At 38.4% G+C, this 57,671-nt stretch carries 48 protein-coding genes and 1 pseudogene (1 of these 49 running past the window's edge); 21 read left to right on the top strand and 28 right to left on the bottom strand.

Going from position 1 to position 57,671, the window contains the following annotated elements; translation table 11 throughout:
• The 3 genes in view from bioD to bioA are tightly spaced (at most 4 nt apart) and all read left to right on the top strand, a layout consistent with a single transcriptional unit that may run on beyond the window.
• Positions 1-167, top strand: the final stretch of a protein-coding gene (gene bioD, locus CKW03_RS12410) for a dethiobiotin synthase (protein WP_093097384.1). The gene continues 451 nt to the left of window position 1, outside the view; 167 of the gene's 618 nt are visible here — the last part of the coding sequence; its start codon lies off the left edge, out of view; the stop codon is at positions 165-167.
• Positions 168-171: 4 nt separating this feature from the next.
• Positions 172-1,170 carry a biotin synthase BioB gene (gene bioB / locus CKW03_RS12405; RefSeq protein ID WP_093097382.1) on the top strand — a complete coding sequence of 333 codons (999 nt, stop codon included), beginning with the start codon at positions 172-174 and terminating at the stop codon, positions 1,168-1,170.
• Complete coding sequence (bioA, locus tag CKW03_RS12400) at positions 1,152-2,426, top strand: adenosylmethionine--8-amino-7-oxononanoate transaminase (protein WP_093097380.1); 1,275 nt, start codon at positions 1,152-1,154, stop codon at positions 2,424-2,426. The genes bioB and bioA overlap by 19 nt, the downstream gene beginning before the upstream one ends.
• 67 nt (positions 2,427-2,493) lie before the next feature.
• On the opposite strand, the gene CKW03_RS12395 is transcribed toward bioA, so the two are convergent.
• Positions 2,494-3,393, bottom strand: a complete 900-nt coding sequence (locus CKW03_RS12395) for an SH3 domain-containing protein (RefSeq protein WP_093097378.1) — start codon at positions 3,391-3,393, stop codon at positions 2,494-2,496.
• 377 nt (positions 3,394-3,770) lie between these two features.
• Here CKW03_RS12395 and CKW03_RS12390 point away from each other — a divergent pair, with 377 nt between their 5' ends.
• The 4 genes from CKW03_RS12390 (at position 3,771) to arsB (ending at position 10,378) form a co-directional block, all read left to right on the top strand.
• A complete protein-coding gene (locus CKW03_RS12390; protein WP_093097376.1) occupies positions 3,771-6,950 on the top strand; it encodes a SusC/RagA family TonB-linked outer membrane protein in 3,180 nt (1,059 codons plus the stop codon).
• An 11-nt stretch (positions 6,951-6,961) separates the two neighbouring features.
• Positions 6,962-8,500, top strand: a complete 1,539-nt coding sequence (locus CKW03_RS12385; RefSeq protein WP_093097374.1) for a SusD/RagB family nutrient-binding outer membrane lipoprotein — start codon at positions 6,962-6,964, stop codon at positions 8,498-8,500.
• 216 nt (positions 8,501-8,716) lie between these two features.
• On the top strand, positions 8,717-9,334 hold the full coding sequence (locus tag CKW03_RS12380; RefSeq protein ID WP_093097373.1) for a low molecular weight phosphatase family protein: 618 nt from the start codon (positions 8,717-8,719) through the stop codon (positions 9,332-9,334).
• A complete protein-coding gene (gene arsB / locus CKW03_RS12375) occupies positions 9,335-10,378 on the top strand; it encodes an ACR3 family arsenite efflux transporter (RefSeq protein WP_093097370.1) in 1,044 nt (347 codons plus the stop codon).
• Between the two features lie 52 nt (positions 10,379-10,430).
• Here the strand turns inward: arsB and CKW03_RS12370 are convergent, their stop codons facing one another.
• The 3 genes from CKW03_RS12370 to CKW03_RS12360 all read right to left on the bottom strand — a co-directional run bounded on the left by CKW03_RS12370 (position 10,431) and on the right by CKW03_RS12360 (position 12,861).
• The gene (locus tag CKW03_RS12370) at positions 10,431-11,234 is read right to left on the bottom strand and encodes a class I SAM-dependent methyltransferase (protein WP_093097368.1); all 804 of its coding nucleotides are present in this window, start codon (positions 11,232-11,234) and stop codon (positions 10,431-10,433) included.
• Positions 11,235-11,248: 14 nt separating this feature from the next.
• Positions 11,249-12,157: an endonuclease/exonuclease/phosphatase family protein gene (locus tag CKW03_RS12365; RefSeq protein WP_236736471.1), complete on the bottom strand. Its 909-nt coding sequence runs from the start codon at positions 12,155-12,157 to the stop codon at positions 11,249-11,251.
• Positions 12,158-12,357: 200 nt separating this feature from the next.
• Positions 12,358-12,861 (bottom strand): GNAT family N-acetyltransferase, encoded by a 504-nt coding sequence (locus CKW03_RS12360; RefSeq protein WP_175486293.1) that lies wholly within the window; start codon positions 12,859-12,861, stop codon positions 12,358-12,360.
• A gap of 978 nt (positions 12,862-13,839) precedes the next feature.
• On the opposite strand from CKW03_RS12360, the gene CKW03_RS12355 reads away from it, so the two are divergent.
• Positions 13,840-14,175, top strand: coding sequence for a phosphoribosylpyrophosphate synthetase (locus CKW03_RS12355; protein WP_093097814.1), 336 nt, complete (start codon positions 13,840-13,842; stop codon positions 14,173-14,175).
• Positions 14,176-14,185: 10 nt separating this feature from the next.
• Here the strand turns inward: CKW03_RS12355 and CKW03_RS12350 are convergent, their stop codons facing one another.
• The gene (locus CKW03_RS12350; protein ID WP_093097364.1) at positions 14,186-14,812 is read right to left on the bottom strand and encodes a helix-turn-helix transcriptional regulator; all 627 of its coding nucleotides are present in this window, start codon (positions 14,810-14,812) and stop codon (positions 14,186-14,188) included.
• 263 nt (positions 14,813-15,075) lie between these two features.
• On the opposite strand from CKW03_RS12350, the gene CKW03_RS12345 reads away from it, so the two are divergent.
• Positions 15,076-15,339: a hypothetical protein gene (locus tag CKW03_RS12345; protein ID WP_093097362.1), complete on the top strand. Its 264-nt coding sequence runs from the start codon at positions 15,076-15,078 to the stop codon at positions 15,337-15,339.
• A gap of 764 nt (positions 15,340-16,103) precedes the next feature.
• Positions 16,104-16,634, top strand: coding sequence for a GNAT family N-acetyltransferase (locus CKW03_RS12340; protein WP_093097361.1), 531 nt, complete (start codon positions 16,104-16,106; stop codon positions 16,632-16,634).
• Positions 16,635-16,777: 143 nt separating this feature from the next.
• Here the strand turns inward: CKW03_RS12340 and CKW03_RS12335 are convergent, their stop codons facing one another.
• Together CKW03_RS12335 and CKW03_RS12330 are read right to left on the bottom strand one after the other, a co-directional pair.
• Entirely contained in the window at positions 16,778-17,530 is a 753-nt protein-coding gene (locus tag CKW03_RS12335) for a class I SAM-dependent methyltransferase (RefSeq protein ID WP_093097359.1), read from the bottom strand.
• A 150-nt stretch (positions 17,531-17,680) separates the two neighbouring features.
• Positions 17,681-18,138 (bottom strand): annotated as a pseudogene (locus tag CKW03_RS12330) (GNAT family N-acetyltransferase).
• A gap of 839 nt (positions 18,139-18,977) precedes the next feature.
• On the opposite strand from CKW03_RS12330, the gene CKW03_RS12325 reads away from it, so the two are divergent.
• The 3 genes from CKW03_RS12325 to CKW03_RS12315 all read left to right on the top strand — a co-directional run bounded on the left by CKW03_RS12325 (position 18,978) and on the right by CKW03_RS12315 (position 22,936).
• Positions 18,978-19,403, top strand: a complete 426-nt coding sequence (locus CKW03_RS12325) for a hypothetical protein (protein WP_093097358.1) — start codon at positions 18,978-18,980, stop codon at positions 19,401-19,403.
• A gap of 245 nt (positions 19,404-19,648) precedes the next feature.
• Positions 19,649-20,812 (top strand): acyl-CoA dehydrogenase family protein, encoded by a 1,164-nt coding sequence (locus CKW03_RS12320; protein ID WP_093097356.1) that lies wholly within the window; start codon positions 19,649-19,651, stop codon positions 20,810-20,812.
• A gap of 24 nt (positions 20,813-20,836) precedes the next feature.
• Positions 20,837-22,936, top strand: coding sequence for a 3-hydroxyacyl-CoA dehydrogenase NAD-binding domain-containing protein (locus CKW03_RS12315; protein WP_093097354.1), 2,100 nt, complete (start codon positions 20,837-20,839; stop codon positions 22,934-22,936).
• 1,502 nt (positions 22,937-24,438) lie between these two features.
• Here the strand turns inward: CKW03_RS12315 and CKW03_RS12305 are convergent.
• The 5 genes from CKW03_RS12305 to CKW03_RS12285 all read right to left on the bottom strand — a co-directional run bounded on the left by CKW03_RS12305 (position 24,439) and on the right by CKW03_RS12285 (position 30,720).
• A complete protein-coding gene (locus CKW03_RS12305) occupies positions 24,439-25,887 on the bottom strand; it encodes a bifunctional 2-methylcitrate dehydratase/aconitate hydratase (RefSeq protein ID WP_093097351.1) in 1,449 nt (482 codons plus the stop codon).
• 23 nt (positions 25,888-25,910) lie between these two features.
• The gene (gene prpC, locus CKW03_RS12300; protein ID WP_093097350.1) at positions 25,911-27,068 is read right to left on the bottom strand and encodes a bifunctional 2-methylcitrate synthase/citrate synthase; all 1,158 of its coding nucleotides are present in this window, start codon (positions 27,066-27,068) and stop codon (positions 25,911-25,913) included.
• Position 27,069: 1 nt separating this feature from the next.
• On the bottom strand, positions 27,070-27,948 hold the full coding sequence (gene prpB / locus CKW03_RS12295) for a methylisocitrate lyase (RefSeq protein ID WP_093097348.1): 879 nt from the start codon (positions 27,946-27,948) through the stop codon (positions 27,070-27,072).
• A 185-nt stretch (positions 27,949-28,133) separates the two neighbouring features.
• Positions 28,134-28,616: a very short patch repair endonuclease gene (locus tag CKW03_RS12290; protein ID WP_093097347.1), complete on the bottom strand. Its 483-nt coding sequence runs from the start codon at positions 28,614-28,616 to the stop codon at positions 28,134-28,136.
• A 55-nt stretch (positions 28,617-28,671) separates the two neighbouring features.
• Positions 28,672-30,720: a M48 family metallopeptidase gene (locus CKW03_RS12285; RefSeq protein WP_093097345.1), complete on the bottom strand. Its 2,049-nt coding sequence runs from the start codon at positions 30,718-30,720 to the stop codon at positions 28,672-28,674.
• Between the two features lie 245 nt (positions 30,721-30,965).
• Here CKW03_RS12285 and CKW03_RS12280 point away from each other — a divergent pair, with 245 nt between their 5' ends.
• From CKW03_RS12280 to CKW03_RS12270, 3 genes are read left to right on the top strand one after another with little or no spacing between them, the layout of a single operon-like run.
• Positions 30,966-31,601, top strand: coding sequence for a DUF6266 family protein (locus tag CKW03_RS12280; RefSeq protein ID WP_093097344.1), 636 nt, complete (start codon positions 30,966-30,968; stop codon positions 31,599-31,601).
• Positions 31,601-32,062, top strand: coding sequence for a DUF5675 family protein (locus CKW03_RS12275; protein ID WP_093097342.1), 462 nt, complete (start codon positions 31,601-31,603; stop codon positions 32,060-32,062). Before CKW03_RS12280 ends, CKW03_RS12275 begins: the two co-directional genes overlap by 1 nt.
• A 24-nt stretch (positions 32,063-32,086) precedes the next feature.
• Positions 32,087-32,275, top strand: a complete 189-nt coding sequence (locus CKW03_RS12270) for a hypothetical protein (RefSeq protein ID WP_093097341.1) — start codon at positions 32,087-32,089, stop codon at positions 32,273-32,275.
• A gap of 56 nt (positions 32,276-32,331) precedes the next feature.
• Here the strand turns inward: CKW03_RS12270 and CKW03_RS12265 are convergent, their stop codons facing one another.
• From CKW03_RS12265 to CKW03_RS12250, 4 genes are all read right to left on the bottom strand, one after another.
• Positions 32,332-33,456 carry a lipid II:glycine glycyltransferase FemX gene (locus CKW03_RS12265; protein ID WP_093097339.1) on the bottom strand — a complete coding sequence of 375 codons (1,125 nt, stop codon included), beginning with the start codon at positions 33,454-33,456 and terminating at the stop codon, positions 32,332-32,334.
• Positions 33,457-33,590: 134 nt separating this feature from the next.
• Positions 33,591-33,794, bottom strand: coding sequence for a YwbE family protein (locus CKW03_RS12260; protein ID WP_093097338.1), 204 nt, complete (start codon positions 33,792-33,794; stop codon positions 33,591-33,593).
• A 55-nt stretch (positions 33,795-33,849) separates the two neighbouring features.
• Positions 33,850-34,551: a DKNYY domain-containing protein gene (locus CKW03_RS12255; protein ID WP_093097336.1), complete on the bottom strand. Its 702-nt coding sequence runs from the start codon at positions 34,549-34,551 to the stop codon at positions 33,850-33,852.
• A gap of 87 nt (positions 34,552-34,638) precedes the next feature.
• Positions 34,639-35,199: a biliverdin-producing heme oxygenase gene (locus tag CKW03_RS12250; protein WP_093097335.1), complete on the bottom strand. Its 561-nt coding sequence runs from the start codon at positions 35,197-35,199 to the stop codon at positions 34,639-34,641.
• Positions 35,200-35,420: 221 nt separating this feature from the next.
• Between CKW03_RS12250 and CKW03_RS12245 the strand changes: the two genes are divergently transcribed.
• On the top strand, positions 35,421-36,956 hold the full coding sequence (locus CKW03_RS12245) for a glycoside hydrolase family 43 protein (protein ID WP_093097333.1): 1,536 nt from the start codon (positions 35,421-35,423) through the stop codon (positions 36,954-36,956).
• Positions 36,957-37,142: 186 nt separating this feature from the next.
• Entirely contained in the window at positions 37,143-39,092 is a 1,950-nt protein-coding gene (locus CKW03_RS12240) for a glycoside hydrolase family 172 protein (RefSeq protein ID WP_093097332.1), read from the top strand.
• Here the strand turns inward: CKW03_RS12240 and CKW03_RS12235 are convergent.
• The 10 genes from CKW03_RS12235 to CKW03_RS12190 all read right to left on the bottom strand — a co-directional run bounded on the left by CKW03_RS12235 (position 39,089) and on the right by CKW03_RS12190 (position 51,325).
• The gene (locus tag CKW03_RS12235) at positions 39,089-40,846 is read right to left on the bottom strand and encodes a hypothetical protein (RefSeq protein ID WP_093097330.1); all 1,758 of its coding nucleotides are present in this window, start codon (positions 40,844-40,846) and stop codon (positions 39,089-39,091) included. The two genes, CKW03_RS12240 and CKW03_RS12235, sit on opposite strands and share 4 nt — an antisense overlap.
• Positions 40,847-40,904: 58 nt before the next feature.
• Positions 40,905-41,090 carry a hypothetical protein gene (locus tag CKW03_RS12230; RefSeq protein ID WP_093097329.1) on the bottom strand — a complete coding sequence of 62 codons (186 nt, stop codon included), beginning with the start codon at positions 41,088-41,090 and terminating at the stop codon, positions 40,905-40,907.
• Positions 41,091-41,404: 314 nt separating this feature from the next.
• A complete protein-coding gene (locus CKW03_RS12225; protein ID WP_093097327.1) occupies positions 41,405-41,854 on the bottom strand; it encodes a hypothetical protein in 450 nt (149 codons plus the stop codon).
• A 64-nt stretch (positions 41,855-41,918) separates the two neighbouring features.
• A complete protein-coding gene (locus CKW03_RS12220; RefSeq protein WP_093097326.1) occupies positions 41,919-43,517 on the bottom strand; it encodes a Na+/H+ antiporter in 1,599 nt (532 codons plus the stop codon).
• Positions 43,518-43,677: 160 nt separating this feature from the next.
• Positions 43,678-44,415 (bottom strand): bifunctional demethylmenaquinone methyltransferase/2-methoxy-6-polyprenyl-1,4-benzoquinol methylase UbiE, encoded by a 738-nt coding sequence (gene ubiE / locus CKW03_RS12215; RefSeq protein ID WP_093097324.1) that lies wholly within the window; start codon positions 44,413-44,415, stop codon positions 43,678-43,680.
• Between the two features lie 196 nt (positions 44,416-44,611).
• Positions 44,612-46,111 (bottom strand): SusD/RagB family nutrient-binding outer membrane lipoprotein, encoded by a 1,500-nt coding sequence (locus CKW03_RS12210; protein ID WP_157739510.1) that lies wholly within the window; start codon positions 46,109-46,111, stop codon positions 44,612-44,614.
• Between the two features lie 16 nt (positions 46,112-46,127).
• Positions 46,128-49,265, bottom strand: a complete 3,138-nt coding sequence (locus CKW03_RS12205) for a SusC/RagA family TonB-linked outer membrane protein (RefSeq protein WP_093097321.1) — start codon at positions 49,263-49,265, stop codon at positions 46,128-46,130.
• A gap of 441 nt (positions 49,266-49,706) precedes the next feature.
• Positions 49,707-50,021, bottom strand: coding sequence for an EamA family transporter (locus tag CKW03_RS12200; protein ID WP_261772028.1), 315 nt, complete (start codon positions 50,019-50,021; stop codon positions 49,707-49,709).
• Between the two features lie 115 nt (positions 50,022-50,136).
• Entirely contained in the window at positions 50,137-50,934 is a 798-nt protein-coding gene (locus tag CKW03_RS12195) for a phosphatase PAP2 family protein (RefSeq protein ID WP_093097320.1), read from the bottom strand.
• A 31-nt stretch (positions 50,935-50,965) separates the two neighbouring features.
• Positions 50,966-51,325 (bottom strand): response regulator transcription factor, encoded by a 360-nt coding sequence (locus CKW03_RS12190; RefSeq protein WP_093097318.1) that lies wholly within the window; start codon positions 51,323-51,325, stop codon positions 50,966-50,968.
• A gap of 135 nt (positions 51,326-51,460) precedes the next feature.
• Between CKW03_RS12190 and CKW03_RS12185 the strand changes: the two genes are divergently transcribed.
• Positions 51,461-53,827, top strand: coding sequence for a PDZ domain-containing protein (locus CKW03_RS12185; protein WP_093097317.1), 2,367 nt, complete (start codon positions 51,461-51,463; stop codon positions 53,825-53,827).
• A 3-nt stretch (positions 53,828-53,830) separates the two neighbouring features.
• On the opposite strand, the gene CKW03_RS12180 is transcribed toward CKW03_RS12185, so the two are convergent.
• Positions 53,831-54,886 carry an alpha/beta fold hydrolase gene (locus tag CKW03_RS12180; RefSeq protein ID WP_093097315.1) on the bottom strand — a complete coding sequence of 352 codons (1,056 nt, stop codon included), beginning with the start codon at positions 54,884-54,886 and terminating at the stop codon, positions 53,831-53,833.
• A 159-nt stretch (positions 54,887-55,045) separates the two neighbouring features.
• On the opposite strand from CKW03_RS12180, the gene CKW03_RS12175 reads away from it, so the two are divergent.
• Positions 55,046-56,110 carry a class I fructose-bisphosphate aldolase gene (locus CKW03_RS12175; protein WP_093097812.1) on the top strand — a complete coding sequence of 355 codons (1,065 nt, stop codon included), beginning with the start codon at positions 55,046-55,048 and terminating at the stop codon, positions 56,108-56,110.
• Positions 56,111-56,149: 39 nt separating this feature from the next.
• Here CKW03_RS12175 and CKW03_RS12170 read toward each other — a convergent pair whose 3' ends face one another.
• On the bottom strand, positions 56,150-57,052 hold the full coding sequence (locus CKW03_RS12170; RefSeq protein WP_093097314.1) for a hypothetical protein: 903 nt from the start codon (positions 57,050-57,052) through the stop codon (positions 56,150-56,152).
• Between the two features lie 367 nt (positions 57,053-57,419).
• Between CKW03_RS12170 and CKW03_RS20440 the strand changes: the two genes are divergently transcribed.
• Positions 57,420-57,587 carry a hypothetical protein gene (locus CKW03_RS20440; RefSeq protein WP_157739508.1) on the top strand — a complete coding sequence of 56 codons (168 nt, stop codon included), beginning with the start codon at positions 57,420-57,422 and terminating at the stop codon, positions 57,585-57,587.
• Positions 57,588-57,671: the final 84 nt, after the last annotated feature.

Below are 57,671 nucleotides of genomic sequence, written 5' to 3'. Positions count from 1 at the left end.
TAGCCGTCGAATATATCGTCTTGAATGGAGAGTTCAAGGAATCCAGTAGAAGGATATTGATCAAGAACAAACCAGCTGGAAGTAAGATAATGGAGATTCCACAATTCGAAACAATAGATGCTGCAGGTTTAGAAAAAGCAATTAAAAAAATTAGAATAGAAAAATAAAAAAATGAGTGCTAGTAAAACATTAAAACACGATTGGACAAAAGAGGAGTTGTTGGAAATCTACAATAAACCCTTATTGGAACTGGTTTATGAGGCTGCAACGGTACATAGGCAATGGCATAATCCCCAAGAAGTACAGATTTCCACTTTATTGTCTGTCAAGACTGGTGGATGTCCCGAAGACTGTTCTTACTGTGGTCAGGCGGCTCGCTACCATACCGATATCAAGGTCCAGGCCTTATTGCCAACCGAGACCGTATTGGCACATGCAAAGAAAGCAAAGGACAGCGGTTCCTCTCGCTTCTGTATGGCAGCAGCATGGCGCGAAGTTAGGGACAACAGAGACTTTGATAGGATTATCGAAATGGTCCAAGGTGTAAATGAAATGGGCTTGGAGGTGTGCTGCACTTTAGGGATGTTGACCGAAGATCAGGCTAACAGGCTTCAAGAAGCAGGTCTATATGCCTATAACCATAACTTGGATACTTCCGAAGAGTTTTATGATGAGATTATCTCAACAAGGAAATTCGACAACAGGATCGAAACCATCAAAAATGTCAGGAAAGCTGGTATTACCGTTTGCTCAGGCGGTATTATTGGATTAGGTGAGAAGGCTGAAGATAGGATTTCGATGCTTCGCACCTTGGCGAATATGGAAAAACATCCTGAGTCTGTGCCGATCAATGCCTTGGCTAGGGTCGCTGGTACTCCATTAGAAAATCTCCCTAAGATTGATACCTGGGAAATGGTCAGGATGATTGCGACTGCCAGGATTGTATTGCCTTCCTCGATGGTCAGATTGAGTGCCGGTAGGATAGAAATGAATGAGGAGGAACAGGCATGGTGTTTTATGGCGGGAGCCAATTCTATATTCACAGGAGAAAGGCAGACCTTGTTGGTTACCCCAAATCCAGGGGTTGATGAAGATATGCAGATGTTGAAAAACTTGGGGTTGCGACCAATGGAAGTGAAAAAGGAGGCGGTTTGCAACAGCAATGGATAGACCGTGATGTTGCGGTGAATTGGCATCCCTATTCGCAAATGAAAACCAGTACACATCTTCCCATTGTACGTGGCAAGGATGCCTATCTTTTCGATATGGAAGGAAATCGCTATCTAGATATGGTAAGTTCGTGGTGGGTTAACCTCCATGGCCATTCAAATTCGTATATTGCCGATAAAGTTTATGAGCAGCTTAATACTTTAGAGCAGGTCATCTTTGCTGGCTTCACGCATCTACCAGCAATCACTCTTTCAGAAAGGTTATTAGAATTGCTTCCTTCTAATCAGGAGAAGGTATTTTATTCGGATAATGGTTCAACAGCAGTGGAAGTGGCCCTGAAAATGTGTATACAGTATGCCTATAATCAGGGTAAGCAGAAGAATAAGATTGTTGCTTTTAAGGATGGATACCATGGGGATACCTTTGGTGCCATGTCGGTAAGCGCTCGTGGACAGTGGACTGCGCCATTTGCAGATTTGTTATTTGATGTCCTATTTATTGATGCGCCTACGGCTGAAAACCTGGAAGCGAATAAAAAGATCATTGCTGAGCATGCAGATCAGATTGCTTGTTTCATTTACGAACCATTGGTTCAAGGGGCAGGAGGGATGTTGATGCATCAAGCCGAACATTTATCGGACTTAATGGTTTATTGTAAGTCGCAAGGAGTTTTATTGATTCAAGATGAAGTCTTCGTTGGCTTCGGTAGAACTGGGACCTTATTTGCTGCGGATCAATTGACTGAAAAGCCCGATGTAATGTGCTTTTCCAAAGGACTGACCGGCGGTACTATGCCCATGGGGATCACAACCTGCACGGAGGAGCTTTACCAAGCATTCTATTCGGATGATAAAAAGAAGGCCTTATTCCATGGCCATTCCTTTACTGCAAGTCCGATAGCATGTGCGGCATCCTTGGCAAGCATGGATTTATTGCTTCTCGATGCTACCCAGGCGAAAATAAAAGCGATCGTAGAATCGCATTATCAATTTGCAGAGGAGTTAAAAGGATATGAAAACGCCAAGAATGTCCGCCAAACAGGAACCATTCTTGCTTTTGATTGGGAAACAAAATCCGAGACCTCTTATTTTAATAGGGTACAGGAAAAGTTGTTCAATGAATTTATGAAGAGAGGGGTCTTGTTAAGACCAATGGGCAATGTGCTGTATATCTTACCGCCATATTGTACGGAGAAAGAAGATTTAGAATATACCTATCAACAGATATTGGAGCTGTTGAATAACAATGATATTTAAGGAACTATTTGATAATAGTAGTGTGACTAAAAAGGCTTGCTGAGTTTACTCAAGCAAGCCGTTTTTATTATTGTATGGTCTTTTCGGAGACTTTGAGATAAGCATTTCCATTTCGTTGGTAAGTTTCTTCCTTTTTCGAGACTTTAAACTTGATCTCAGCCTCAGGGTTTGCATCTTCCTCATATTCAGCTTCACCTTCCTCTGATCGTTTTAGGATTATATCCTTACCCAGTTTATGAGCGTTTGGATAGACCAATTCCTCTGCATAGTAAAAAACACCTGCGTCTGAAACCGAAGTGGTTTTCGGTAGGGTAGTGAGTTGTTCACCGTCCCATGCAAAGTAATTTTCTTCCGACGCTATTCCACAGGCTTCTCCTAAGAATTTAATGGCATAGATGGATTTGGCATAATTCAATCCAGGTTTTGTATTTAATTCACCTAAGGTATAAGATTGTTCACCCGGATAATATGGAAAGCTCTTCGATGCAATCATTTCCTTGTTTTTGTTTAATATTTTGGCTTCCACCCAATAGTAATTTTCCAATTCCTCATTAGACTTCCACGCAAAACCATACAGGAAGGTTTCACCAGACTTTTTATTCAGTTCATAATCCAGGCTCAATAAACCTAGCCAAATAAAACCCGATTTTTTCTGATTATCCTTATGGTATTCAATTTTATGCCAAGGCAGGTACATACCACGTAAAGAGATGGGATTCAAAGAAGATTCCTCCATAAATTTCACCTCGGTACCCAAGGGGATAGAGTCCAGCAATTCACTCTTTGAGCTTGGTTCACTTCTTACATAAGCCATATTGACAAAAACCAAGGCAGAACTATCCTTGCTGGTATGATAAAGATTGAAATCATCATAAACCAGGTAAGCAGCCGCTTCTTGCGCTTTTAGCTGCTGCGGGTGGAGGCTGAGTAAAGTGAAAAGGATAAGAAGCGTGCTGAAATATTTCATTGTGTGATTTTAAGACTATACAAAAATAATAACAATCTGCCGATCAAATATAGCTGATTTCAGCTATTATTATCGATTTTAGGGAATAAGGTCAAAATTATTTGAGAATACAATTTAATGTGTATACATTTGGTTATCAGTACTATGAAAACCTAAGAATTATAAATTCAAATAATGTCTATTAAAAAACTATAGATTTTTCCAATAATGTAATCTACTAATTAGGTAGATTTTATATATTTGCAACAGAATTTATAAAATATGTATATCAAATCAACCCATATTAGTTTCCGAATGTGCGTAGGAGGTAGGTAAGCGAAGGAAAACTATCTCCAGTAATTCTATTCCATTTTATTAATCCATTTCAAATTATTTACATGAACAGAACGATATATTTTTATCTCGTAGGGCTATTCTTTGCCATAGGAATTGGTCAAACACAAGCCCAAAATATCATTAAAGGTAAGGTGCTGAATGAGCTGAATCAAGCCATCTCAGGAGCTACCGTCATTGATAAAACAACACAAAAGCAAACCCAAACCAATGCAGCAGGGGAATTCAGTATTGACTCTTCGAATCCAAAGACTCAGATCAAGGTCAGGTTCTTGGGCTATCAAGATCAGGACCTAGAAGTAGGTGCATCCGAGTCCAATACGATTAAGTTAGTCCCTAGCAATGATGTATTGGAAGAAGTTGTAGTTACTGCATTAGGTATTTCAAGAGAAAAGAAAGCATTGGGATATGCTGTGCAAGAAGTAAAATCCACTGAACTGCAAACAAGACCTACCAATGCCATGGCGGCTTTGTCTGGAAAGGTTGCAGGTCTTCAGATCGTGTCATCCGGTGGAAATATGGGTGGATCTACACGTACCTTATTAAGAGGGATCAATTCTATCGCAGGAAGCAATCAACCGCTTTATGTAGTAGACGGAACTCCGATTGATAACTCCGATCTAAACTCTTCCTCAACCATCAACGGATCAGCCGGTAAAGATGTGGGGAACATGATCCAAGATTTAAACCCAGATGATATCGAGAATATCTCTGTCCTAAAGGGACCTTCAGCTGCAGCTTTATATGGTTCCAGGGCATCCAATGGGGTAATCTTGATTACCACTAAACGTGCCGGAAAGGGCGAGCAAGTTAGCATTGATTTAAATACAGGTCTGGAATTTGAAAACATTGTCAGACTCCCAAAACGCCAGCATCTTTATGGCCAAGGTTATAGCCAAAACTTTCAAACCGTCAATATTGAAGGCCAAGACTATAAAATAGTGGATTATGCAGCGGATGAGAGTTGGGGGCCTAAATTAGATGGAACTCCAGTTCTTCAATGGTACAATTTAAATCCAGAAGATGCCGCTGATTATTTAAATCCATCGCCTTGGATATATCCAGAGCATGATGTCAGCTATTTCTTCAATACTGGTTTGGCAAATACCAACAATCTAGCCATTGCAGGAAACTCAGGAAATACAAATTATAGGTTCTCATACACGAATAAAAACGTAAAAGGTACGGTGCCTAATTCTACTTTAGGTCGTAATACCTTAAACTTTTCAGGGGGAACAAAATTAGGGAAGTTGAGCATCAATTCCAGCATCAACTACATCCACAATACGTCCTTAGGAAAACCATGGACCGGAGCATCCAATAGAAATATCATCTTGGAAGCTTTCCAGTGGGGAGCAGTTCAAGTGGATTACAAACGTTTAGAAAACTACAAGCGTCCAGATGGAACACCTTTAGCATGGAATAGAACAGGTTGGCAAAATACGCCAGCTGCAGAAGCGACCCGTTTTATCGACAACCCTTATTGGTCGGCCTATGAAAGCTATTTAGAAGAAAAGAGAGACCGTTTCTATGGTAATATTGGCGCACAATATGAAGTGACCGATTGGTTGCAGATTGGCGCTAAAGTCCATGGCGATATCTATCAGTTCGGAACCCAAGATCGTATTGCGGTATACTCCCGTAGTGCTTCTCAATATGAAGAAACCAGCAATAAATTAAACGAATACAACTATGAGTTCTTGGCTACCGCCAAAAAGAACTGGGATAAGATTTCCTTGGTAGCCAATGTAGGAGCTAACTTAAGAGATCAAAATAGAAAAGTTGATTATGCCATTACCCAAGGTGGTCTGATTGTTCCAAACTATTACAACCTGAAAAACGCATCTAGCGTGAAGATCGAAAACTTCACTTACAACCGTCGTATTGCCTCTTTGTATGGTAGTGCTTCCTTTGGATACAATGATTTATTGTTCTTAGATGCAACAGTACGTAATGACTGGTCTTCGACCTTACCAAGCCATGCCAACTCTTTTATCTATCCATCGTTTACTGGAAGTTTTGTGTTTTCACAGTTGCCAGTTATCCAAAATCTAGATTGGTTGTCCTTCGGTAAAGTTAGGTTAGGTTGGGCGCAAGTCGGTAATGACACCGATCCTTACCAGTTGAACAAGGTTTATGATGTAGAGCAATCTTTTGATGGCAAACCATCCAACAAACTACCTTCAACTTTGAATAATGCAGACCTTAAACCAGAGATCACCAGTTCTTGGGAGACCGGTCTGAACTTGCAGTTCTTCAAAAATAGATTAGGTTTTGATGTGACATATTACCACAATACCTCCAGAAACCAGATCCTTCCTATTCCTGTTTCATCAGCATTTGGCTATGAAGCAAAAGTCTTGAATGCCGGAAAGGTAGAGAATAAGGGTATTGAAGTGATCTTGAATGCAACGCCAGTCCGCACTGAAGATTTCGAATGGAACTCTAGTATCAACTGGGCAAGAAATAGGAATAAAGTCCTTAAACTGGATGAACTTGTAAATACTTTAACCTTAAGCTCCACCTTGATCAATTTAGTGGCTAGAGAAGGTCAGCCTTACGGACAGCTTTTAGGTTATGATTTCGTTTATGCTGATGGACAACGCGTCATAAAAGAAGATGGAACTTATCAAAGGACTTCCCAATTGGTTCCACTAGGATCTGTTTTACCGGATTATCTATTTGGCTTCCAAAACAGTTTCCGTTATAAAAACTTCAATTTCGGATTTCTAATCGATGGTCGAGTAGGTGGAAGCTTCTATTCACAGACCTATAATGTCGGGATGTATTCAGGTATCCTAGAGCGTACCGCTGAAAATAATGTACGTGAAGATGGAATCATCTTAGAAGGTGTTAAAGCCGATGTGGTATTTAATGCAGATGGAACCTATTCCACAAGCAATATCAGGCCTAATGATACACGAATCACCGCTCAGCAATGGGGAAGAAATGAATCCAGTGGTCCGACTACCTTCTCCATTTTTGATGGCACTTTCGTAAAACTAAGAGAAGTAACTTTAGGCTATACCATTCCTTTGAATAATCCTAAAGTGGTAAAAGGAGTTCGTTTATCAGCATATGCGCGAAACGTATGGAATATCTATACCAAGAGTAAATACATCGATCCAGAATTTACCAACAGCAGTGGCAATGTTCAGGGTATAGAAGGTGGGAATATCCCAACGCCACTAACCTATGGATTTAATGTTAACCTTAAATTTTAAAGCGAGAAACCATGAAAATTAAACATATCCTATATACATCTTTGCTGTCCTTGAGTTTTATCTCCTGCTCCAAAGATACCCTCCAAGAGATTAATGTCGATCCCAATAGGCCATCCAATGTGCCTACGCCCAGTCTTTTTCTTTCTGCAGAAAGGCAGGTGGTCAATGCATTAAGAAGCGAAAGCATCCATTTCCGAGGTGCGCAACTCTTTGCCCAATATTTTAGCCAGAATATCTATACCGATCAATCTAGGTATTTGATTTCGGCAAGTTATTCCGATGAATATTGGACCAATACCTACAAAGCCCTCAGCAACCTGAATGAAATCATCGTACTGAACGAAGATGAAGCGACGAAAGTCCAAGCACAAGCAAATGGAGCGGGAGCAAATTCTACCCAGATTGCAATTGCTAGGATCCTGAAATCCTTTGCATTCCATTCCCTAACAGATGTTTTTGGAGATATCCCTTATGAATCCTATGGGAATAAAGATGCCGATTTTGAGGCCTTGAAGAGAAATCCAGATATTCTGACACCTAAATATGCTTCCCAAGAGAAGATTTACAAGGATATCCTCAATGAACTTAAGATTGCGGCTGATACATTGGCTAAATATAAGTCAGGAGTGACCTTTGGAACCTCGGATATTGTGTACCAAGGAAAGAACGAGAAATGGTTCAAGTTTGCCAATTCATTAAGACTAAGGTTAGCAAATCGCATCCTCACAAAAGATAGGGCTTTGGCAACCCAACATATTGAAGATGCCTTGAAAAAAGGAGTGTTCACGTCGAATGCGGATAATGCCGGCTTTACCTATTCCAGTGCTTCGCCCTATGAAGCTCCATTATTTAGAGCGACCGTAACGGCCAACAGAAAGGATTTTGCAGTATCCCATGTGCTTATTGATGTTTTAAAAGGAAACCGAGGTCCATTTAAGATTGAAGACCCAAGGTTGAACAAGTATGCGAAACCAAACAGCAAAAATATTTACAAGGGCCAGCCTTATGGTTTACCATTGGCAGCAGGAAATCTATTCCCATTGGATAGTATTTCATTACCAGGAGACTTGGTCAATAAGGCGAATGCCGTTGAGGTATTGCAGGAATATTCCGAAGTGGAGTTCTTGATCTCCGAATATAAAGGTTGGGAGCAGGCCAGCTATGAAAATGGAGTCAAAGCCTCTTTAGAACGCTGGGGTGCTAGTCCTGCGGAAGTAACGGCCTATTTAGCTAAAGTACCTAAAGCAAATAAGGAAAATGTCCTTTCCCAAAAATACCTCGCCTTATATGGCCAGGGAATAGAGTCTTGGACAGAGATCCGTAGAACGGGTTATCCTCTGTTCTTAGTGAAAAAGGGAGATGTGGTCTGGTCTGGAACGGTAGAAGGAAAACCAGTTTCCTATTCTTTTGTGCCTGAGATAGGAGATGCCATTCCAAGTAGATTGGTGTATCCTTTGAAGGAGCAAAGTACTAATAAGACAAACTATCAATCTGCATTGAGCAATCAAGGCGATGATGTGCAGTTCACAAAAATCTGGTGGAATAAGTAAAATGTAATCAGTTATGTAAACGGAGATCTTTTTTGGGTCTCCGTTTTTTTATGCCCAGAATTGAAAGTTGTTAGTTAAATAACTTATTGAAAAATTAATATAAACTATTTGAAATTAAAATTCTAATATCGTAATATTGCGATGTTGTTTTCATTCTTCTCTCTCGGAAGCGAGATAAACAGCTTTTTTTAACGTTTTATTTATTCATTATTATTTATGAATGCCAATTTAACAAATAGCATAAACCAATTAAACTGGAAAGGTTTTGACAACAGTTCACGAAAGGAGACCCTAAAACCACTTATCGATTTCATCCAGCATAAAACAGATGCTAAAGAGAAAATCAATATCAACTTCATCTGTACCCACAATTCACGTCGGAGTCATTTATCTCAGATTTGGTCGCAGACTGCAGCTGCCTATTTTAATATTCCCCATGTGAATTGTTATTCTGGAGGAACCGAAGAAACGAGCTTATTCCCTGCCGTGATTGATACATTGAAGCCGCAAGGTTTTGAGATTTTTAAATTATCAGAATCAGAGAATCCTATTTACGCAATAAAATATGCAAGAACAGATCCACCGATTATAGGTTTTTCTAAAAAACATGACCATCCCTTTAATCCTGCATCTGGATTTGCTGCCATCATGACCTGTTCTCAAGCCGATGCAGGTTGTCCTTTTATCGCGGGTGCCGAGAAAAGGATCCCCATAACTTACGAAGACCCTAAGATTTCAGATGGCTCCCCGGAGCAAGCAGCAGTCTATGCATCACGTAGTCTCCAGATTGCTGAGGAAATGTTCTATGTTTTTTCACAAATCAAAGCCGAATAGATGAATTCAAAACTAAAATTTCTTGACCGCTATCTAACCCTCTGGATATTTTTAGCCATGGCAATTGGAGTTACTATTGGTAAAATGTTTCCTTCCTCTTCGCAATGGATTAACCATTTTCAAACCGGATCGACGAACATTCCTTTAGCCATTGGACTTATTCTCATGATGTACCCACCATTAGCCAAGGTGAAGTATGAGCATATTGGAAAAGTTTTTCGGAATATTAAAGTATTGACGACATCCTTAATCTTAAATTGGGTTATCGGACCTGTTCTTATGTTTGTCTTGGCAATATTGTTCCTCAACGGTTATCCCGAATACATGACAGGATTGATTTTGATCGGTTTGGCTCGCTGTATCGCCATGGTGGTCGTTTGGAATGAGCTCGCGGAAGGAAATCGGGAATATGCTGCCGGATTGATTGCATTGAATAGTATCTTCCAAGTGATTTTATATAGCCTTTTTGCTTATTTTTTTATTACCGTCTTGCCTCCATATTTTGGTGTAGCAGGTATTTCAGTGGATATTTCAATCCTAGAGATTGCGAAGAGCGTTGGAATCTATCTGGGTATTCCATTTCTGATGGGAATTATCAGTCGTTATACATTGATTGCCATAAAAGGAGAAGATTGGTTCCAAAATAAATTTATTCCATTCATCTCTCCAATCACTCTTATTTCGCTACTCTTCACCATCATTGTTATGTTTAGCCTTAAAGGTGAAATGATCGTGCAATTACCTCTTGATGTGCTTAGGGTAGCCATACCTTTAGTCATTTACTTTGCCATTATGTTCGTTGTTAGCTTTCTGGCGGGGAAAAGGGTGGGGGCAGATTATTCGCAAAGCACGGCTATCGCTTTTACGGCCGCCGGGAATAATTTTGAATTGGCAATTGCGGTTGCCATTGCGGTCTTCGGAATTAATAGTGGTCAAGCATTTGTCGGGGTGATTGGGCCCTTGGTGGAAGTGCCGGCATTGATAGCATTGGTAAACCTGGCCTTTTGGTTTCGAAAAAAATATTTTATGGTGAAACCAGTGTAATTAAAAAGCATCCAGTTCAAGATAATTCAACTGGATGCTTTAATTTCTTCACTTAGCTTTTTTTCCTAGCTGTAATGGAGTACAGCATCGGAATGGTCTTCTCCAATCCTTTGATTTGATATTTGCCGGCTTCAATTTCTACTGTATTTTTAAAACAATTGTAAGGCGAATAATCATATTCTGCGAAGGATTCTATTTGCAGTCCATTGTTCAATAAACCTTGGAAAACTTCAGATAAGGAGTGGTTCCAAGAAACTTCCTCGGCAACAATGTCTGCATTCCGATCGGCATAAGTTCCTTCTTGGACTTCAATGATTGCACCATCATTAAAATAAGAATATTGGAACTTGCTGAAATCATAGTCAAACATCCAGACCACTGGATGGAACTCGACAAATACTAGTTCTCCGTCGGGTTTTAAGCATCTTGAAATTACCTCCGCCCAACGGTTCAAATCAGGTAACCAACCAATAGTTCCATAACTCGTGTAGACGATGTCAAATAGACCATTTAAAGAAGCTGGAGCATCGTATACATCCGAACAGATGAATTGGGCGTCTAAACCAAGTTGATCATTTATTTTTTGGGCTTGTTCGATGGCTCGGTCTGATAAGTCCAATCCCGTTACTTTCGCACCTAAGCGAGCAAGGGAAAGGCTATCTTGGCCAAAATGACATTGCAGATGAAGGATTTTCTTACCATTTACATCTCCCAATAATTCTATTTCAATAGGATTTAAAGAGCTTTTTCCCTTCAGAAATCCATCGTTATCATAAAAGTCACTATCCACATGTGCTGCGGTTTTTTGATTCCACAGATTTTTGTTGATCTCCTTGTAATTATGTTGCTCGTTCATGGTCTATTGGTCTTCTAAGTGTCTGCATTCCGTTTCTCAGCAGCCATTTCTTTATCCTCTTGGTTGGCCTCCAATTGATTGTCTTCCTGCTCTTCCTCTGCGCTTTTCTCAAATTGTATATGTACGAATATAGGAAAGTGATCAGAATTATAATTGTCCAATTTCTTTAATTCCCTCAATTTAAAATCGGCAGAGATAAAAGCATGGTCCAAGGGAAATTGCATCAGAGGCTGTTTGGCGTGGAAGGTATTGTAAAAACCTCTTCCTCTCCGCGGGTCGAGCAATTCGCTCATTTTCAGGAATAATTCAGTGGTATAGCTCCATGCGACATCATTTAAATCGCCAATAACAATGACCGGCAGATCACATTTTTTAGCTTTCTCAGCCACGATCAACAGCTCTTTGTCCCTTTCTGTCGATCTCGGATTCTCATTGGGAACAGGTGGAGTAGGATGGACCGCAAAAACCTGAACGAGTTGCCCCGAAGGAAGCTCAATCTGGCAATCGATACTGGGAATTTCATCTTCTACAAGGTATTTCACTTCCGCATTATGGATTGGAAATTTGGAGTAAAATAACATCCCATAGGTATTGTCAATTGGAATCTTTACCTGGTATTTGTAATCTGTTTCCAGAGATTGAGTCTGTCGATCCCATTCATGACTAGTTTCTAATAGCAGCAAAAGATCAGGCTTATTGCTATGGACCACACTCAAACAACCTTTATAATCATCGTTGTCCTCATACACATTGGAAATCATGACCTTCAGACTGTTCTTGTCATCAATCATATCTGCTTTGTAAACCTGTTTTTTACCCAATGGGGTAAAGGGAAGGATTTGTTTGAGAAGATAAATGATATTGATAAGGATTAATATCCCAAAAACCAGCAATAGGGAGTTGTGAAAATCTGCGTGGATCAAATATAGGATTATCCAAAGAACAGATAGGGCAAGTTTCTGGATTCTAGGATATTCGAATACTCGAAAGGTCCAATAATCCAGCCGAATTAGAGGAAGAATTGTAAATATTATTAGCAAACTCCCAAAAACAATTAGTGCGATTTCCATTATTACTAAAATAAGAGAAAATTGTTTTTGTTTGGAAAAGGCTAAAAATGGTACTATGGAATGATCCTCTTGCCCATAATTATCAGTCCCCTTTCGGTGTCATCCAATTGGGCGATATTGGGCAGGTTTGCCCATTCCTCAAAGCCAAAATGTTGGAAAAGTTTCAGACTCGGCTGGTTATGAGAAAAGATAAAACCTAATAAGGTTTTAATGCCCAATCCAGGTGCCTGGCTGATGGCATATTCTAAGGCGGTTTTGCCCAATCCCATTCCCCTTACAGTTGGATCCAAATAAATGCTGATCTCAGCAGTCGCATTGTAGGCGGGTCTGCCATAAAAAGATTGAAAACTAAGCCAACCAACGGTGTTATTCTCCATCTCCAAAATCCATAAAGGCCTATGCTTAGCATTGTGTTCATAAAACCAATTGTTCCTGCTTTCAACAGATACAGGTTCTAGATCAGCAGTAACCATTCTAGAAGCAATGGTGGTATTGTATATTTCTACAATCTGGTTAAGATCTGCATAATTAGCCTCCCTGAATTTTATATTAGTCATGTGGATTTCTTTGGACAAATATAAGGTTTTGAGAGAGGTTTTGGAGTAGGGTTGGCGTCAGGATATTTGGGGTTCTACGACCATCTGGGATTTGAACCAGGATGGTTGGGATGGGAGGATAGACCAAGATCAGGAAATGAACCAGGATGCCCTTCGACGCCCCTTCGGCTCCCCTTCGGTTCCGCTAAGGGTGCGGCTCAGGGTACGGGATGGGAGGATGGACCAAGATCTGGGAGTTGCATCTTTGACTATATATGACCCCAATTCCGTAGGGGCTTATTGCATAAGCCCGCATCCAATTTTGAACATATGATAGGTTTGCATTGGCAAACAGTTACGCAAGCCAGGTTCACAATCATTCCATCAACCTGAGATAAAAAATTTGACCTAAATTTATTAGAAGGTGAAGGCTGCAAAGTGCAAGGCAAAAAAATCGTTTTTTATATTTTTGAGATATAACCCTATCGGGATTCCATTATTTTAGCAGACATGGCACATTAGGCTGGAAGTCGCGCAAAAACGATGTTCGATTAATCGAACATCGTTTTTGCATTAACCCTATATTGTTCAATACCATTCGTGCTAAAATAATTTATCCCCGCTGGGGATGTATGGCGGATAATAAAAATTCTTCAGATAAATAAATATGGGACAAAATGGCTAGAAACACAGTTTTAACAAAATGTTCATCCTGGAGGTCGCGCAAAAACGTATTATCCCCCAAATAATCTTGGCCCATCCTCTTATCCTTGGTTGGCGAGCGGAGTCGACCCACATCCTGGTTCCACCCCGATCTTGGCCCATCCTCTTATCCTCGGTTGGCGAGCGGAGTCGAGCCATATCCTGGTTCAAATACCAAAATATCCACTCCAAACATCCTCTTTTTATTTATTTACTTTAAGATGTCCATTGTTTTCGGATAATTTATTAAATTACAATAATCTGATAATCAGGGTTATTCCAATAAATCAAAATACTATGGAACCAAGAAATAGGAAGAGTTACGATACGTTAAGTGAGGCTGTCAATGACTTGCAAAGCATGGGTTATGTAGAAGATTTTGTGATTCAGGAGGAGGGGGAGTGTTTGTTTTGTGTAGGTCGTTCGATGGAGCTTTCTCCAGAGCAATTTGTGATCGATGAGATTTACCGTTTTGAAGGGATGACGGATCCGGGGGATGAAAGCATTTTGTTTGCTATTTCCTCGACCGATAACCTCATCAAAGGATTAGTGATCAATAGCTTTGGTGCTGATTTTAGTTTTACGGCTTCGCGATTGGTTGAAGAATTAAATCGAAGATCAAGAAATGATTAAACTGTTTGGTTTATTGTTTCTTCTCAATCTTGTACACACAGCGGTTATCATCTGCTAAAATATGTTTGACCCGATTTACCTCCAGGTCCTCACCTAATAATGCCCTGAAGTTCTTGAGTTCTGCCCGGCAGAATTGCTGACATTCCGTTGCGGCAGCACAAATTGGACAATGATTTTCAATTAAGTAATAGGTCTGTCCCTCTTTCTTCCATTCCGCCATATAGCCTTCTTCAGACCTGATTTGAGCCAATTTCTTTAATTTGTCACTGATGCTTTTGGAACCCTTTAGTTTTTCTTCATACCTCAAATAGGAGCTTTTTTCACGATCTGTGATCAGCAAGTCTAAGGCATTATCGCCCAAGAGCGACTTGATGGACTGTAGAAGTTGTACCGTAATATCGGCATGGTTGTCGGGAAACTTGGCAAGTCCGGTCTGGCTTAAGGAATAAAAGGTAAAAGGTCTACCAACCCCTGATTTTTTGCATACGCCATGGACCAAACCTTCTTCAGAAAGCTTTAATAATTGTTGCCTCGCACCTTCCTTGCTGATGCCTAATTCCTCAGCGATGCAAGCGGCATCAATTTCACCACGCATCTTCATCAACATAATAATTTTGTCCGAATTGCTCTTCTTCATTAGCCAAGTTATTTCTTGCTTTATTCTAGCAAATATAAATAAATAATTTCAATAGATTTTTTCTAAGGAGAATAGGAAAAATCTATATTTCCCCCTAATACAGTGTTATTTGTTCTTTTAAAGGTTATTTTATCATTAATCCAGCATTAATTTTGCTTTAATAAAACAAGTGTATACTTGTTTTATTAAAGCTATTTTTTAACTTTGATATACACAATCTGGAATAGATTGTTAGCTATTACTTCAATTAACACAACCTTATCATGGAGAACTACATATTATCCTTTCGAGCACCATTAAATGCGCTTTTGCAAAGGCAACAAATCTTTGAAAAGTTAGCTCGCGAATATCCTCAATTGGGTCCGATATCGATTGATATGGATGATAAACAATATGTCATGAATGTCCATGCTCCAGGTCGGCTGGAGAACGACATTCAAAACACCTTGTTGAGCTACGGATTCCGCGTCGCTTTCCTAAAAGCTGATTTGATCAAAGTACTTGATCCTAAGGTCAAGATTGCTTAATATTTTTTCATTTCTATTTGTCTGGCGGGTCTTTCTGTTGAAGGATCCGCTTTTTTGTTTCGCTAAAAACCAGCATTTTCTGAAGAAAAATAAAAGTTACGGCCTTACTTAATGAAAATTTTTAATAATTAATACTTGTTTTATTTAAGGAATAATGCGCCTAGATTTCGATTTAAGCAAGAAAATGCTTTCGAAACAAGAATTTTTGCAGGATGGTACAGGATGGATGGGAAATGGAATCTTTTTAGATTTGGACAAAGGGCATTGGTACTGCTTTAAAAATAAAACCTAAACTCAACCTTGGTGAAGGGTTATAATTACAATAGGATGGGCCTTGCATAGTTATAACCCCTTACTTTATAAAGTTTCATTGATAAATAACAAAACGACATACAAGATCATCATTAATTAAATTGGTTCATAAGGGTTATCAAAACCCGTTTCTGTAAATTCCCCAAAGCCCTTTGGGGAATTTTTTTTATCTTTCTAATCCCCTGTTGGTTTTCAAAGAACCTGGGTTTCCCTTGGTCATTATTGTAGCTCAATTTATTCCGGAGCAATCAGAATAGGTCTTGCTTTTTTCTTAACCTTATTCGAGGCATATTTTGAATTTTCCGAATATGCCTCGAATAAGAGTAAAACCAGGTTCGATTGATCTTCTCCATCCAAACCTTATCTAGAAGAAAAAAATAAGGACAATATTATAGCTTAAAAACTTCCTGCTTGATTAAAATGGAATCTGAATAAAAACAGTATTTTTGGTTATGTCAAAAGAACAATTTTCAGGATTTACTTTTAGAAAAGCTTTGCCAGAGGAAGCAGAGTTGATTTGGTCCATTATGCAAGAGGCGATCGATAAAAGGCGCGAGGAGGGAAGTAACCAATGGCAAGATGGTTATCCTAACCTTGATGTGGTGAAAACAGATATTGAAAAGGGGTATGGTTATGTGAGTATTGATCCCAGGGGAAAATTGACGGGCTATTTGGCGCTGATTTTTGATGGAGAGCCAGCCTATGAGGCGATCGCCGATCAATGGTTGACCAATAGGCCTTTTTCTGTAGTGCATAGGATTGCTGTTTCCCAAGCGAATTATGTGAAAGGGCAGGCGACCTGGATGCTGGAGGAAGCTCAGAAGCTGAGTTTTGACAATGGTTATTTGAGCCTGAAAGTGGATACCAACTTTGATAATACGGGGATGTTAAGGGTATTGGAAAAGTTAGGCTATGTGTATTGTGGGGAGGTATACTTCCGGGGTAGCGCTAGGAAAGCTTTCGAAAAGAAATTAGATGATTAAAAAAGCTTAAATAATAATTGAGAAATAAATAGAAAGAGGTTCGAAAGAACCTCTTTTTTTGATGAAATACTTTTTTTTTCTGTCACCAAACCCAAGAATTAAACAGGATTTGTTTAATAAAGTTTGTTTGGAATATTAAAAAATTAACTCGGTAATTTTCCAACGCGCATAATGATCTTCCAGGTTACCTGTTTAGCTTCTTCCTCATCCTTCCAAAAGGGGACTAATTCCTCCTTTAATTTAAAGAGAGGATTTCTTTCTTCCTGTTGGATATAGCGTTGTGTAGCAGACCAGCTCAACAGATGGCCAAGGAAATCCTGGAGTTTATATTTTTTGTGGATATAGAATTCAGGAGGTTCAATTTCCCGGAAAGGAAAAGGTATGGTGGTGTAACCCTGTTGCAGTAATTTGATCTCAGAAGGCCAATATGGACCTACGGTCTTATCATGGAAATTTTGGGTGATGGGATCGATGTTTTTGTCTACTTGTGGGACAGCATAGGCCCAGACAGCAATAATTCCATCTTTTTTAAGGACTTTTTTTGCAGCTTCGTAGAACTTGTCGATATCGAACCAGTGTATGGCTTGTGCCACAGTGATTATATCAACAGCATGCTCAGGAAGGCTGGGTTCTTCTGCCTTTTCCACATGGTAAGTCACCTTTTCATGCTCGAAAGCATTTTTTATTTGGGCTTCGCTAGGGTCTGAGGCATAGACTTGATTATAAAAGTCGGCTAAATGTATGGCAGATTGGCCGTTTCCCGTTCCACAGTCCCATGCCAAATCATGCGCTGGAGTTAAGTTGCTGAGATAATCATACAGCTCGTGAGGGTATGATGGTCTAAACTGAGCATAAATAGATGCTTGTTTAGAGAAGTTGTCGCTAAAAGTTGCCATAGTACCTTTTTTTTACATCTATTTGTCTCTTAAATTTACGAATAATTGATGAGCAAAAAAGCTATTGTTTAAGATAATTTTTATTGATTATTAAGAGGATATGAATTTAGTAGATTTTTAATGACAGGTTTTTTTTAATGTGGACCTTCTTTAAAAATTGAACTTATCGAGGTCTAATTCACAGAAAAAAGAAGGAGATCCTTCGTAATCAAAAATTTCACCGATTTCAAAACCCATTTTCTTGAGCACATTTAGTGAGCCTACGTTTTCAGGATGTACCGTAGCGTAGACTTTCTTAAGGTTCAGGACCTCCTTGGCATATTTCAAGCTGGCAATACATGCCTCTGAGGCAAATCCATTTCCCCAAGCTTTCTTTTGAGTCTATAACCTAGGTCATAAAAATTACTGATCCCATTCAAGGGCTCCTTGATGTACTTTAATCCACACCAGCCAATCATTTCCATACCGTCTTTTTTGATAATGGCCCAGCGAGCAACGCCATTTTCTAGGTATTGGGTTTTAATAAATTGTATTGCTTCATCAATTTCTTGGATGGATTTTACAGGTTGGTTGAAGATATACTGATGTACCTCGGGGTCAGCATCCATTTCGAACATGTCATTACGGTCGGCTGTGGAAATTTCACGGAGAATCAGCCTTTTGGTTTCAGAAACTGTGGACATTTTTGGTTAAAGTTTATTAATTGGTTTAATAAAATTACAGAAATATAGTTGTTGAAGCAATATTTTATTTTTTTGTCGAAATAATCTGACAAAATAACGGAAATTTTGCAAATAATATTTGGCTATTAAGTCCTTATTTATCTAATTTAGTCGTTTAATAATTCTAAAATTAGTTTAATAAATCGTATTTTAACTACCTAAGAAAATCATAGTCAAAAAGTCATCAGCCTTGATGACTTTTTTTTGTGAAATAAACAGCCTCATCAAAAATTCTTGGTTCCATATAGGATAATTGCAAAGCGCTAAGATTTCCATCTGGTATAATTAACAATTACTTAATGTTTATATGTTAAATTTTAAACCAACTTCATCTAGTTTTATGAAAATTTTAATTTATAAAATAATGAAAAAATTGATTTTTAGCAAAGTATGCAATGCTTAATGGATTGATTTATAGTTTGCTGAAAAAAAATTCAGGCTTGGTTATTTATTGCGATTCAATAATTCTGTTGTTTTCTCTTTATTAAAAATATAATAAAAAATATGTTTTAATATTAAATTAATTTAAATATAGTTACTTTTGTACAGGTAATTCCTTTGGGTAGTAATTAAAATTTATTGCAGATTAATAACGCTAATCGCAATGGGCTGAGTTGTATATATGCTATATATACGTTTCGGTACAGTGGTTTATTGACTAAAAGCGATTGCGGACATGATTGGGGAGGAGCAATAAGCTTTTGAAATATCTTAATTATTTTAATATGGAAATACCAAACAACACTTTGGAAGGGCAGGATCTTGAAAGGAAACTACAGGATGTCGCTGCGAATTGTTTTACCACTTCAAAAAACTTAGAAAACTTGAGTGTTGAGCAACGATCGCAGATAATCAACCTATTTGAACGCATCAAATATAAGGACATAATTGATCAAGGATTTTGGAGCTTAGGCGGTGGGTTGACCCATTATAAACTTAGCTTAAACGAGATAAAACTGACCTTATTGGAAGTTTTGTCTTCACGTTCGGATGATAAAGAAAGATTGATCCTTAAAGAGATGTTTCTGTTCTTGAACATCCTTGATGAACCCAGTTTCTATCAATTATTTGCATTGAGACAATTGATACACTGTCCAGAAGAAATCTTTGACGAAAAGATAAAAGAGATTTCTGGAAATTACTTTGAATAATCATTCAACAATTTTAGGCATCGGCGGATAAGCAAGACCTTCCATTTGCCCTGGTTTTCTTCTAGTTTTTTGGCCAGGACAAATATAAAACCTCTTATTTATAGAAGGAATTTGCAATCTGTCTGATGCCTTTTGTTTTAACGGATAATTTATGGAAATTTGACCATTATTTCCTAAATTTATCCCAATAAGAGCATTAATTTATTTCTGTTTAATCTATGCTCTTTGAAACCAAATAAACTTATATGCTTTCGACACCAATTAGCCCTGAACACCAATTTTTCAGGGAGAGTTTACGTTCATTTATCAAAAAAGAAATCCTTCCACATATCGATGAATGGGAGAGTACCTGTAAAATTGATAAAGCCATCTGGCGGAAAATGGGAGAGATGGGTTACTTAGGCCTAATTTATCCCGAAGAATATGGCGGATTAGACCTAGATTTCTATTATTCCCTAATATTTTGCGAAGAACTATCATATTGCTTTTCTGGAGGGTTTACCATTTCTGCGCTTGTAATAGAATATATGTCTGCGCCTTATTTATTGAAATATGGTTCGACATTTCTCAAAGAAAAGTACTTGAGTAGGGTCATTTCTGGGGAACTGGTTAGTGCAATTGCAATTACTGAACCTGGAGCTGGTTCGGATGTTCAGAACATCAAGACCACAGCGATTGATCAGGGTGATTATTTCTTGGTCAATGGCTCCAAGACTTTTATCACCAATGGCTATTACGGTGATTTCTATATTACCGTGGTAAAAACAGATCCAAAAGCAGGATCCTCAGGGATTAGCTTATTGTTGATCGATAAAGGGTCAGAAGGCTTGACAACCAATAAGATCCAGAAATTAGGTTGGCATGCTTCCGATACTGCCGAACTGGGCTTTGATAATGTAAAGGTTCCAAAAGACCACTTAATTGGTGAATTGGGAAAAGGATTTAAATATTTGATGGGCGGATTGCAGCTCGAGCGTTTGACAGCTGCCATACATAGCCTCGCTACCGCGGAATCAGCAGTAGAATACACACTCAATTATCTGAAAGAAAGGTCGGCATTTAACAAACAATTGAAGGATTTTCAAGTTATTCGTCATAGAGTGTCGCAGATGATGGCCGATATTGAGGTTTTAAAAAGTTTCGTCTATCACTGTTGTGACCTTGAGAATCAGAAAAAATATGCAGTTAAGGAATGTTCCATTGCTAAACTGCAATGTAGTGAGCTGGCCATCAAAATTGTTGGGGAATGCCTGCAGTTGTTTGGTGGCTATGGCTTTACAGAAGATTATAAGATTTCCAGATTATACCGAGATGTACGTGTTGGTACCATCATTGGGGGAACATCGGAAATTATGCTTGAAATTCTGTCGAAGATATTCATTGATGAAGTGGATTATGAAAAACGATAATTAACCGATGTAAATAAGAGGATAATGAGTAAAATTAAGGAGAGAATTAAAGAGCAAATCAGTGTCAGTAAAAATGCTGATGGGGTCTATCAATTGAGATGGATCAACGTAAGATCGCGCCCACATGATCTTTCATTAGATGAATTCAAGTTCTGTATCGAACTACTTCTTTCTGTCCTTAAGAAAAGTGATTGTACTAGTTTGCAATTGATCTTGGAAGGAAAGTTTAGGGATGCAGATTATGAGGAATTGATCTATATGGCCGGAAAAGAAGGTTTCCTTACTAAATTAGAGCATATCGATGAAATGATCATTGAGCTTTCTGAAATCGAGAAACCGACGGTTGTTTTATTTGATAAAGCTTGTACAGGTTTGGCAGCTGCTTTTCTGTTGCTATTTGATCGACGTATTGGGATCGGTCCTAAAGCCAAGATGGGTTTCCCAGAAGGTGCCTTTGGCATGTTGACCGGTAACGGAAGCTTCAGTAAATTATTAGGGCTTGTGGATGCAGAATTTGTTTTCGATCTATTAAATTCAGGTAGGTTGATCAAACCTGAGGAAGCTGAAAAAACAGGTCTTATCCAAGATAGAATCAGTTCTTGGGAACAGGTTCAAGCTTGGCTCCAGGAAAATTCAGCCCTCAATAAGTCCCATAAGTTCAAATGGAAGGTTGATCAGGGTAAATTATCAGAAGCCATACAAAAATTAAATGCCAAGGCTATAAAGCCTTTGTTGCTGACTGAGGTAATATTGAGTTTGATACAAGGTTCTGAAGGGCAGAGCTATAAAGAGTTGCTGACAAAGGAACACCTTGCCTATGTAGGTTTGTTGACCGCGAAGGAAACCCTAACAAGGGTGAGAACATTCCATTATGCAGTTGAGGATGCGATTTCCATGTGTAAAGAAGTTGAAGATGCGGAAATCAGCAAGGTCGCAGTTATCGGAGCTGGGATGATGGGTTCTGGTATAGCCTATGAAGTGGCGAAAGCAGGAATTGATGTGATCTTAAAGGATGTGGATCTGCAAAATGCCGAAAAGGGCAGAGCTTATTCTGAGAAGCTGTGCAATAAACTGATTGAATTGAATAAGATGAAGGAGGATGATAAGCCTAAGATATTAGAGCGCATTCTTCCTACGGATCAATTAGAGGATTTAGATGGTGCGGAAATTATTGTTGAAGCAGTCTTTGAAGATAAGCGATTGAAAGCGGAAGTCATCAATGATAGCAAGCGATATTTAGCACAAAGTGGTCTATTCGCATCCAATACTACTTCTTTGCCGATCAGTAAATTATCGAAATCATTTGATGATCCTAGTCGTTTTATTGGTTTGCATTTTTTCTCGCCGGTAGATCGTATGGCATTGGTGGAAGTCATCCGCGGTAAGGAAACCTCGGAGGAAACACTGGATAAAGCATTGAGTTTTGTCGGTAAACTCAAAAAGATCCCGATCGTGGTGAATGATGGACCGGCATTTTTTACCTCCCGAATATTTTTCTATTACCTATTGGAAGGAATTACCATGTTGTTAGAGGGTGTTCCTATGGAAAGAATTGAGGAAGGCGCTAAGCTTGCAGGTTTTGCCGTAGGTCCATTAGCGGTTTTGGATGAGATCTCATTGCCATTGATGGTCCATGTATATGAACAGTTGCCTGATATGAGCTTCAGTCAGAAGAGAGTATACAACTACCTACAGCGGATGATCAAAAAAGGAAGGACCGGAAGAAAATCCAGTCGTGGGTTTTATGATTATCCAGATAATAAGCCTAAAAAATACTATTCCGATCCTGAATTAAAGGATCTTGATAGCCAAATTTCTGCAAAAGATATCCAAGATCGATTATTGGCGGTTTTGGCTTTGGATAGTTATCGTTGTCTGGAAGAAGGGATTTTATTTAGTCCAATTGATGGGGATCTAGGTTCCGTAATGGGATTAGGCTATCCAGTTCAGACCGGTGGGGTATTTGGTTATATCGATATGATCGGTTTGGATGAATTCGTCAAGATCTGTGAAAATTTCAGTCAATATGGCGATGAATGGGAGATCCCAGATTCATTGGTCAAATTGAGAGATGAAGGTTTCCAGTTTTATGATGGATTTGAATCTAACTGGGTTGATGAGTAGGGAGATCTGAAAACCTTCAGAAAAAGACAGTGAAATTGGGCTTATGGTACATAAGCCCAATTTTTATTTATGCTGAGTGATTGTCGCACAAGGGATCACCCCTAGAAGGGGTTAACATTTTTCTATACCCTTTTAGTGTCACCCTGAAGGCTCTGCCGAAGGGTCTCGGAACGTTACATTGTAATCCTTGATCGATGATCAAGGACCTGTTCGCCAATGGAATTATGGTTTGCAAAGATCCGAGATTCTTCCTTCGTCAGAATGACACCGGAAAGGAACGATTTTTTGCGATAAACTGCCCTAGAAGGGGTGAAATATTTGTAGAAGGATGTAACATTTTTCTATACCCTTTTAGTGTCACCCTGAAGGCTCTGCCGAAGGGTCTCGGAACGTTACATTCTTCAATAGAAATGGTTTTCTCATCTTACGATTTCGAAATGACAAAATCTTCCTAAAAAAATAAAAACAATAGATTCTTCGCTGTGCTCTGAATCCCTCTCAGGAGGCTTCCAATTCTGAACGATTAGTGAAGAATCTGTACGTAAATGTCCCAACATGTGCTTGTCATCCTTGATCGAAGATTAAGGACCTGTTCGCCAATGGAATTATGGTTTGCAAAGATCCGAGATTCTTCCTTCGTACCAATGACAAGTTTGTTAAATCTGTGTTTCTTGGTATTTAGAGCTATATTTATTTATCTGGAGAATATATTTTTTCCGCCATACATCCCCAGAGGGGATGAATTATTTTAGCATCAATGGTAAACAATATAGGGCTAATGCAAAAACGATGTTCGATTAATCGAACATCGTTTTTGCGCGACTTCCAGGCTAACGTGCCATGCCAGCTAAAATAATGGAACCCCAAAAGGGGTTATATCTTTAAAATTAAAAAAACATTTTTTGCCTTCCACTTTGCTGTCATCACCTTCCAATAAATTTAGTCCAAATTTTTACTTCGTCAGAATGACGCCGGAAAGGAACGATTTTTTGCGATAAACAGCCCTAGAAGGGCAGAATTATTTCAAGTATGTAAGGAGCGGGCTTATGCAATAAGCCCCTACGAAAACGGGGTTAAATCTGCCCCAGAAAGCAATGTTCATTCCCACGATCTTGGTTTATCCAGTGGGTAAACGTCATCTCGGCGGTTATCGAAGTCGAGATGCCGCTCGAAGATTAAGGACCTGTTCGTCAATGGAATTATGGTTTGCATGGTTCCGAGATTCTTCCTTCGTCAGAAAGACAGCGGAAAGGATGTTTTTTTTGCAATAAACAGCCCTAGAAGGGCAGAATTATTTCAAGTATGTAAGGGGCGGGCTTATGCAATAAGCCCCTACGAAAATGGGGTTAAATCCGCCCCAGAAAGCAATGTTCATTCGCACGATCTTGGTTTATCCAGTGGGTAAACGTCATCTCGGCAGTTATCGAAGTCGAGATGCCGCTCGATGATCGTCGAAGGGCATCCTGGTTCAAAAAAAAGCGGCCATTACAGCCGCATTTTATTTATACCATTAAATCCACTAATTCATGGACTGGGATATCTTTGATTTTATCATAATCCAAGGTGTTTTCGAGAATTGTTTTTTGTTGTTTTTCTGCGAAAACACGTGCAAGGTTGATTTTATATTTTTCTATCAATTTAGGGATTCCTTCATCGCGGCGTCTACGGTGCCCAATTGGATATTCAACAACCACCTCTTCGAAGATGCTACCATCATTCAGTTCGAGGGTTAATGCGTTGGCAATGGATCTCTTTTCAGGATCGTGATAATCCTTGGTAAATTGCGGGTCTTCGAAACAGGTAATTTTCTCTCTCAAGGCATCAATCCTCGGATCAGAAGCAATATTGTCTTCATAATCAGCGGCTGTAAGACGGCCAAAGATCAAAGGCACAGCCACCATATATTGGATGGCATGGTCACGGTCCGCTGGGTTGTGAAGAGGACCTTTCTTATCTATGATTCGAATGGCTGCTTCATGGGTTCTAATTTTGATGCTTTTGATATCATCAGAAGTCTTACCTGCATCTTTTAATTGCTGATGTAAGGTCATTGCAGCTTCTACAGCCGTTTGAGAGTGGAATTCTGCTGGGAATGAAATCTTGAACAATACATTCTCCATGACATAAGTGCCGTAAGGACGTTGGAATTTAAATGGATTACCTTTAAACGAAACGTCATAAAAACCCCATACTGGAGCTGTTAAGACAGATGGGTATCCCATTTCACCTTTTTGGGCAATGAGAGCCAAACGAACGGCTCTCGATGTTGCATCACCGGCAGCCCAAGATTTGCGGCTTCCAGTATTTGGAGCATGTCTATAGGTTCTCAGTGACTGTCCATCCACAAAGGCTAAAGAAAGGGCATTGATCAATTCTTCTCTGTTCAAGCCCAATAGTTTACTCACGACAGCGGTTGAGGCCACTTTCACTAAAATAACATGGTCAAGTCCAACCTTATTGAATGAGTTTTCCAATGCCAACACACCTTGAACTTCATGCGCCATGATCATTGATTCCAATACGTCTAGCATGACCAATGGTTTTTTACCGGCAGCAATTCTATTTCTAGAGATCCAATCGGCTACTGCCAGGATCCCGCCTAAATTGTCTGAAGGGTGTCCCCATTCTGCGGCCAACCAAGTGTCGTTGAAATCTAGCCAACGCACCATTGCGCCAATATTGAAGGCTGCTTGGATCGGGTCTAATTGAAATGGAGTTCCTGGAACCTTGGCGCCATTTGGAACTACTGTTCCGGGAACAATGGGCCCCATAAGTTTTGTGCAAGCAGGATAGGTTAAAGCTTCGAAACCACAACCGATGGTATCGAGGAAGCAATAGTGTGCTGTTTTTAAGGCAAGGTCACTATTGATTTTAAAATCAAGGATATAATCTGCAATATCAACCAAAACCTGGTCAGGATTTGGTCTGTTGTTTGAAATATGTGATGACATTCTAATATATAAGTGTTTTTATGTTAATTTTTTCTGTCGGCTAAAGGTATGAATTCCCTGTTTTCAGGACCGGTGTAATTGGCACTCGGTCTGATAATTTTACCATCTTGTCTCTGTTCGATCACATGGGCTCCCCATCCTGAAATCCTGGACATCACAAACAATGGTGTAAACATGTCCGTAGGGATTCCCATTAAATGGTAAGCCACTGCAGAGAACCAATCCAGATTCGGGAACATGCGTTTTTCATCCCACATTACGGTTTCTATCCGTTCTGCAATATCAAATAAGCGCATATCGCCACTTTCTTCAGATAGTTTTTTGGCAATTTTCTTGATGACTTGGTTTCTAGGGTCGGCTATGGTATATACGGGATGCCCAAACCCAATGATAACCTCTTTATTCGCTAACCTTTTTTTGATGTCAGCTTCGGCTTCATCGGCATTGGCATAGCGTTCCTGAATTTCATAAGCAACCTCATTTGCCCCACCGTGCTTGGGTCCTCGGAGGGCACCAATGGCACCTGCAATACAGGAATAGATATCAGAGCCTGTACCCGCGATGACTCTTGCGGTAAAGGTCGAGGCATTGAATTCATGCTCAGCATATAGGTTTAGCGAAACCTGCATGGCATGTACCCAGGAGTCACTAGGTTTTTTTCCGTGTAATAGGTGCAGGAAATGTCCTCCGATTGTAGCGTCATCCGTTTTTACATCGATTTCTTTTTGATTATGGCTATAGTGGTACCAGTATAACAGGGCGGAACCCATGCTTGCCATTAATCGATCGATAATATTCCTGGTGGTTTCTACCTCGTGTTGTAGCGGTTCAGGTTCTAGATTTCCAAAAACCGAAACAGAAGTGCGAAGTAAGTCCATGGGATGGGCAAATTCTGGGATCAGTTTCAAGACCTCTTTCAAAGGGTCAGGAAGTCCACGGTCTTTTATGAGTTTTTGCTGGTAAGTTTCCAATTCTTTTGAAGTTGGAAGATGTTCATGGATCAATAAATAAGCTACTTCTTCGAAAGTTGCTTGTTCTGCAAGATCTAGAATATCATAACCTCGATAGTGCAGGTCATTTCCACTTTTACCTACGGTACAAAGACTTGTATTTCCAGCGGGAACACCCGAAAGGGCAACGCTTTTTTTAGGTTTGAAACCTGATTCATTTGCTTCCTTCATATTATTTGTTTTTAAATAATTGGTCTAGTTCGTTTTCATAACGGTAATAGTCTATACTTTTATAAAGTTCTTCTCTGGTTTGCATACTGTCGATTACCTGAGCTTGCGAACCGTCATTCCTGATATGTTGATAGACATTAAGGGCTGCTTTATTGGCGGCACGAAATGCAGAAAGCGGATAGAGGACGATAGAGACCCGCACATCTTTTAATTGCTGTACGGTATAAAGGTCTGTTTTTCCAAATTCCGTAATATTGGCAAGGATCGGGAGACCGGTTGCTTCAGCGAATCGCAGATAATCTTCTAACTTGGTTACTGCTTCCGCAAAAATGAAATCTGCCCCTGCAATTTGATAGGCAACAGCACGTTCCAAGGCTTTATCCAATCCTTCGGAGGCTAGGGCATCTGTCCTGGCACCAATCTGGAAATCAGGGTCTGTGCGTGCATTGACTGCGGCTTTGATTCTGTCGACCATTTCTTCTGTAGAGACCAGTTCTTTGCCGGGTCTATGGCCACAGCGTTTGGCACCGACTTGGTCTTCCATGTGGATTCCCGCAGCACCTGCCTTTTCTAAGGATTTGATTGTCCGAGCAATATTAAATGCCGATGGTCCAAAGCCGGTGTCGATATCGACTAATAAGGGGAGGGAGCAAACATTGGTGATCCGTTGAACATCGATCAGGACATCCTCCAGTGTGGTAATTCCCAAGTCTGGAATTCCTAATGAACCAGCTGCTACGCCGCCACCAGATAGGTATATAGCTTTAAATCCAGATTGTTCAGCCAATAATGCATGATTGGCATTGATGGCGCCTACGACCTGTAATGGGGTTTCAGATTGAATAGCTTCTTTAAATTTACGACCTGCAGAATCCTTCATATACGTGATGGGATAAATAGTTTATAAAATGATAATTGGAGGGGAAAATTAACTAAGGTAACGTCAATTTGCCTCTCTCTTAAAGGTAGGAAAATTTATGGGTTATAGGAATTTTTAAACTGGAAAAGATGAATAAGAATATGGCTTATAAGGATAGGAATAAGCTGAGTTTGAAAGTGTTTGGATTAGGGGTATAGGCTTCTGGTTTCAATATACAGGTCGATTTGGTTCAATACTTTTTTCAGGTCCTTTAAAACTTCATGGGACCAAAATCTAAATACCGTATAGCCGAGGTCGCGCAAGGCTTTATTATTGAAGTAATCCTTTTGCATGTTCCTTTCGATTTTTGGAATCCAAAAGGCTTGGTTACTTTTTATTCTTGTTTTCACATTCTCCCAATCATAGCCATGCCAAAACTCACCATCGACAAAAATGGCAAGTTTATATTTCTGGATGACTATATCTGGAGTCCCCGGTAATTTCTTTTGGTGAATGCGGTAGCGAATGTTTTTGTTCCAAAGTGCTTTTCGTAAGATAATTTCCGGTTTCGAATTCTTGCCTTTGATTTTAGACATAATCTTACTCCGCTTTTTACTGGTGTAAAAACCCTTCGCCTCTTCAAAACGAGGAACCTGGATCGGAGTAGGATTATAGAATTTATTAGTCATGTATTAGGATATCAATACCTAACCTCTGAAAAGGTTTTCTTCAGGATAGTATTTTTTATTGCGAATCATAGATTTCTTTTTGGAACTTCAATAATTTGTATTTATGAAGAAAATAGGACCTAAATATCAGGTTGTAATAATTATGTATAGCCGTGAAAAGCAAGGTTAAATTGTTGTCATCGTATTGATTTGCTTTAAAATATTCCAGCTCGTTGTTTTGGAATTCATTTAAGGAATTCAATAAATCTTCTGGCAATTCTTCGACTAGTTCCGAATTTGTCAGAAGTGCTGCAATTTCTGTTTTTAATCTCTTTTCCAAGGGCTTGTTTTTCATCAAGTTGTTGATGATATCAGAATATTCGACCTGTTCATAAATGAAATAATACTTTTGGTTCAGCTCAAAATAGAATTCGATCTTTTCATTGAAGATGGTATCCATTTCTTTCAAATCTTCATAGTATTTCATTAACTGGTTTTTAGACAGATCATTTGCTGCGAGGCTATAAAACGTCTCAAATGCTTTTTTGTTTATTTCATTTATCTGAGCCTGTTTGGTTTTTATTTCAACTTCCACAGCCTCTAAAATTCGATTAGCTTCTGAGCTTTTGTATTTGACCCCATCATAATCAAAAGATTTAATATTGTAGGCTTTCTTGTTGATATCGATTAAGGTTTGTTTATCATTCGATAAGGAATTAAGTTCAAAGGAAAGATCTCGATTTTGATCTGAAAAGAGCTCGGAAATTGGGATAGGGGCAGCATGGTAGTCAACATTTGAAAAATCGTCGATGATCGGATTCAGAAAGAAGTAAAAATCATTGTAAATTTCATCAAAATCATTTTTTTCAAAATCCTTCGCAAAGTTATGTTGAAACTCTATTGGGTCGAGGAGTTGTATCTGACCTTGATGATTGATGTTTGCAAACAAATAGTCTTTTATTTTTTGAAATAGGATTTCCTTGTTTCTGAGGATGTTGATCGCAGGAGCTTGATTATTGTATGCGACCTGGATATTTAATTTGGAGATGGCGTTGATGCGATCTTGGGTAGAAGGATGAGATTGCCATTGGTTGTCGATATTTAATTTTGATTTATTGAATTTGGATTCTGCATCTAATGGAACGTTAGGAAAACCATTTTTGATTTCATATTTGTTCTTTTTTGCGAGAAATAAGTTGACGGCATGATGGTTTTCATAAAAATCCTGTGGCATCCAATTTAATTTTTGGTTTTTCTCGTAAAAGGATATGACACTTTCCATAGAATGGTTTGCAAAGCTTAGTCTTTTTAAGCCATCGGTCATGGCATTAGATCCAGCCACATTTGCGGCGATTTCATCTGCATGGAATTCCATTTCTCTAGATAATGCTAAGTAATTGATGTTAACATAATCATAGAGTTTTTGGAGGATCTTTTGGATGCCGTTTATGGAGAGTATTGAAATGTTTAATGGCAAAGCGATATAAGAACTTAAATTGGCAAGATTTTCATGCATTTTCTTTAAAGTGTCATTGTTGTATAACATATTGAAAATAACATTGTTGACGTTGTAGACATAACTACCGACCTTCATGCTTCTTTGTGAGAAGTGTCCAAATTCATGTGCTAGTATCGCCCTTAATTCTTGATTGGTTAACGAATTAATTAATCCTACGCCAATTTGGAGGTTTTTTCGGACGGGGAAAAACATACTCCAAAAGCTCGAATTATAAAATACGGAAGCATTAACGTTATGAGATAAAAAGACCTTTTGCGGGAAGTCTGTTTCTATTTCTTTCACTAAATCATGAATCATTGCAAATAATTCGGGTTGTTCATCCTGGGTGATTTCTATGAAATCGCTGGTGTCGGTTTTATTAGTGGCGAAAATGAATTTGATCAAGAAATAAAGAATCATAAAACCGGCTGCAATCAATCCTAAACCTAACGTAATGGTCAAGAAGTTTGGATAATTGATAATCGCCCAGATTCCTATATAAGTAAAGAAAGCCGTGATCCCAATACTGATTAATAGCAGGATGCTGTAAACAAGGATAAAAATTAGGATAGAAAACAATGTTTTTTTAACTCGAGATTGAAAAGCTGGGGAAACTTGAACGTTCATATTAGTTGATTAGTTAGGTCTAATATAGAAATTTATTGGAAACAAAATTCAATACCTAGTTTGATTTTGAATTAGGGGATATGGAGGAGGATGAATCGGTATAATTCCAAAATGGTTCAAGACGTTTCAATTTGAGTCATTTGCTGTCAAGATGAAAATAAGAGCTGGTAAAACTAGAGTTTAGCTGTCGATATCAAAACAGCATTGCATGCAATCGAATGGTTAAATTTTAAAAATTAAAAAAAATGGCAATTATTTCAAACGGAATTTTAGGGAGTTTTTCAGGAAAAGTAGGATCAGTTGTAGGTGGAAGTTGGAGGGGCATCCAATACATTCGTTCACTACCCAAAAAGGTTAAACGCGTACCGACAGAAAAGATGTTAAATCAACAGGCAAAATTTGCTTTGGCCATGAGTTTTGTGAATCCATTGAGAAGTTTCTTAAAGGAAAATTACGAAGATGAGAAGATCAGGTACATGACTTCAGCCAACCTTTTGTCCAGTCATATTTTAAGGCATGCGGTTCAAGGCAACTTACCTGAAATCAAATTGAATTATTCTAAAATTATCATCAGCAAAGGGACAGTGGAACAGTTGCTGGATATAAGTTCAGAAAAGTTAGATCGAGTAATATCGGTTAAATGGGGCGCTGAGGAGAAGTACTTAGTCCCTTTAGCTGAGGTTGAGGTTCGGGGCGTAATTTATAATGAAAATAAGAATCATTTCCATCACTTTAAATTGGGATCTCGAAAAACTGCGCAGGGTGAAATCTCCTTGAGTTTATTTGATAAGGGCGAAAAATTGGCAATTTGGCTGTATACTATGGATAAGAAAACCAATAGGATTTCTGAGAGCCAATTCATTAATGAATTTACTGTTTAATGATTGAATTGGTAAGAGTTCACAGTGCTGAGAACAGCACTGTGTCTCATCTTTATATCGACGGTTTATTTGCATGCTATCTATTGGAGGATAAGATTAGGTCCAAGAAGGTCTTTGCAAAGACCTGTATTCCCGAAGGGATCTATCCCTTGTCTTTGAACACAACGGCAGGAATGAACAGTCAATATGCGCCCAAGTTTGGTCGGAGGCACAAGGGCATGTTGGAAATCCAGAAAATTCCAGAATTTTCATTAGTGTTTTTCCATATTGGCAATTATCACACGGATACCAAGGGCTGTCCTTTGATGGGAAGTTATTTTCGGAAAGAAGGCGATGATTTTATGGTCTTGCAATCTGCTCTGGCTTATAAAACCTGGTATCCAGTTTTAGTCGAGAAAATAAAGATGGGAACCGGAAGAATCAAAGTTGTTAACCGCTTGCAGGAATTTAATTATGATTAATCCTAAAAGCAAAAATGAAAATGAATGAAATTATTATTAGAAGCTTTATCTCAGGTTTTTTTGATGCTGAGGTCATCATCCATTAAGTTTCCAGGAAAGGTCTTGATACTGATCAAGTACTTGGGTTTGTTGCTTGATATTTTGAAACAATGGTTTTATGCCAATCAAACTACTACAATAAGTCCAAAAGTGAAAAGGTTCGTATTTAGATAATTGGTTGGATAAAAAAAAGTGGCAGTCCTGGGTTGGACTGCCATTTTTTTGTTTTTTTAATTCAGATGGTAACTTTGGTTTTGGAATTCCATGGATGCGTAATAGTTGTATTTTTCTTTATTCAAAGGATAATCCCAACAACCCATCCTGTGGTAAACCTGACCTCCGAAACCTGATTTGAAACGGTATAGACCATACATTGGATGCGATTCATCGGCCTGTGGGGAAATACCAAAAAAGTCATATTCAGTACATCCTTTTTCTTTGGCTATTTGCATAGCTTTCCATTGCAAGGCATAGGTCGCCATATAATTCCTGTTCTCTGTTGCAGAAGCGCCGTAAAGATAAGTTCCTCTATTTCCGGCAAGAACTAAAAACATAGCAGCCAAAGGTTGATCATCAACTTCCGCAACCAATAAGAAAACTTGAGCAGGCGATTGGGTGTCATTTGCCCTAGCGCTCAGTACCACCTTGAAGTAATTGATATCATGCAGGAAGAAATTGTTCCTTTGCGCGGTTTGTCGGTAAAGCTCATACCAAACATCCAGATTTTCTATGCCTAGGGAACGGATTTGCACTCCTTTTCTTTTTGACAGATTGATATTGTAACGGGTTTTGGATTTCATGTTAGCCAAAATATCTTCCTCATCTTTTTTGAGGTCCATGAAGATGGTGTTGGAAGGCAGGATATCCGTATTGGCCTTACGTAAATTCCAATTTTCAGTATTGAAGTTGAATCTTAATTCTTGGATTCTTTTTTCAGGTACGCCAATCCAGTTACCATGGATGTCATAGCAATCCTCTTCTTTTGCCCATAAGGACTCCCATGATAGGTCATAGCGAATCATTATGCAAGAAGGAGGGAGGTAACTTCGAAGGCTTTCAGAAAGTTGTTCTAGGAAATAACCTTGGTTTTCAGCTTCTGGTTCAATTTCTGGACCATAAGGAACATAAGCAATACAATGTTCGGCATCGAGGTGTTGGATGATAATCAATAAGTCGCCAACAATATAGGTGTCATCTGAAGGATGATTGAACAAGTCAGCTGATTTTACCCTAAAATTATAGGCAACGCTCTGAACCCCTTGCATCTTTTTAACTTCAGACCAATAGGCCGTCTGTTGGATGATGGAGGTTCTGTAGATTTCTTTAATCTGTTTATCTTCTAAATCTGCGATCATGATGCTCTTAATTCGATTGAAAAGGCTGGCGAAAATAAATAAATCACCGGTCTTCGCGCCAAAAAGAGGCAAACATAGCCAATAAATGTTGGCTAAACGAATTTAATTGTCATGTGGATGTTAGAAAGCGGAGATTAGTCTTCGTCGATGATTTCTGCGACTCTACCTATTTGACCATCAGTCAGTCTGACCTTGATTCCACGGCTATGGTAAGGAGCAGAAGTAAGGATGTCTTTAACAATTCCTTCGGTGAGATTTCCGGATCTTTGGTCTTTTTTTAGGATAATATTGACCAGGATTCCTGGTTTGATGTTGCTTCTAGAATTGGGATCGCTCATTTTATGAAATGTTTATTGAAATGCAAATTTAAGCCATTCAAATGGATTTTGTCGATTAACCTTCTTGCTTTATTATTTTTGAATCTTCACGAATGGAGCGGGTGTACTCATATTTTCCATTTTTATCTTGCAATATTATTGGTTGTTTGATGAGGTTGTAATATACAACTTCAAATGATTTTGGGTCTAAGCCTATTTCGAAATCGTAATGGAATATTCGGAATTGATCTTTAATAAAACCCCATTGATCCAGGGAATATTCATTGACATCGATTGGAAGAATCTGGTCTTCATAATAGATATGCTTATTATCCTTTCCATACAGGAAATTTAGATATGTAAAGGATTGCCTATCGACATTTTCTAAGGCTTTTAAAGAGCCATTTCTTTTGATGTAGATTCCATTTTTATCTTTCCAATAAACGGTGTCATATTTATCCTGTATATAATTGAATGATTTTCCGTCGAGGCCTTGAACAATTGAGATCTGCCATTTTGCCTCAGGATTATTCATATTATGCCCATAAGCGTTTGTAATGGTTTCTTCAGGAGAATTATCTTGGAGACATTGATAGAACACATGGTTTTTGTCAGCATAAAAGCCTGAAACTTTTCTGAAAGTTTCAGGGTCAGCTTCAGGTACCTCAATGATTTGCTTTGTATAGTCTCTAAATTGTAAGACTTTATCCTTGTATTGATAAAAATTGTCAAAAAGTCTATTGAGATCTTCTCTTTTCAAATTTGTGAAGAGTTCCATGGGTAAATTGTTTACATTGTTAGAAGTTAAACATGTAAGAATAAATATACCAAAAATACCTGTTCAAGGGCTGTTCTATTTTTTTCGTTATTTTAGTTTTTCAGCCATAAAAACTTCTTCAAAATTATCAAAGGTTTGGTTTGCTATATCAATTGCTGATTTTTCCTGAGAAGGATCTGAAGCAAATTTGTTTAATACATCCGTATATTTTTTCCACATCTCTTCACTTTGATCTCCATAGCCTTCAAAAAACGAAAAGCCTTTAGATATACCATTTTTCTTTAACATTTGGACGATATATGGACCTCCCATGATGGATCCTTCTAATACATAGAATGAACTTAAGGCCTGTAGGGTATTTTCAACTTTTGGCGCTTCTGCAGGAGGTAGGTCGTTTAAATCGAATCCAAGGGTTTGGATGTCTCTTAAGAGGTAGGTAGAGTCACGGCGTAAAGCTTTGTCAGGTAATATTTCGGCATTAATGAATTTTCCGGTTTCTTGTTCGACAGCATTAAAGTAGGCGTAGAAACTTTTTAAAAAGGTCGCATATTCAGCTTCAGTTTTAATTTTTTTGATTATTCTAACCATATTGCCTTCCAGCCTTTGGTGAGATGCTTTAGTTTCTTCCTTGATGATTTTGCTTAGCATGATTTTAAGTGTTTAATAAATAAACCATTTTTTAGGGTAATAATTGTATTTAGGATGTAAAAAAAGGATTACGGAGGTTCTGCAAGCTGCAATTCAGACGAGGAGATTGAGGCTTATAAAATTCTTTTATAGTATTCATATCCAAATAGCTTAATCAATTTAGCTAATCCTTGATTGGCTTCGATTTATTTGCTATTTTGCAGTTAATCAATACAAACCTTATGAATTACGGACTAACTTTTCAAAGAATATTAGTAGCTCTTTTCCTGATTGTGGCTGTTTTTAATTCTACGTCTTTACTGGCGCAGAACCAGGCAAGGATAGTTGGAGATTTTGCAGATCCTAGCGTCATATCTGCCAATGGAAAATATTATGCTGTAGGTACCTCCAGTGAATGGGCTCCCCATTTACCCATTTATACTTCGACGAATTTATTGGAGTGGAAACAGGTAGGTTTTGTTTTTGAAAAAACTCCGGATTGGATTGCATCATCGTTCTGGGCTCCGGAATATTTTTATCAGGATGGAACTTATTATGTGTATTATTCAGCGAAAAGGAAGTCGGATGGAGTTTCCTGTATTGGGGTGGCAACTTCGAAATTTCCAGATCGGGGGTTTGTAGATCAAGGAATTGTTGTGGATTATGGAACCGAATCTATTGATGCATTTGTTGTAAGAGATGGCAAGGATCTTTACATGACTTGGAAGGCTTATGGTCTTGATAAGCGCCCCATAGAGTTATTGGGGAGTAAACTCTCAGCAGACGGGTTGAAGCTTGAAGGAGAACCCTTTTCCATATTACAAGATACTGCAAAAATTGGTATTGAAGGGCAGAGTTTTATCAAGAAAGATGGATATTACTATATGTTTTATTCTGCGGGTGCATGTTGTGGTCCAGGATGTGATTACCATGTACAGGCAGTTCGCTCAAAAACCATAAGAGGTCCTTATGAAGATGTAGGCGAGTCCGTACTCTTAGGCAGCAATGAAAGATGGAAATGTATGGGGCATGGAACTTTTGTGACCGATAAAAAGGGAGATTATTATTACCTTTTTCATGGATATAGCCAAAATGGGACGGTCTTTACTGGTAGGCAAGGTTTATTGGCGAAATTGGAATGGTCAGATCAAGACAAGCCAGTTTTTGATTTCATAAAAAATGATGATAAGGATTCGGAATCAAGTTTTAGATTAGATTTCAGAAAAATAAAAAGGAATGAGGTATTTGGGCAATGGGATTTTAGAAATTCCATTCCTAATTTCCAGGTGAATACAACTGGATTACTTCTTTCACCTGCTCAGATCAAAGGAAATGAAGTAGGATCAGTGCTAACTTGGAGACCCGCTAATAAGAAATACGCTATTTCCGCAAAATTGGATTTAATCCATTCGGATAAAGACTTAATGAAAGGCATTGTGATATATGGTGATAAAGATCGTGCGATAGGTTTAGCTGCGCAAGGAAATCAGTTAATTGTTTGGCAGGTCAATGGGGAGGAATGGAAAGTCCTCTCTAGCCAAGAAATTCAAGGAGATACCAAAGCGATTGAGCTTAGGCTTCAAACAGAGGCGGATCTAAGCTGCAAAGCATTATTCAAAGTCCAAAATGGAACTTGGACCAATATTGAAATAAAAGACTCAAGTTCATTTAATCTAAAAGAACTTGCTCCATGGGACCGCAGTCCAAGACCGGGCTTACAAGTGAAAGGCGGACCAAATGAAAAGGCTGTATTTACAGAGCTTTCACTAGACTATTAAAAAATAAGAAAGGCTATTCAACGCTCAGGGTTCAATAGCCTTTCTTATTTTCAATCCCTAGCATATTCTGTATTGAAAACATTTTCACAAAATGAGATATTGATTATCCATATTTTCATTATATTAGAGTAGCTTAAACGTTTAATACCATAATAAACCCAAGTTTTTAATTCTAATTCTATCGCAATGAAAAGAGTTTTTTACCTGTCCATCTTGGCTATTTTCTTTATTTTCTTGAATAGCAATCCTTCATTTTCGCAAAAATCCGAATACAGTTTTGTGGAGGAGCTCGATAATTTAGTTCGACCTGATTTACTCCCGGCCTACCGGACTGGAGAATATGTGGAGCAGATATCAAGTTATGATCGGACCGGCAAGAATGATGATGGATTTGGGGGAGCTTATTCATTTATTAGAAAAGAAGGAAATAATTTGGTCATTGCCGATTTTAAAGGAGCTGGAGTGGTTAACAGAATTTGGACACCAACCCCGACCGATGATACACTTGCCTTTTATTTTGATGGAGAGAAAAAAGCGAGGTTGAGGATTCGGTTCTCAGATCTTTTTTCAGGAAATGTATTTCCATTTGTAAAGGGTATTTCTGGGAATGAGGTTGGAGGCTATTTCACTTATCTACCAATTCCATATAAGAAATCATTGAAGATAGTATTTGAAGGAGAAAAAATCTTGTTCTTACAGATTCAAAACAGACAAATTCATGGTAAAAAGGTTGAGTCCTATACTGGGGATTTTTCAGCTTTGGAGAAGGCCAAAATTGATGAAGTGAGTAAACTATTTACTGAAATGAAGCCCCAAGCTAATCTTTTTGCTAAAGGTAGGTCTGCGGGAATACAGTCAGAGGAGAAAACATTTGTGATCAATCCAGGGGAAGAAGTTGACTTTTTTAATGCTTCCCAAGGGGGACGGATCGTTGGGATGGAAATTGATGGAGGGACTTCATTTGAGGGAATGCAAAAAGATATTGTCTTGTCTGCTAAATGGGATGGGGAAAATGTTGAAGGGATCTATGCTCCAATAGCAGATTTCTTTGGCTATGCCTATGGTAAAAAAGCAATGCGAGGCCTATTGATGGGGAGCAAGGGGAATTTAAATTATAGCTATATTCCAATGCCTTATGATCAATCGGCTGTCCTGAAAATAGTGTATAAAAAAAGAGCGAATGGGGAGCAAGCGCCTATTTCTATAAAAACGAGGGTTTATTATTCAGCCCAAGCAAGGGATAAACAAAATGAAGGGAAGTTTTATGCGGTTTGGCGAAGGGAAAAACCTGAACAGGGGAAATATTATGAATTCTTAAAAACTGAGGGCAAAGGTCATTATGTGGGGACTATTCATTTAGCGCAAGGGTTGAGGCCAGGAATGACCTTGTTTTTTGAAGGTGATGATGTAACCCAAATTGATGGTAAACAAAGGTTGCATGGAACAGGATCGGAAGATTATTACAATGGTGGCTGGTATGCATTATTGGATCGCTGGGACCGCGGAATAAGCTTGCCTATACACGGATCATTAGATTATAGTCTGCCAATGGGTAGGACAGGGGCATATCGCTTTTTTATGACTGATAAAATGCCTTTTGAAAAGGAGATCAACCATGTAATCGAACATGGACCAGAAGGGAATGAGTTTCCAGTGGATTACACATCGATAGCCATGTATTATGGAGCCCAACCCTTGCGTTCTAAAATAGAGCCTACAGATGAACTTCGTCAGGTTTATTTGCCAACGGTTCATGAGTATTTCCCGCAGTTGATGGAAGTGACACTCGGTGGTGGAGCAGAAGTCAAGCAAGACCGTGGATTACGGATGCGTTCTGATGGGCATCATACCGTTCGAGTTATGCTGACTGATGTTCCAGAAGGCGAGTATAAATTATCGATTTCCTATTTTGAGAAAGAAAACGGGGCTGAGTTCGCAATTTGGCAAAGACAAAAGTTAATTGCAGATTGGAAGTCAAGCCAGACTACCCAAGAGAAATTAAATGAGAAAGTAGAAATGGGAAGTATTAAGATCACGAAACAAACCAATTCCATTACCTTCCACGTCCGGAAACAAGGAGAGAAAGGTAATGAATTTGAGTTGGATCGGATATTCTTGGAGAAAATCGCAGATTAGTCTTTTTTCCTTATACATCGGATACAAGCATTCCAAGAAGCGGTGTATGTGCCTGTATTGATATAGTCGTTTGGATTTGTACTGAAGTTGACGCGAGCAAATACAGCAGGGTCCGTTGTTCGCCAATATCCTTTGGTTTCCCTGAATCGCATACTAGTTGGGAAATATTGGCTAAAACCTTCAGTGCTGATTCTTTTGTAACCAATTGGTACTAAATTTAAATATCCATCTACATATCCAATAGACAATGGAACTGAGTTTTGTGGGATAAACCTTAAATACCAATTCCCTGGTTCTCGTATGATTTCTTTATTTGAGTACCTATCTAATTCATTGAAATCCTCTCTAGTTGGAAGATCCCATACACCTTCAGGATAAATTCTTTCACAGATATTTTTTCCACCAATATTATAAATGTCATTGGTGAACATATCGGTCATAGGTGGAACAACGCTGGTCGAGATGTACAAAGGGTTATCATATCGGAACCTGTATTCCCAAAAATTCCCTGGAAGTAAAGGACCTTTTGCATTCCGATATACATTTGCTCTTGCCCATTGTGTTGAGCCGATTGGGATGGCAGATTCAACCAGTTTTATTGAAATAAAATAGCTTTTTCCAGCTTGAGGGATGAAATTGGGGAAACTAAAGTCCCTGCTAAAGAAATTTCTTTCAACAAAGTATGACCTTCCATCGAATTCAGAAATCCGTTCACTTGATATTCTTAACGTATCCAGAGAAACGACTAGGTTGACAGGAGTAGATCCATTAGCGACGGTATAAAAAGTATATCTCCTTTTCCAATCGGCAACAGTGACTGAATCAGTCCCTACTGGTACAGAATAACCGGATCCATGATGATTATATACATTGAATGAATTAATGGTTTTTGTTGGATTTTGAAAGCTGCTATCCACTAATCTGAAATCAGCTTTGCTAAGGCCAGAGTTGTCCTTAAATCGAGGGCTCGCATAAGCAATTGCGCCAAACATACCTCTAGAATTAATTTCAACAATGATCTGCGCGGTTTTCCTAGTCAAAACAATATTGTTGATACTGCTACTACCATCAATGACATTGCCAGTTGTAATTAGCCCCGTTGCATAAGCAAAGTCCTGTCTCAATAAATTATTGTTTCCAGAGGGTTTTACTGGCAGGCTGTTCTGGTTTGAAGTAAATACTTCTAGTGGACTACTATTGTTATAGGTATATGCATACCAACGGTATTTCGTGTTTCTGTAAGCTTCAATGGAAATATCCTTTCCACCAACTTGACCATCTGCTTGATCAACAAATTCGATAGGTTTGCCGTTTTGATCCGCTTTATATAGCACTATTTTATATTGAACACCATTTTTTAACTGTGAGATTGCTCTTGCAATATTTCCATTGCTTCCGGCATTAAGCCTTGCGTTTTTTACAGTCCTTGATTTTTTTTCGAGTTTATCTGGGTATTCGTTTGGAATATTTTCAGATATCGTCATGATAGCATCGATTCCATCCAGATTCACGATGTCACTTTCAGCAGCAACTTTACGTCTTGTGGACGCTGAATTTGTAGAGGCTTTATGCTGTTCATTGTTATTTTCAGCCTCACTGATATCTTGGATTCCCTGAATTCTAAAATGTAGTGAATTTTCCTTTGCTGGATTAGGTTTCTCAGTTTCTCCAGTAGGCTTATGGCAAGCTATATTGGTCAACATCCAGAATAGGAAAATTGGATAGAATAGATAGGTCTTTTTAACTGTTGTCATGTTAAATTAAGTATTGGTTTAAATTAGAAATTGGTTTTTGGATGTTCTAGGTTCTTACTTATAGATCAAAGTTTTTGAATTTACCATCCGTATTCGTGTCCCAATCTTCCATTCTTGGTTCGTTTGAAGTTCCCCCTGTCTTAATATTATAAGATCCGACTGCAATCCCGACCTCCAGTTCAATTTCTTCAATGAGGATAATAGGATTGACATAAACTTTTTTTTCGTTAGTGTTGTAGTTCATGTTGTTTATTGCAAAGAAAAATTTAATGTGTTTATATTAACTGATTAAATAAAAATGTGAGCAAAAATAGATTGTATTATTCAAATAAATAAGAAAATGTATTTCGTACGCATATTATTATTAATAAAATTAACTTAGTAATAATAAACATTAATTGATTTATTAAGATATTATAGTGGTTTTTAGGGAATTAGAGTTAGTAAAATAAATGGGAGGGAACTGTTTTTTTTGTAACAAAAGGTATGTTCTGCAACTAATGAATAGTTGCAGATTTTATTAAAAATGATTTTTATTAAAGAATTATTGGGAGAGTTTTATTTTAACAGCCAGATATTGCTTTTGCCTTCCAAGGCTTCGAATGGTCTGGAGTTCCCATTCAGTAAATCTGTTTCATGGCCTTCTAAATGCCAGTTTAAATCTTCTTCATTTACTTTTTTCATTTGGAAGATGGCATCAGGGTCTTTGTAGCTGATATCACTTTTTAGCATATTGATTTTGTTATCTGCAAAAAGCTGTTCAGCCTCGTCTTTGCTGACTTGGATTAGGCTATTTGCTTTACTGTCGAAATCGGCTAGTTCACGGTCCATTTCTCGCGGATAATTATCGGCTAGGTAAGATGCATAAAGGTCTCTGTTTTTTGTTCTTAATGCTTCGTTTTTATAAGCGATGCGTTCCGGATTCAGTTCAAAGTTAAAGTCTTCGGGATGTTCCCTGAATCCAAAATGTCTGTTCAATTCCTCAATCCTTTGTTCCAATGTTGGCATAATTCTGATTTATTGTTTCCTAATAAACGTTTTACAAGCTGTTTTGTTGTTGTTATTTTTGTTGCTAATGGCTTTTGAAAACTAAAATAATCCTTTCTTCTTCCAAATCGATTTGATAGATCTGTTGACGGATTAATTCTTCATCATATTCTTCCTCTTTGTTGAGGTTTGTCAAATATATTCTTTGTTCTGCAAAAATTTCCAATAAGGTCTGTTTGCTGACACCATTCATCCAGCTGTTGTCTTGGACTTTTGATTGGTCTTCCCAGTATTTTAGGATTCTTTCCATAGCTGCATCAGCTTGATGATGGTTTTCATATTTATCTTTGACAAAATTGTAAACATGGGACTTTAGACCAAGTTTCATTTTTAGTCTATTTTCAGCTTCTTTTTCCTCTTCATTTTTGTAACCTTTGAAAGGTTGTGTTTTAGCGATTAAATAGGGTAGAGTGAGCCCTTGGATAACTAAGGTTAAGAGAATAGCGATAAAAGTGATAAATAAAATAAGATTTCGATGGGGAAAAGCTTCGCCGTTTGGGAGGGTTAATGGGATAGCCAAAGCCGCGGCAAGCGAAACCACCCCTCGCATTCCTGTCCAACCCATGAGGAGTGGGGTATACCACCTACGTGTACTAAATTGTTGTTGATGCGCAATCTGTGGCCTGAACACGATTGTTGCCAACATGGCTGCAAAAGCGGAAATCATCCTTGCAGCAATCAAGACCAAGGTAATGATTACGGCATAACCAATCGCTGTACCTAATGGAGTACCATGGGATCGGATTCCAGCAACGATTTCGGGAAGGTCTAGTCCGATTAATAAAAAGACCATGCCATTCAATAGGAATACAAAGCTTTCCCATACAGATGCGCCTTTGATCCTACTGCTTGCCGCTAAATACTTGAGTCTTTGTGATGACATATATAGACCTCCAGCAACGACGGCCAGTACGCCAGAACAATGTGCCTGTTCTGCCAGCCAGTACATGAAATAGGGGCTGATAAGGCTTAATGCGATGTCTGAAGCGGCTTCAGTCCGCAAATGTTTGTGAATCCAAATAAATACTTGAGCCACCAAGAGACCGATGCCAACGCCTCCAAATAACATCCATAGAAATTGGGTGCCTGCATCTTGCCAAATAAATTGACCAGTACCCACCGCGACCAAAGCAAAGCGAAAAATAATCAGTGATGATGCATCGTTCAACAGACTTTCGCCTTCTAGAATGGCTGTTGTCGACTTGGGGATCTTGACGAATTTAGTTATAGCTCCTGTGCTGACTGCGTCGGGAGGTGAAACAATTCCACCAAGAACAAATCCTAATGCTAAGCTGAAACCTGGAATGATCTGATTGGAAATAATAGCGACTAAAAAGGCTGTGAAGAATACCACTAGGAAGGCAAAACTACCGATGATGCGCCACCATTTTTTCATTTCCTTGAAAGAGACGCCCCAAGCCGCCTCGTAGAGTAATGGCGGAAGGAATACAAAGAAAATGAGATCTGGGTCGATCTTAAGGATAGGTAGCCCTGGAACAAAACTGATCGCTAAACCAGCCAATACCAATAGGATAGGGTAGGCTATTTTGAGCTGGTTGGCAAAGATGGTTAGAAATACGATCAACAGTATTAAAACCAAGATAAATGGTAATAGGCTGTGCATGGGGTGTAGTAGTTAGTAGTTAGTAGTTAGTAGTTAGTATTTAGTATTTAGACTTTGGGGTTGTTGTTGATGAAATTTGATATTTTAAACAACAAAAAAAGGATAGTGTTTTGTGACACTATCCTTTTTTTTGGATGTTTTGGATATGTTAATTTATCTATTATTTCTTGATGCCTTGATAAATGCTGGAGGCTCCGAAAAATTGAGGCATAATCTTTACGTCTGTATATCCGGCTTGTTCGAATCGTTTTTTTAATGCTTCGCCGTATGGGAAGTTTAAAGCGGATTTTGAAAGGTACTTATAGGCAGTTTTATCTTTGCTAAACATGCGGCTCAATAAAGGCATGATCCATTTGGTGTAGATTAAATGACCAGACTTGAGGATAAAATTTTGAGGCACGGATGTTTCAAGGACGATTAGCTGACCTCCTGGAGCAGTAACGCGATAGATCTCTTGTAAACATTTGTCCAGGTTTTCGAAATTTCGAATGCCATAAGTAATGCTGATTGCGTCAAAAGTATTGTTTGGGAATTCTAGGTTTTCAGCGTCTTGTTGATCAAGTTTAATTCTGTTTTCCAAGCCCAACTGTTTTACTTTCTCTTCAGCTACGGCGAGCATTCCTTCTGAAATGTCTGTTCCGATAATTTCCGAGGCTTTGCTATTAGCAAAAAGCAGGAGCATATCTCCGGTTCCGGTTGCAATGTCCAAGATTTTATTGGGGCTTTTTGCTGCGACAAGGTTGTAGACATTTTTCTTCCAACCTTTTTCCATTCCAAAAGTAATGACCTTGTTGAGTTTGTCGTAATTCCCTGAAATGGAATTGAACATTTTTCTCACCTGCACATGTTTTTGCTCTTGAGATGCCTGATCGGGAAGAATAATCTTGTTGTCGCTCATTCTTAAATTTTTATTATCTGCCAAAGGTAAGGTAATTCAAGGATAAAACAGACTTTTTGGAGGGAAAATCTAAGGGTATTGGAGCTAGAATAAAGGATATGCTGGAGTGTTTGTAAAAAAATCAGCAGTAACCAATTGATTACTGCTGACCTTCTTTTATTCTCTTAATCTGAATGTCTCAGATTGGTTGTGCAAATTAATTCACGTCCCAGAAAATTTTACTGGTCTGTGGATCGATGTCTCCTTGTGCTGTTACATTTGCATTGTTGTAACTGTATTCGCTTTGAGGGTACATCAAACGAAGAGGTATTTTACGTCCTTGAATATTAGGGTTTGCAGACAAAGGAACGTCGGTAGGAAATCCCAACCTTCTATAATCTACCCATGCTTCGAAGTTGTTGATACTTGGAAGGGATAGATATTTTTGATTGATGATCAACTCCAGTTTGTTTGCTGCGTTGTCCCAATTTGCAGAATTGGCAAGTAAATCCGTTGCTTCAGCTTGTGCATTGGTTACATTTAGCCATTTGAAGGATTCCGATACTGCATTTTCATAAGTTGTCTTAGCATTTCCAGCTAGCCAACCGCGTTGAGTTGCTTCAGCTTGAAGGAATAAGCTCTCCACAGAGGTAAAGAACCACATCGGGGCAGAGCCAGAAGAAACGATGCCTGGGCCAACTACCCTAGATTGGTTCGCAGAATACAATCCTTGAACAGTAGGGCCTCCGAAAATAGCGCCTACATATTCAATGTTAGGGTCTACCGGTGAATCAGCCTTATCGAAAAGATATTGATACCGGATGTCGTTGTTGGAAACATATCTGTCTAATAAATATGCGCTTACCCTATTGAAAGCATCGGTTTCAATTCCACTCTGGTCTGCTACATATGACATATAGACAGGGTTTACTTGGCCTTCGTTATTGGCAAAGCTTAAGGTTAAATTAGCTGAATTACCGGCTTCAATAAATCCGCTACCATCGGCCGTAATTTTTGCAATCTCAGCAGTAGGGTTTTTTGCAAATTCTGATTGGTGAATCAATAATTTAAGGGATTGGGTATTAGCCAGCTTTCTCCACATGGTTAGATCGCCTCCAAAAAGGACATCTGCTGTCGCCGTTGCATCTGAAATTTCAGGATTAGCCTTGAAAATTTGGCGAGCTTCCTCAAGTTGTACAAGTAAATCCGCATAGATGTCTTGTCCCTTTTCGTATGCGGGAGCAATATTTGCATCACCTTTTAATGCGTCTTTATATGGCACATTATTGTACATGTCAACCAGGTACATAAAGCCAATAGCCTTGATTACCTTGGATACACCTAAGAAAAAAGTTTCATTAGTTGCTTCCGCTTTTTGAGCCATTAATTCAGCGTCGTTTAGGACGTCAAACCAAGTGGTTGTGCTGTTTGCCCATTGACCTTGTTGGAAAGCAGGCGTGATGCTGTAATTTTCCAAAGGTAAGCTTGGGCCATAACTAGCGCCACGACCATAATATCCGGTCCAAGAAGCTGCAAAGGAGTATTGAGTTCCCATTCTTGTTGCTGTCTGCTTCAGTACCATTGGTAAAATGTACTGCGGAGTGACAGAAGCAATCGTAGGTCTATTTGGGTTGGTGTTGATGTCAAAGAAACTATCTTTACAACCCGACAATACTAATGAAGTTGCTAGTATTGCCAATAATATTTTTTGTTTCATTTTCTTCTCGATTAAATTAGAACCTAGCATTTATTGTAAACCCAAAATTTCTAACAGGTGGGTTTGAAGTGTCATTGACATTGCCATAAGCATTCGGGTAATCAGAAGCCATGCTGTCAAAATCAGGGTCCATGAATTTGTTTTCTTTAGGAAGCCATAAAGCTAAATTTCTTCCAACAAACGCGATAGAAAGACCTTTCAAGGTTTTCTGTCTTGCTGAAAGCCATGCTTCAGGAATATCATACGATAATGCCAATTCCCTAAATCTCCAATGGTTTGCACTTACAATAAAATTAGATGCGGTATTTCCGAATTCTCCTGTATAGTAGTTGTAAATAGGTTCGTTTTCACCAATTTTAGCAGTGGTGTTAGGGATGTATGAACCTGGGTTGTTGGGATCTTCAATCACAGAGTTAGGCAGGATAAAAGGTTCGCGGTTGTTGTAAGCTGTCGCTTCAGATACACCGGTCCAAGCCATTGCAGAACCTAATCCAAAGAATGAAGTTACGTGGCCACCTTTATATTCAAATAACGCTGAAAGGTTGAAGTTTTTGTAGTTTACAGATGGGTTCAATCCGATGATCCATTTTGGAAGTGTTCTTCCAAAGTTTACATTGGTTGATGATGTGAAAGGGCGACCATCTGCTTCACTTACAATGATATGGCCTTGGTCGTCTCTCTCGTAGTCAGTACCACGCATAACAAATGCTGGTTCACCCACGATAGCATAGTTTCCTGCTGCAATATAACCACCGATAGCAAGTTCTTTTTGGTTCAATCCCTGAGCTTCGTAGATGCTCGTTACTTCTGAATCATTCCAAAGGAAATTTCCTCTGAAGTTGATACCGCCATCATTAAATTTAATTAATGGAGATAGGTTGAAGTCAAAATCAACACCTTTACTGTTGAAAGATGCAGCATTGGTGTTCGTTCTTGAGTAACCTGAAGCTTCTGAAGTACTTACCCTGATAATTTGATCAGTATTCTTCGAGAAGAAGTAAGTTGCTTCTAATGTTAATCTATTGTTCCAGAATCCTGCTTCAAAACCTGCTTCAGTTGTGTTGATACGTTCTGGTTTCAGGTTGTAGTTATAGGATTCATTGTTAGCAGTCAAGCCAGAAACTACACCGAAAGGGAATCCGTTGGCTTGAGAGAAAGTTGCCTCAAGGAAGTAAGGGCTAATGTCTGAATTGGCAGTTTTGGTCCAAGCACCTCTTATTTTCAAATAATTAAAGAAATCAGAAGTGATGTCAAGAGCATCTGAAACCACTACTGCAGCATTCACTCCAGGGTAGAAGTATGAATTGTTTCCTGGAGCCAAAGTTGAAGTTTTGTCCCAACGGCCAGTGAATTCTAAATTAGCCCAATTTTTGTAATTGAAACCGGCACTTCCGTAGGTAGAGAACAATCTCGTTTTATAACCGTCAGAGTTTCCAGTTAAGTTTCCTGTTCTGATGCTGATGTTATATAGTTCTGGGATTACTAGGTTGCCTGCACCAACTGTTGTTGCTCTGTATTCGTTCTGTCTTACAAAGGTTCCTAAGATACCGTTGAATTTGAAATCGTCATTGATTTGTTTAGTAACATTCGCAAAGAGTTCAGAAGTCAAGATAGTTTGGTTATAGCTATATTCCTCTAATGAAGATGGGATTGGGGTTTTACCGCGAGACTGTCCGAATGGGGTTGATTTAGTACCTACAGTAAGGTCTCGCTCTGCAATTCCTCTAGAAGTTAAACTTGCACGGTAAGTGAAGTCTAACCAGTCGAACGGTTTTAGGCCAAGGTCGATATTAGTAATTAAATCTTGCTTTTTACCTGTTGTACGCCAGTTATCAAGAGTGAAATATGGGTTTAAGCCATAGTTGGTAAACCAATTTTCGTAAGTCGCGAATTTATCGTTTTTGTAATCTTTGTATTTGGTAAGCGGAATATGTGCAGGTGTATTGATCAACTGGCTGAAAAGACCGTCATTACCGCCAGTACCTTGGGCAGTGAAGTAATCCTCTGGACCCGATTGGTTAAAGGTATTGTAGTTCTGTTGGGAGTAGTTGAAGTTTGCCCCTGCTCTGAACATACCAAATTCACGTTTTGCATTTAAGCGAATACCGTTTCTTCTGTTTTTATCACCCGGTACTATACCTTTGATATCTGAGTTTTCTAAACTTAAGAAGAAATCTTTCGCGTTAATAGATACGTTGGTTTGGTTAGTAACACCAGTGTCGTAGAATTTTTCGCGTTCATCTGTACCTACGTAAGGAGTAGTCTGTTGGCTACCATCAGGTAATTGAGGGCCAATATCTGCAATTTGTCCGTCGTAAGCTGGTCCCCAAGACCAGTTTTCTACTGGGTCAATAATTCCATCGTAACCTTGTCCAAATTGTTTTTGCAATTTTGGAAAGAAGGAGATGTTTTGCCATTGGGTAGAATGGCTGACATTAATGTCAGTTCTTTCAGACCCACTTTTGGTATTAACCAAAATTACCCCATTACGAGCATCAGGACCATAGATTGCAGCCGCTGCAGCACCTTTTAAAACGGATACATTTTCTACGTCATTTGGATTTAGGGAAGATAGATATTTAATGTCCATCTGTACCCCATTCAATACTAGTAAAGGGTTGTTGTTACCAGTTAATGATCTGATACCACGTAAATTGATACGGACATCTTCAAAAACTCCAGAATTGGAAGTGGTGACATTCAAACCTGAAACTTTACCTTGTAATCCATTTGCGATGTTTACTGCGCTGGCTTTGTTTACGGTTTTGCTATCTACCTGTTCAGCAGAATAACCTAATTCTCTTTTTTCTCTTTTAACCCCTAAAGCCGTTACGATCACTTCTTCAAGTTCGTTGTCAGAGGAGGTTAATTGCACATTTACAGTAGATTGGTTTCCTACTGCTACTCTTTGTGTTGCATATCCAATGTAAGAAAATACAAGGGTTGCATTTTCTCTAGATACATCGATGGTGTAGTTACCATCACCATCAGACTGGGTTGCAGTATTAGTTCCATCAACACGGATTGAAACCCCACTTAAGGAGTTGCCATCCGAGGCCGAAGTCACTTTACCGCTTACCTGCCTTAGTTGTGCATTTGCTACTCCTACGAATAGCAAGCACAGCAGAATAACGCTGAGTAATCTTTGTTTCATAATACTTCGTTGTTCGTAAATAAATTTTGTTAGTAATACTATTTGTTAAACATTTTCAATAAGTGAAGGCTTATTGATTTCATAATTATTGATTGTGTCAAATATAGAAAAACTTTAACATTTATAAACAAACTTAAATATTACTAAGAAAATATAATACTCTAATGATAATTCGATTAATAAATAAAAGAATATACCATGTTTGCGGTATAAGTTTGAAAATAGTGGGTTTATTTTAGTTAAATCAAGATTTTTATTGATTAGTAAGCGTTGAATAGATCAATTTTGGAGAGTTTATTAAAGTTTTGATAAAATATCTAATTTGGTCTGTAAAAATATTAATTAATTAAAAATCAATAAGTTAATTAATTGAACAGTTTTTTGTAACAAGTTTGATTGATTTTTCAATTTAGGGGTTAGATAATGACTTAATTACCAAGGCTATTTTATGGAAAGAACTAAAGTGCCTAAAATAATTAGTCCTGCTCCAATTGCAGTTTTTACCGTGAGGGCTTCTTTTAGGAAGATTATGGATAGGATGATGGTAATGGCGACGCTTAATTTATCAATTGCAGCGACTTGAGGGACATTGCCGAGTTGTAAGGCTTTGAAATAGAATATCCAAGATAGTCCGGTCCCAATACCTGATAGGATCAACAATAAGATATTCTGTTTTGAGATGCTTCCCATATCTTTCAGTTCGACTTTGACTAAAACGATGCTCCAAATCATAAATAATACAATGACTGTACGAATAGCTGTGGTTCAGTTGGAGTTGATCTGAGAGACTCCGATTTTTGCGAATATAGCAGTCAGTGCTGCAAATAGGGCCGATAGTAATGCATAAAAGATCCACATAATAATTAGGAATTTAGAATACTCTACAAAAACTCAAGCCAATAGTTTTGTTTTGGTAATAAGGCATTATCATGGAGGCAATTTGTGTGTCCTTTTTAGTTAATAGCCTGTTTATTACAGGATAAGACCAATATGCCAATTCTGTGGATAGAATTCCAAATCCTGCTCCAGCAACTACATCACCGACCCAATGCCTATTATTGATAGTTCGGTAAACGCCAGTGAACAGCGCGAAGGAATAGCCTGAGATTCCAAGCCAAATATTACTGTCCTTGTATTCCCTGAACATAAATTGTGCTGAAGAAAATGCTGTAGAGGTATGTCCGGAAGGAAATGAAAGGTTATTCGAGCCATCAGGTCTTTCCTCATGGATTATGTGTTTTAAAGGCAATACCATTGCCGCATTGAACATTTGGGAAGTGAGGTAGATTATTGTTCTATCGCGCAAATTGTGTTTTCCTTTTATTCCGGTCGCATTCAGACCGTATACTAACAAGGCAGGGGCATATTGGGTGTAATTATCTAGCTGTATGTGATCCGGTTGATGTTCATATATTTCATATCGAGTGGAGCTATTGAGTTCTTTCAGGGATTCATTGGTCAAGCTTGCAACTCCAAACCCTATGAACACTGCCGGAGCAATGAGCTGCCTGTAATCTAATTTATAGTTATTTGTAAGGTGCTGGGCTTGAAGGTCAATTTTGACTGGATTATTTTTGCTAGTGCTATCTTGGATTTGAGCAGAAACTCTAACCATACTGGATAGCACGTAGACCAAAGTAATTAGTGTGACTCTAAATTTTATAAGCATTCTAATGATCTTTCTTTAATTGTTGACAATATCATAGGTGATTTAGAAGAAATTTTGAATTTCTAGACTTTAAACTTGTACAGCCGATTATCTTTATAGCAATTGAATTCGCAATTTGGATCCCTGTGATTTTATCATCTAGCGAGTTTTTTGCTGAAATAATGATTGCTCCATCTTGCTTGCCTTGAGATTTCAATTCTTCCAATAGCCTCAGTCCATTTCTGTCAGGTAGGCTTATGTCCAATAAGATACAATCATAGCTAAACTGTTCAATTTTATCTGTAGCCTCCGCGAAGGTATTCGCTACTTCACAGCGGTATTTTTCTTCAGATAGATATTGAACCATGCTTTTTGCCAATTCGATTTCGTCTTCAATAATCAGGATTTTCATTTCATCGAAATAATTTCATGTAATTAAAGGTACAATTTTGAAGAAATTTTGAAGATGGTTTACTTCTTTCCATTTTTCGATGATTTTTTCTTATCTTATGGAGAGCATTAATCAATACTAACCCAAAAAACTAAGATGCATCTTCTTCCTAAACTATTTTTTGCTAATGTGCTATGTCTATCCATGATCATGGCCTTGATCATTCCTTTCGCAAGTGCCCAACAAAAGGCCATTTCATTCTATGTTTCTCCAAAGGGATCTGATCAGCATGAGGGGACCAAAGCTAAACCTTTTGCTTCTGCAGAATATGCATTAGCACAAATCCAAAAATATAAAAAAGCACATCCAGATCAAGCTGTTGAAATGCTAATCGAAGATGGGAAGTATTATTTGTCAAAACCCCTTGAAATAAATGTTGATGGCTTGACCATAAAAGCGATAAATGAAAGGAAGGTGATTTTTTCTGCTGCCCAAAAACTGAACCTGAAATGGACAAAATCCAAGAACAATATGTGGACTGCAAAAGTGCCAGCAGGTTTGCAATTTCAGCGACTTTATGCCAATGGTGAACTTTTAATCCGGGCAAGATATCCCAATTATGACCCTAATATCCTTCCATTTAATGGATATGCTGAAGATGCCATTAGCCCAGAGCGAGTAAAAGGCTGGAAGAACCCCAATGGGGCAATTGTCCATGCTTTGCATATTGGTAGATGGGGTGGGTTTCATTATTTGGTAACTGGCAAGGATGCAAATGGAGAATTGAGATTAGAGGGCGGCCTTCAGAATAACCGTCCGAGTAAAATGCATGAAAGATACCGATTTGTAGAAAATGTTTTTGAGGAACTGGATGCAGTGAATGAATGGTACCTTGATAAATCATCTTCAACTTTATCTCTGAATTTCGGAGATCAGGATCCTAATAAAATTGAATTTGAAGCGCCTCAATTGGAGTCTTTGATTTCGATAAAAGGATCGATGGAACGACCTGTTCGAAATGTTCATGTCAGTGGTATCCGCTTTGTACATACCGATCCAACTTTTATGAAGACTGAAGAACCATTGTTGCGAAGTGATTGGACGATTTATAGGCAAGCTGCAGTTCGTTTTGAAGGAGCTGAAAATTGCAGTGTTTCTAATTCGGACTTTATCGATCTGGGTGGAAATGCTGTTTTCTTGAGTAATTATAACCGAGGGGTAAAGGTTCGTGGGAATTTAATAGAGCAGATTGGTGGAGGAGCAATTAATTTCGTTGGTGATCCTAATGCAGTTCGTAGTCCTTCCTTCCGATATGAGAAATTTGTTCCCGAAAATGAAATGGACATTATTCCTGGGCCAACAACAGAGAACTATCCTGCAGATTGTGAGGCCAGCGATAATGTCATCAGAAACATCGGTTTGATTGAAAAACAGGTTGCAGGGGTACAAATTTCGATGTCAGCAAGGATTTCGGTGCTTCATAATAGTATTTATGATGTTCCAAGGGCGGGAATAAATGTAGGAGATGGAACTTGGGGTGGACATCAGATTTCATTTAATGATGTATTTAACACCGTTTTGGAAACGAGTGATCATGGCGCGTTCAACTCATGGGGAAGAGACCGTTTCTGGCATCCAGACAGAAAAGAGATGGATCGAATTGTAGAAGCCCATCCAGATTGGATAAAATTGGATGCTATCGAAACGACCGTCATCAGTAACAATAGGTTTAGTTGCGATCATGGCTGGGATATAGACTTAGATGATGGTTCCTCCAATTATGAAATATTTAATAATCTATGTCTGAGTGGAGGGTTGAAACTGCGAGAAGGTTTCTATAGAACTGTCTACAATAATATTATGATCAATAATGGCTTTCATCCCCATGTATGGTTCAAAAACAGCCATGATGTATTTAGAAATAATATTGTGATGCATGCGCATCAGGATATACAGGTTAACTTTTGGGGAGATCAAGTGGATGAAAACAATTATACCAATGCTATGGATCTGGAAATTGACCAGGCCAAAGGAGTGGACAAGAATTCCACAGTTCTAGAGTTAAATTTTACAGATGTTGCAACAGGTAAATTTGAGGTTGTTTCCGGAAGCCTGAAAAACTTCCAGCCATTGAATTTGGAAGAAGTTGGAGTTAGAGATCCAAGGCTAAAAAGGCTGATCGATTTACCACATATTCCAGAAATCCACAAAGAAGGTAATATTTCAAAGGGTGTTATTTTCAATTGGAAAGGAGCAAAACTAAAGTCCATTGAATCTTTAGGAGAACAATCAGCTGCCGGTTTGCCAAGCATGGCAGGTGTTTTGGTTTTAGAGCTAGATCCTTCCTCTCCACTTGCGAAAGCAGGAGTTCAAAAGTCAGATGTCATTGTAGGTTGTCAAGGAGTAGAGATTAAGGATGTGAATGGCCTTCAACTTGTTTTAAAAAGGGACCAGTATATGAATAAATTGAATGTTGAGATTTTTAGGAACCAAGAAAGAAAATCAATTCAGGTCAATTTATGATTGTTAAATCCCTTGCATGGATCTGATTATTTTTATGAACTCTGCTGGATGTTCATCATGGAAACCATGCCCTGAATTGACGGTGATCAACTTGCAATCGGGAATTAAGTTTTCAGCTTTATTTGCGTCTTCATCAGACATAGCAGCCATGAGAATACTATTTTCATCGTACTGTGGCCATTTGGAGTTTTTTGCGAAAATCAATGTTGTAGGACAGTAAATCTTTTTTATAATTTCAGCTTGATCAAAATTTTCAAACCAAGAACAGTCGTAAAAAGTGTCAGCAAATCTTTTATCGTATCTATTATCGGATGCTGACTCCCAAATTTTATTTATTGCCAAAGGAAGATATCCAATCCTGAAAATTCTATTTGGATGCTTTTTTCGAAACCTGTTTGCTTTAGCAATAATGATTTTCCAAATGCCCTTGAATTTATTTTTCCAGTAGCTTCTTGGGAGATAAAAGATTAAGAAATCTTTCACTTCGGACTGCTGAAGAAATTCATGAGCAACACGAAAGTTATCTTGCCAAGCGATGGTTTTCTGGCAACGGTCTTTCTCTGTTGAAAATAATGGGGGGTCTTCGAGAACAGTGCTTTGTACCCGGATATGATTTGCCGAGATCCATGCTGATAATAATCCTCCAGAAGAATGGCCGGATAAATAAACTGGTTCTTTAATTACATGATCTATGAACCATATAAAATCTGTACCCATTTTTTCGGCGCTATAGCTTTTTGCTGCGTGCGAAGATTTGCCGTGACCATGGCAATCCACTGCGAATACATGGAAATCTTGAGATAATTCTGGAAGTACTTTTGCATAATTTTTCCAATCTACCCCTTGGCCATGGATCAACAGCAAAGCAGGTCCATTATCCGGACCTTCACCATAATTTAAAACTATTCCATTTTCCAATGAAACCTGTTTTTCTTCGAATCCATATTCAGAAATTTTTAGGCGCTCTCTTTCTTCAGAGTGCAAATTATGCTCCTCATAAATGAAATAAAGGATTGTCAAAAGCGCCAAGATGCTAATAATAATTATTAGTAGGTTCATCACTTCAGGTTTTCAGATAAATTGGAAAAAGTTACCTCCAAATTTAAATAAATATTTTTACCGATTGTTGATAATTTTTTCATTATTACGAGAAACAATTCCATTCATAACATGTTCATTTATTATAATAGCTTAAATAAAATATTAAAACGTAATAATATGAATATCAGTAATTTGATCGAACAGCTCGGCGGTGAAGATTTGTTAAATTATGAGAGTAAGGCAGTACAGAAAGATCTGCTTCATTTGCCTTCTCCAACCTTTATTGATGATGTATATGGACCGACTGACAGAAGTCCTCAGGTTTTACGAAGTTTGGGTAATTTATTTGGGCATGGAAGGTTGGCTGGAACGGGATATCTTTCCATTCTTCCAGTTGACCAAGGAATAGAGCATAGTGCCGGAGCTTCATTTGCTGCAAATCCTATTTATTTTGATCCTGAGAATATTGTGAAGTTGGCTATCGAAGGTGGGTGTAATGCTGTCGCTTCTACCTTTGGTGTTTTAGGGGCTGTGTCAAGGAAATATGCCCATAAAATTCCTTTTGTTGTAAAAATAAATCACAATGAGTTATTGAGCTATCCTAATAAAAGTGATCAGATCCTATATGGGACAGTGCGAGAGGCTTGGAATATGGGTGCAGCTGCGGTAGGTGCAACGATTTACTTTGGATCTGAAGAGTCGGGAAGACAGATTGTTGAAGTCAGCAAAGCCTTTCAAGAAGCCCATAGTCTTGGGATGGCAACCATACTTTGGTGCTATCTGCGTAATGATGCATTTAAAAAAGATGGTGTAGATTATCACCTAGCTGCTGATTTGACGGGTCAAGCCAATCATTTAGGAGTGACTATAGAAGCTGATATTATTAAGCAGAAGCTTCCTGAAGTAAATGGAGGTTATAAAGCCTTGAATTTAGGGAATAGCAGCTATGGAAAGCTTGATGAAAGAATGTATAGTGAGTTGAGCTCTAATCATCCTATTGATCTCTGCCGTTATCAAGTGTTAAATTGTTTTGCAGGTAGGTCGGGATTGATTAATTCTGGAGGAGCGTCTGGTAAGAATGACCTTAGGGATGCCTTGCAAACTGCAGTAATCAATAAAAGAGCAGGCGGGACGGGCTTAATTAGTGGTAGAAAAGCTTTTCAAAAACCAATGAAAGAAGGAGTGGAGTTGCTTCATGGAATTCAAGATGTCTATCTAATGAAAGAAGTGACTATAGCATAGATTACAGATGAATAAAGGGGCAAAATATTATTTGCCCCTTTATTCTTCATTTTTATTGCCTTCAGGATCTTCACCCATAGCATATTTTCGGATGATATGCTCACTAGCAAGTTTAAGTCCTCTTTCGCTATGTTCGGGATGTAAACCGGCGTCTGTGAAAAACTCGACTTCATTATTGACTTTTGAATACCAAATTCTATTGACGTCCTTAAGGCCTAAGGTATCATATCTAGTGATTTTCCTGAAGTTTTTTAACTTATCTTCATCCAATGCAATAACTTGTTGTTTCCACATATTATTGTCCTGACAGTCTACAACAATATACCTGTCCTTGAACCAGCACATGCATTCCTTTCTATCCTTCAAAGTAATATAGCCTAAGCTTGCTGCAATTAATCCACCTGAGCTGACCCACAACAATGCCTTTTTGCTGAATTTTGAAGGAATAGATTTAACATTTGAAGTTGAGGCTTCATCCTCCGGCGTTTTCTTAATAGGAACTGGAACCTTCTGTCCATCAATTTGCGAAGGACGATTTAATGGTATTTTAGTCACTTCTGATTGTAGATTTTTATCCTGCTCCATCCAATCATCAATTTTAAAGGGTCTAGGTTGAAAATCAATCAAAACCGCTAAAAGTTTGACTATGGTTTCATCAGGCTTACTGGTTTTTCTGTCAATAAAGTATCGAATTGGTTTTAATTTGTCGATGTCTATGCCAGCAATTGCCCTTTCTAAATCTCCAAGATCATCATTCAAAATAAAAAAATCTCTAAATGTTTTCTTGTCATCAGGATTCATTCCTGTATTCACTAAAAATAAGGCATAGTCTCTTAGATTAGCAGAGGTTGGATTTGCTAATCGAGCATGTAGTTCATTGTTTTTGTGTTTTTCCCAATAGCTGGCAAGAACACGTTCTTTAAATTTATTGAATGCTGACATTCCTTGAATTTAATGTTTTTCTCTCCCCAAGATTTACGAATTCGTAATTCTAATTAATAATACATTTCAAACATAAAAACTGTTTCACAGCTGATTTCACTGGAAATACCGGAATTCACATGGAAATACCGGAAATATCGGAAATGGTTGATTATGAACGGTTTTTAGTGCGTTAGTTTTGCTTTTGAAATCAGCGGTTAATAGTGTGTTTGTGCTTTCAAGGAAAGATACAAAAGAGATTTCAATATTGGGGAATTCATGAACCTCAATTCCAAAAAATTCAGAAGGCCTTCTGGAAAATTTTCTAGCAATCCCACACAAGGTGTGTGCGGACCTAGCAGGCTTTTACATTCTAATTTTTTGAGAAATGTGGTACTTAATCTTATACCATTTAATGAACACTGGCAATCCAACTATGCCAATTGAACCGATCAACAATGATCCAGTAATCATGCAGTCCAATACAAATTCTGGCGATGATGATCCAGCTTATGGTGATTTGGGACAGGTGCGACCTCCGCGCCCTAAGAAATAAATTAGTAGATTTGGTTGCCCCCATGGGCAACCAAATTTTAATTTAGAGATTTATGTAGCCATTTTTTATAATGCAACGTCTTAT

The sequence above is a fragment of the Sphingobacterium mizutaii genome (assembly GCF_900187125.1).
Classification (GTDB): domain Bacteria; phylum Bacteroidota; class Bacteroidia; order Sphingobacteriales; family Sphingobacteriaceae; genus Sphingobacterium; species Sphingobacterium mizutaii.
The sequence above is the reverse complement of the archived record's forward strand: the minus strand, read 5'-3'. Positions and strand labels throughout refer to the sequence as shown.

What these genes read in the sequence shown, in the direction of transcription:
- bioB (WP_093097382.1), top strand. Translation starts at nt 172, where the DNA reads ATGAGTGCTAGTAAAACATTAAAACACGATTGGACAAAAGAGGAGTTG.
- CKW03_RS12395 (WP_093097378.1), bottom strand. Translation starts at nt 3,393, where the DNA reads ATGAAATATTTCAGCACGCTTCTTATCCTTTTCACTTTACTCAGCCTC.
- CKW03_RS12390 (WP_093097376.1), top strand. Translation starts at nt 3,771, where the DNA reads ATGAACAGAACGATATATTTTTATCTCGTAGGGCTATTCTTTGCCATA.
- CKW03_RS12385 (WP_093097374.1), top strand. Translation starts at nt 6,962, where the DNA reads ATGAAAATTAAACATATCCTATATACATCTTTGCTGTCCTTGAGTTTT.
- CKW03_RS12380 (WP_093097373.1), top strand. Translation starts at nt 8,717, where the DNA reads ATGAATGCCAATTTAACAAATAGCATAAACCAATTAAACTGGAAAGGT.
- arsB (WP_093097370.1), top strand. Translation starts at nt 9,335, where the DNA reads ATGAATTCAAAACTAAAATTTCTTGACCGCTATCTAACCCTCTGGATA.
- CKW03_RS12370 (WP_093097368.1), bottom strand. Translation starts at nt 11,234, where the DNA reads ATGAACGAGCAACATAATTACAAGGAGATCAACAAAAATCTGTGGAAT.
- CKW03_RS12360 (WP_175486293.1), bottom strand. Translation starts at nt 12,861, where the DNA reads ATGACTAATATAAAATTCAGGGAGGCTAATTATGCAGATCTTAACCAG.
- CKW03_RS12355 (WP_093097814.1), top strand. Translation starts at nt 13,840, where the DNA reads ATGGAACCAAGAAATAGGAAGAGTTACGATACGTTAAGTGAGGCTGTC.
- CKW03_RS12350 (WP_093097364.1), bottom strand. Translation starts at nt 14,812, where the DNA reads ATGAAGAAGAGCAATTCGGACAAAATTATTATGTTGATGAAGATGCGT.
- CKW03_RS12345 (WP_093097362.1), top strand. Translation starts at nt 15,076, where the DNA reads ATGGAGAACTACATATTATCCTTTCGAGCACCATTAAATGCGCTTTTG.
- CKW03_RS12340 (WP_093097361.1), top strand. Translation starts at nt 16,104, where the DNA reads ATGTCAAAAGAACAATTTTCAGGATTTACTTTTAGAAAAGCTTTGCCA.
- CKW03_RS12335 (WP_093097359.1), bottom strand. Translation starts at nt 17,530, where the DNA reads ATGGCAACTTTTAGCGACAACTTCTCTAAACAAGCATCTATTTATGCT.
- CKW03_RS12325 (WP_093097358.1), top strand. Translation starts at nt 18,978, where the DNA reads ATGGAAATACCAAACAACACTTTGGAAGGGCAGGATCTTGAAAGGAAA.
- CKW03_RS12320 (WP_093097356.1), top strand. Translation starts at nt 19,649, where the DNA reads ATGCTTTCGACACCAATTAGCCCTGAACACCAATTTTTCAGGGAGAGT.
- CKW03_RS12315 (WP_093097354.1), top strand. Translation starts at nt 20,837, where the DNA reads ATGAGTAAAATTAAGGAGAGAATTAAAGAGCAAATCAGTGTCAGTAAA.
- CKW03_RS12305 (WP_093097351.1), bottom strand. Translation starts at nt 25,887, where the DNA reads ATGTCATCACATATTTCAAACAACAGACCAAATCCTGACCAGGTTTTG.
- prpC (WP_093097350.1), bottom strand. Translation starts at nt 27,068, where the DNA reads ATGAAGGAAGCAAATGAATCAGGTTTCAAACCTAAAAAAAGCGTTGCC.
- prpB (WP_093097348.1), bottom strand. Translation starts at nt 27,948, where the DNA reads ATGAAGGATTCTGCAGGTCGTAAATTTAAAGAAGCTATTCAATCTGAA.
- CKW03_RS12290 (WP_093097347.1), bottom strand. Translation starts at nt 28,616, where the DNA reads ATGACTAATAAATTCTATAATCCTACTCCGATCCAGGTTCCTCGTTTT.
- CKW03_RS12285 (WP_093097345.1), bottom strand. Translation starts at nt 30,720, where the DNA reads ATGAACGTTCAAGTTTCCCCAGCTTTTCAATCTCGAGTTAAAAAAACA.
- CKW03_RS12280 (WP_093097344.1), top strand. Translation starts at nt 30,966, where the DNA reads ATGGCAATTATTTCAAACGGAATTTTAGGGAGTTTTTCAGGAAAAGTA.
- CKW03_RS12275 (WP_093097342.1), top strand. Translation starts at nt 31,601, where the DNA reads ATGATTGAATTGGTAAGAGTTCACAGTGCTGAGAACAGCACTGTGTCT.
- CKW03_RS12270 (WP_093097341.1), top strand. Translation starts at nt 32,087, where the DNA reads ATGAAATTATTATTAGAAGCTTTATCTCAGGTTTTTTTGATGCTGAGG.
- CKW03_RS12265 (WP_093097339.1), bottom strand. Translation starts at nt 33,456, where the DNA reads ATGATCGCAGATTTAGAAGATAAACAGATTAAAGAAATCTACAGAACC.
- CKW03_RS12260 (WP_093097338.1), bottom strand. Translation starts at nt 33,794, where the DNA reads ATGAGCGATCCCAATTCTAGAAGCAACATCAAACCAGGAATCCTGGTC.
- CKW03_RS12255 (WP_093097336.1), bottom strand. Translation starts at nt 34,551, where the DNA reads ATGGAACTCTTCACAAATTTGAAAAGAGAAGATCTCAATAGACTTTTT.
- CKW03_RS12250 (WP_093097335.1), bottom strand. Translation starts at nt 35,199, where the DNA reads ATGCTAAGCAAAATCATCAAGGAAGAAACTAAAGCATCTCACCAAAGG.
- CKW03_RS12245 (WP_093097333.1), top strand. Translation starts at nt 35,421, where the DNA reads ATGAATTACGGACTAACTTTTCAAAGAATATTAGTAGCTCTTTTCCTG.
- CKW03_RS12240 (WP_093097332.1), top strand. Translation starts at nt 37,143, where the DNA reads ATGAAAAGAGTTTTTTACCTGTCCATCTTGGCTATTTTCTTTATTTTC.
- CKW03_RS12235 (WP_093097330.1), bottom strand. Translation starts at nt 40,846, where the DNA reads ATGACAACAGTTAAAAAGACCTATCTATTCTATCCAATTTTCCTATTC.
- CKW03_RS12230 (WP_093097329.1), bottom strand. Translation starts at nt 41,090, where the DNA reads ATGAACTACAACACTAACGAAAAAAAAGTTTATGTCAATCCTATTATC.
- CKW03_RS12225 (WP_093097327.1), bottom strand. Translation starts at nt 41,854, where the DNA reads ATGCCAACATTGGAACAAAGGATTGAGGAATTGAACAGACATTTTGGA.
- CKW03_RS12220 (WP_093097326.1), bottom strand. Translation starts at nt 43,517, where the DNA reads ATGCACAGCCTATTACCATTTATCTTGGTTTTAATACTGTTGATCGTA.
- ubiE (WP_093097324.1), bottom strand. Translation starts at nt 44,415, where the DNA reads ATGAGCGACAACAAGATTATTCTTCCCGATCAGGCATCTCAAGAGCAA.
- CKW03_RS12210 (WP_157739510.1), bottom strand. Translation starts at nt 46,111, where the DNA reads ATGAAACAAAAAATATTATTGGCAATACTAGCAACTTCATTAGTATTG.
- CKW03_RS12205 (WP_093097321.1), bottom strand. Translation starts at nt 49,265, where the DNA reads ATGAAACAAAGATTACTCAGCGTTATTCTGCTGTGCTTGCTATTCGTA.
- CKW03_RS12195 (WP_093097320.1), bottom strand. Translation starts at nt 50,934, where the DNA reads ATGCTTATAAAATTTAGAGTCACACTAATTACTTTGGTCTACGTGCTA.
- CKW03_RS12190 (WP_093097318.1), bottom strand. Translation starts at nt 51,325, where the DNA reads ATGAAAATCCTGATTATTGAAGACGAAATCGAATTGGCAAAAAGCATG.
- CKW03_RS12185 (WP_093097317.1), top strand. Translation starts at nt 51,461, where the DNA reads ATGCATCTTCTTCCTAAACTATTTTTTGCTAATGTGCTATGTCTATCC.
- CKW03_RS12180 (WP_093097315.1), bottom strand. Translation starts at nt 54,886, where the DNA reads ATGAACCTACTAATAATTATTATTAGCATCTTGGCGCTTTTGACAATC.
- CKW03_RS12175 (WP_093097812.1), top strand. Translation starts at nt 55,046, where the DNA reads ATGAATATCAGTAATTTGATCGAACAGCTCGGCGGTGAAGATTTGTTA.
- CKW03_RS12170 (WP_093097314.1), bottom strand. Translation starts at nt 57,052, where the DNA reads ATGTCAGCATTCAATAAATTTAAAGAACGTGTTCTTGCCAGCTATTGG.
- CKW03_RS20440 (WP_157739508.1), top strand. Translation starts at nt 57,420, where the DNA reads ATGTGGTACTTAATCTTATACCATTTAATGAACACTGGCAATCCAACT.